The sequence below is a fragment of the Rhizobium sp. M1 genome, from assembly GCF_002531805.1.
Taxonomy (GTDB): domain Bacteria; phylum Pseudomonadota; class Alphaproteobacteria; order Rhizobiales; family Rhizobiaceae; genus Rhizobium; species Rhizobium etli_C.
The window spans coordinates 115,344-171,261 of the sequence record NZ_NWSW01000011.1; the positions used below are offsets into that span (position 1 = coordinate 115,344).

Here is a 55,918-nt window from a genome sequence, read left to right on the forward strand (position 1 = left end):
GAGCATCGGCCGCGGGAATTCGTCGAGCGCATCGACCATGCCCTGCACCGCCTCCTCGGTCACGCCCATCGGCCCGACAGGCACATGGGTGATCTCGAGGCCGAGTTCCCGCGCGCGCGCCTCGATGACCGAGAACGAGGTCTGATCCGGGCTCTCATGGTCGGGGCGGTGGCAGACGATCGATTTGAACCCCAGCGCCTTGATCTCGTCGAGCTCCTCGAGCGTGATCTGGCCCGAAACCGAATATTCATCGTCGATCTGGCGAATATCCATCGTCCTGTCTCCTCATAAATCCTGGGCTGAAGGTCTACGACGGAGGCCGGCGAGCGTCAACAACACTTCACTCACAGGAAGGCAAAGGTCAGCACGTAGCTGCGGCTTTCGCCGGGCGCCAGCATATTGAATTCGCCGGCCGCCTCGAGCTCGTCACGCAACACCCAGCGATGCGAGACCGGTTCTATTCCGATAATGTGGGCCGGCGCCTTCTGGTTCCGCCAGACCTGCAGATAGGGCAGCGTATCGGCACGGAAGCGCACACTCAGTGTCCTGCCACCGATCGCGGCGATCGGCCCGAGGCGGACCTCCGCCAGGCCCGCCTCCGTCGCCGGCGCCGGCACGCAGAAGATACCGCCCGGCTCCTCGCCGAATGCCCAGGGGAAACCGCCATTCTCCAGCATCCGCCCTTCGAGCCGCGTGCCCGCGTCGAGCCATTTGCCGCCGGTGTTGATGTGATACATCAGGAAGGTCGGCACTGTCCGGTCGCTGGTATTGATGACCCGGTCCTCGAGCCGCACTTCGCCGGTCGCCCCGTCGATCCGCCAGAGCCGCTCGATGCGCTGCGGCAGTCCCTCGACGGTGACAATGTCGATATCGGCGCGGCATTCGGCATGACCGTTTTCGTATTTCGTCCACAGCACCTTGGCCGCATGGCCGGAGGCCGATCCGTGCAGCGGATAGACCTTGCCGTCGGCCCGGCCGGCAATCGGCTGGCGATGGCGGATATGATCCGGCCCGCAGGTGAAGAGGAAGCCTTCGAGCGAGTGATCGATTCGCGGATCGCCGTCATCGGGAATGGCCCGCTTCGGGGCGATGTCGACGCCTTCGACGATGCATCCGCCGATATCCAGCACCGATGTTTCATCGAGCATCAGACGCGGCCCGCTTGCGGCGGCAAATTCGATCATCTCGGGTCTCCTCAGGGATTTATCGGCCGCCGTAGGGTTAGGTTTCGCACTGCCATTCGTCAATCCGCGCCGTTTCCATCTTGTGTTTTTGCCGCAACCATGGATTTTGCGGAACTGACGCAGAGACGCAAACGTTTATGAGTAAAAGGAAATCTTAGTGATTTTCATATTTTGTTCAGCACGGTTTCATAAATTCCACACTAGCGTCAAAATTCGCGGGTGTGTGTCGGCCCAGTCACTGTTCGAGGTGTGAGACGTGAATCGCTTTTTGAAGTCGGCATTTTCGCTTGCGGCCGTGCTGGCAGCCTTTGCGGCTGCAGCACCGCAGGCAGGCGCGCAGCAGTTTCGTGACCGCCGGCAGAGCGACGTCGTCCTGGTCACGCCGACCGGCGAAATCCTCGACTATGTCCCGCGCGGCTATATCTACGCCCGCGACCGCAGCGGCAATCGCGTGCTGATCGACGACTACGGCAATGTCGTCGCCACCGAGATGCGCGCCCGCGGCTACTACCCGCCGCGGCCCGGCCCGAGCGACGTCTACGCCGACCAGAACGGCAACGATCCCTATTATGCCGACGACAATTCCTATGGCGATACGCGTTATTCCGAACGCGGCGCCGTCACCGGCGGCATTCCGCGCGACGCTGCGATCGAACGCCGACCGCTCGGCGAGGAGCCCTTTCCTGACGACAACAGCATCGGCAATCCGCAGTCGGGCGACGATTACGCCTCGATCGAGCCTGACCAGCAGATTCCGCCTGCCGACGCGCCCACGACCGCACCCGACGAACCCGTCATCACGCTGAAGAACAAGTCGAAGCCTGAAATCGTCGCGCTGCAGGTCTTCCTTGATCGCGCCGGCATCTCGCCGGGCGTCATCGACGGCCATATGGGCTCGAACGTCACCAAGTCGATCTATGCCTATGATCAAATGACCGGCTCGAAGCTCGACCCGAACAATACCGACGCCATCCTTGAAGAACTGCGCATGAACGGCGGTCTGCCGGTCGTCAGCTACACGATCACGCCGGCCGATGCCGCCGGCCCCTTCGTCGCGGCGATCCCGGAAGACTATTCGCATAAGGCGCTGCTGCCGTCGCTTGCCTTTACCTCGACCACCGAAATGTTGGCCGAGCGTTTCCACATGGACGAGGCCTTCCTCAAGGAGATGAACCCCGGCGCCGATTTCAGCGTCCCCGGCACGGTCATCAAGGTCGTCAATCCGGGCGAGCCGAAGAGCGGCGAGGTCGCCCGCATCATCGCCGACAAGGGCCGCAAGCAGGTCTTCGCCTATGACGGCGCCGGCAATCTCATTGCCGCCTATCCGGCATCGATCGGCTCCACCGACACGCCCTCCCCGTCGGGCACCGTGACGGTCGAGCGCGTCGCGTTCAATCCCGGCTATACCTATAATCCGAAGATCAATTTCCAGCAGGGTGCCAACGATAAGATCCTCAACATTCCGCCCGGCCCGAACGGCCCCGTCGGCACCGTCTGGATGGCGCTCTCCAAGCCGACCTACGGCATCCACGGCACGCCCGAGCCCTCCAAGATCGGCCGCACCCAGAGCCACGGCTGCATCCGCCTGACCAATTGGGACGCGACCGAACTCGCCAAGATGGTCAAGCCGGGCGTGACGGTGGAATTCGTCGATTGATCTCTATTGCTGCAATGTGAAAAGGCCGCCGGATCGCTCCGGCGGCCTTTTTCGTTTCATCGCAGGGGATAAAGCATGTCGCGCAAAAGTGTGCAGCGGTTTTGCGTCAACGACATGCGTAAACAAAGAACTAAAGCGCAAGGAGCGAATCTGAAAGATCGCGACGCGCTTTAGTCAGGCGGCCGTCGCCATGCGGGCCGAGGCCGGCAGCCGGACCGGCAGTTTGCGCATCATTTCCTCGGCAAAACAGGTTGCGTTCTCACGCGCCTTGTCGAGATTGCTGACGCGCGTGGGGTCGATCGTGTGCAGCGTGCCGCCACAGTCGAAGATGTCGCGGAAGGCCGAACGTTCGATGATCGCGGTGTCGAGCACCGGCACGTGGCGCTCGCTGAGCAGCGACTTGACGAGCTGCAGCGCCCGGGTCGTCACCATCGAATTGACGCGGGTCAGCACCACCGAATGGCCGATCTTGATGCCTGCCTTCTCGTCCAGATATTGGAGCAGTTCAAGCACCTGCGCGCCACCGCGCGCATCCATCGCACAGCCCTGGATCGGGATCAGCACGTGGTCGGAAAGGCCGACGGCGGTGGCGAGCAGCGGATTGCGCGCACCCGGCAGATCGACGATGAAATAATCGGTATTGTGCTTGTTCTCGCTGATATGCTGCGGCAGCGAGGCGGTGGTCACGAAATCGATCACCGAAACATTCGGCACATGACCCGAGATTTCGTGCCAACGCGAGATCCAGTGCTGCGGGTCGGCGTCGAGAATGGTGACGCGGAAACCCTTGCGGGCAAGCTCGGTCGCGAGCAGCAGAACAGCGGTCGTCTTGCCGGCGCCGCCCTTGGTGTTTGCGAATGTGATGACAGGCATGTTCGGTCCTCGGAAGGAAATGGTGCGAGCCGGAATTGCTCTTTTACGCACCATCGGAGCATCGTGCGGTTAATCCATCCTTTCTAATCATGGTTAACAAATTCCAAACACGCGCGGCGAAATTGCAGCCGGTATTTTTCACATCCCTAAAATTCAGGATCTCCCCAAAACTGAAAAAGCCCGGAAGGCCAAGGCTCTCCGGGCTAATCTGCGGGATAGCTACTCTGATCTCAGAAGCAGTCCCTAAACAGCGCCTTGGTATTTTCGAGCGTCATGGCAACCGGGTTGCCGCCCGCGCTCGGATCCTCGATCGCCATGGCCGACAATTCGTCGATGCGGTCGGGGGCGATTCCCATCGCCGTCAGCGTCTCCGGCACGCCGAGTTCGGCGCGAAGCTTCAGCACATAATCGTAGAAGCCGTCGAAACCGCCCGAAACACCGAGATAGGCGGCGGCGCGGCCGATCTTCTCCTCGATCGCCTTGCGATTGAAGCGCAGCACCGCCGGCATGACAACCGCATTGGTCATGCCGTGATGGGTGTTGTAGACGGCGCCGATCGGGTGTGACAGCGCATGGATGGCGCCGAGCCCCTTCTGGAAGGCGACCGCGCCCATGGCGGCAGCCGCCATCATGTTGGCGCGGGCTTCGAGATCGGTGCCTTCTCTATAGGCGCGCGGCAGGAATTCCTTGACGAGCCGCATGCCTTCGAGCGCGATGCCGGCCGACATCGGGTGATAGAAGGGCGAGGAATAGGCCTCCAGGCAATGGGCGAAGGCGTCCATGCCGGTGCCGGCCGTGATGATTTTCGGCATGCCGACCGTCAGTTCCGGATCGGAGATGACGACTCCAGGCAGGAACTTCGGATGGAAGATAATCTTCTTCACATGCGTTTCGGAATTGGTGATGACGCTGGCGCGGCCGACTTCCGAACCGGTGCCGGCCGTCGTCGGCACCGCGACGATCGGCGCAATGCCCTCGAGGCTCGCACGCGTCCACCAGTCGCCGATATCCTCGAAATCCCAGACCGGCCGGGTCTGGCCGACCATGAAGGCGACGCACTTGCCGAGGTCGAGACCCGAGCCGCCGCCGAAGGCGACGACGCCGTCATGGCCGCCATCCTTGAAGGCTTTGATGCCGGCTTCGAGGTTTTTCTCGTTCGGATTCGGGTCGACCTCGGCGAAGATCGCCCGGCCGAGGCCCGCATCTTCGAGGATATCGAGCGCGTTCTTGGTGATCGCCATCGAGGCAAGGCCGCGGTCGGTGATGAGCAGCGGCTTCTTCATGCCGAGGCTCTTGCAGGCGTCGGCCAGTTCGCTGATGCGGCCCCGGCCGAGCTTAACGGACGTGGGATAGCTCCAGTTTGCGGTGATGTTGCTGCTCATGCTGTGACCTTCTTGAGATGATAGGATTTCGGACGGGTCAGATTCTGGAAGCCGATGATCGACAGCGAGCCGCCGCGGCCGGTTTCCTTGACGCCGGTCCAGCAAAGCGCCGGATCGAGGTAGTCCGCGCGGTTCATGAAAACGGTGCCGGTTTCGATCTCGCGGCCGAGACGCCCTGCCCGCTCGGCATCTTTGGTCCAGAGCGAAGCCGTCAGCCCGTATTGGCTGTCGTTCATCAGGGCGAGTGCCTCCTCGTCGCTCTTCACCTTCATGATGCCGACCGCCGGGCCGAAAGTCTCCTCGCGCATGAAGGCCATGGAATGATCGACATCGACGAGGACCTGCGGTGCGAGATAGGCGCCGCCGTCATCCCTCGGGAAGAGCTTCGGATCGACCAGCGCCTTCGCGCCCTTGGAAACCGCATCGGCGATCTGCTCGCGCACCACCTTGGCGAAGCGCTTGTTCGCCATCGGCCCGAGCGACGTTTCGGGATCGAGCGGGTTGCCGAGCTTGTAGTTCGACACCCAGGCGACCGATTTTTCGACGAAGGCATCGTAGAGGGATTCGTGCACATAGATGCGTTCGATGCCGCAGCAGCACTGGCCGGAATTGTAGGTGGCGCCGTCCATCAGCGTATCGACGGCCGCCTCGAGATCGGCGTCCTCCATGACGTAACCCGGATCCTTGCCGCCGAGTTCGAGGCCAAGCCCGGTGAACGTGCCGGCAGCCGCCCGCTCCATCGACCGCCCGCCTTCAACCGATCCGGTGAAGTTGACGAAATTGAAACTGCCGGCGGCAATCAGCGCCGAGGTCGTCTCGTGATCGAGGAAGACGTTCTGGAACACATCCTCCGGAACGCCGGCCTCGGTAAAGGCCTGCACCAGCCGCTCGCCGACCAGCAGCGTCTGCGAGGCATGTTTCAGCACCACCGTATTGCCGGCCATCAGCGCCGGCGCGATCGTATTGATCGCCGTCATATAGGGATAATTCCACGGCGCGACGACGAAGACGACGCCATGCGCCTCGCGCTCGATGCGGCGCTCGAACCGCTCGCTTTCCTCGACGACAACGGGCGCCAACGCATCGGCCGCAATCGAGGCGACATAGTTGGAGCGCTCGTTGAAGCCCTTATATTCACCGCCATACTTGATCGGCCGGCCCATCTGCCAGGCAAGCTCCGGCACGACGGTGTCGGACATCTCGTTCAGCCGCGCGGCGCCCTTCAGCACCAGCTGCACACGCTCTTCGAGCGGCCGTTTCGCCCAGGCCTTCTGCGCCTTGCGGGCGCGCAAGACAGCTTCCTTGGCGGCATCGAGAGAAAGTGCTGCGCGCTCGGCATAGACCGACCCGTCAATCGGTGAAATGCATTGGATCATTGCCATGATCGATTTCCGTCCTCGTATTGATCAAAAATTCCGTCGAGGGCATAAGCCCCTCATCCGCCTGCCGGCACCTTCTCCCCGTAAACGGGGCGAAGGGGGATAGCCGCAACCTCTCCGTCCCATCTACGTCTCGTATGGCACGTCCCCTCTCCCCGTTTTACGGGGAGAGGGTTAGGGTGAGGGGCCGCAACCAGCAATCCCGTACTAGGCTCTTTCGAACCCGCGCGCCACTTCCCAATCGGTGATACGCCGGTCGTATTCTTCCTGCTCCCATTCGGCAGCGCGAGTGTAATGGTCGATCACCTCGTCGCCGAAGGCTTTGCGCAGCATTGCCGATTCCGTCATTGCGGTCGTCGCCGCGCGCAGCGTGCGCGGAATTTCGCGGATATCCTTGCCGCCATAGGCGTCGCCGACGAAGGGAGCTTCCAGCTCCATCTTGTTCTCGATCCCGTCGATGCCGGCGGCAAGCAGCGCGGCGAAGGCGAGGTAGGGATTGAGATCGGAGCCGCCGACGCGGCATTCGATGCGGATGCCCTTGGTTTCCTCGCCGCAGAGGCGGTAGCCGGCAGTGCGGTTGTCCTTGCTCCAGATCGCCTTGGTCGGCGCAAAGGTGCCGGCCATGAAGCGCTTGTAGGAGTTGATGTAGGGCGCCAGGAAATAGGTGATCTCGCTGGCATGGGCGAGAAGCCCGGCAACATAATTATGCATCAGCGGCGACATGCCGTATTTGCCGGTATGGTCGAAGAACAGCGGCTTTTCCTCCAGGCTCCAGAGCGACTGGTGGATATGCGAGGAACTGCCGGCGGCGTTGTAATTCCACTTGGCAAGGAAGGTGATGGCCTTGCCTTTCGACCAGGCGATCTCCTTGCAACCATTCTTGATGATCGCATGCCGGTCGGCCATGGCGAGCGCATCGGCATAGCGCACGTTGATCTCTTCCTGGCCGGCGGAAGCCTCGCCCTTGGAGTTTTCGACCGGAATGCCGGCGCCCTGCAGGCCGGTGCGGATCGCCCGCATCACCTCTTCCTCCTTGGTGGTCTGGAAGATGTGGTAGTCCTCGTTATAGGCGCTGGCGAGCTTGAGGTTGCGGTAGCCCGCCGTATGCGCCGCCTCGTAGCTCTGGTCGAACAGGAAGAATTCGAGCTCGGAGGCCATGTAGGCCTTCATGCCCATATCTTCGAGGCGCTTCACCTGCTTCTTCAGGATCGCCCGCGGCGAATGGGCGACCTCCTCATGGGTGTGATGATCGAGTACGTCGCAGAGCACCAGCGCCGTGCCGTCAAGCCAGGGAATGCGGCGCAAGGTCGAAAGATCCGGCTTCATCGTATAGTCGCCGTAGCCCTTTTCCCAGCTCGTCGCCTTGTAGCCGGAGACGGTCTCCATCTCCATGTCGGTGGCGATCAGATAGTTGCAGCTGTGCGTTTCCTTCCAGGCGCTCTCGACGAAATATTCCGCCTGGAACCGCTTGCCCATCAGCCGGCCCTGCATGTCCACCTGGCAGGCCAGAACCGTATCGATGCGCCCTTCGGCGACATCCTTCCTGAGATCGTCGATTGTGTAGCTGCTGCTCATGATTGATCCGCCTGAATTGGAATTGAGAAAATCGGGGCAACGAAATCGCATGCGCTCGGCCGGATGGCGGGCCTGATGCCTTTTCGTTGAACCGGTGGCGGGGCCGCAGGAGCGGCCCCGCCATTCGAGAGGGAAGTGTCGACGCCTAGTTTTCGCCGCTTTCGCCGACAGCCGCTTCGGCAGCCGCGATCTCGGCTTGGCGCTTTGCCACTTCAGCACCGATCGGCGGACCCTTGAAACGACGGCTTTCGAAGCCGAACCAGACGATCGCCGTGACCACGAGGAAACCGACGGTGATGTAGAGTGCCCACCCGTTCGGCGGCTGGATGCCGAGAACGAAGATCAGGATCATCGCGATGACGCTGAGCACTGCGAAGAGCTTGAACATGCCTTCGCCGAGATTCCACGGCCCCATCTTGTCCCACTTCGCTGTCCCCCAGGCGAACAGACCGAGCGTGATCGGGATCGCGAAGGAGAAGAACAGGAAGATGACTGTGCACGAGACGACGATAGTATAGACCGGCGTATCACCGATCGACACCAGCGACGAACCCCAGACGAATAGGACCGACAAGATCGAACCGGTCCAGATCGCAGCGACCGGCGTGCGGTACTGGGGGCTGACTTTCGACAGCGCCTTCGACGCCGGCAGGCCGCCGTCACGCGAGAAGGCGAAGATCATGCGGGAGACCGAAGTGACGGTCGCAAGGCCGCACAGCCACTGGCTGATGAAGATCGCGAGATAGAGGATGTCCTTGACGACAGGATTGACCTGGCTGTCCATCGCCCAGAAGAACACGTTCCAGCCCTGTTTTGCCGCGTCGTCCATGTTCGGCAGCATGAGGACGAAGGCGCACAGCATGATATAGCCGAACAGCGCCGACCACAGCACCGACGAAACCATGCCGCGCGGAACCGATTCTGCGGCTTTGACCGTCTCTTCCGAGGTATGGGCCGAGGCGTCATAACCGGTGATGGTGTAGATCGGCAGCAGCAGTCCGAGGAGGAAGACCCAGGCGCCCGAGGTGGAGGGCCAGACGTTGCCGCCGACTTCACCGGAATAGTTGGCGAAGGTAAAAAGGCGGCCGATCTCGTAGGAGGGCGCCGCGATGAGGCAGACGGCCGCCAGAGCGATCGACGTCGCGAAGATGAGATAACCGGAGAAGTCGGTCAGCTTCGCGGTCAGTCCGATGCCCATATGGTTCACGAGCGCCTGCGCGCCGGTGATGATCACGAGGAAGAGGATACGCACCGTCGTCGAGTCAGTCAGCCCGAGATAGCTGGTGCCGAACGCGCCCATGAAGAAATAATAGGTGCCGACATTGATGGCGCCGAGCACGGTGACGAGACCGAGCAGGTTGAACCAGGCGGTCAGCCAGCCGGTGAAGCGGTTGCCGAGGATCGATCCCCAGTGGTAGAGGCCGCCGGCCGTCGGATAGGCCGAGCTGATCTGCGCCATGGCGATGGCGAAGACGAGCGAGATGAAGCATCCCACAGGCCAGCCGATGCCGATCGCCGCACCGCCGGCACCGGAGGTCGCCTGCGCCAGCGAGTTGATGCCGCCGGAGAGAATGCAGATGATGGAAAATGAGACGGCGAAATTCGAGAATGAGCTCATTCGTCGTTCGAGTTCCTGGGCATAGCCCATGGAATGCAGGATGTGCACATCCTGCTTCTTGTCCAGATCGGTATAGTCCGACATGACTTCCCCCTGTTCACGACCGGCCGCGGGATTGCGGGCCGGTTCAGTGCCAATTGCCCGCGGCATTTGCGCCGTGCGGACGTCCGCAGTTAAACTGCTCCCTCAGGTCTTCTTTTTTTATCAGGCGTCCAGACTTTGCTGGAGCAGCCCCTTTAGATAGTCGGCCATGACCCCTTGGCCGACATCGTCTGAAATGAGGTCGTTGCGGACCTCGATCATTACATTGCGCAAGCCGTTCGAAAGCCCGTGCAGGATCAGCGTGTGGGTCACGCCGTCCTCGGGTCCGTAAGGCTGATTGCGTTCCGTCCTGTAGAGCGGTGCCTCGGCGGCGGCGTCCAGCATGCGGTCGGCAAGCCGGCTGTCCTCATCGTGCAATATGCCGAGCTCGACCGCGCGTTCGCGGCCGTGATAAATCGGTGTGAAGCTGTGGATCGTCACGATGACGCTGTCCTGCCCCCTCGCCCGGCGATCGCGGATCAGCCCGCGAACGGCGTCGTGAAAAGGCACGTAGAGCGCGTCGGTACGCGCAAGCCGTTCCTCGGCGGTCAGATCCTTGTTGCCGGGAATGGCATAGATCTCGCTTTTCTCAGGCATGGCGCCGGGCGAGCTCGGCGGCCGGTTGCAATCGTAGATGAGCCGGGAGAAACGCTGGTAGACGAGCGTCGCATCGAGCCCCTGCGATATGCCGCGGGCGACCGAAAGCGCCCCCGGATCCCAGGCAATATGGCTCGCGAGCGCTTCGCCTGGCAGGCCAAGATCGCCGAATTGGACGGGAAGCGTGTTCGAAGCATGCTCACAGACGAGAAGCACCGGGCTCCGGCCGCCGGCGCGTTCGATCCCGACGCAATCGCCGTCGGCTTCACTGAGGATTTTCGGCCGGGCCAGCACCAAAGGCGCCACTCCTTAACAAATTCCTTATTAGAAAAGAATTCTTCAGGTTCTGACGAGTGTCAAGCATTCTCTGAAAATTTCTTTTCATGACAGCAGTTGACATGGATTGTGACAGCGTTGTTAACTTCGATTGGGAAAATGGCGCCAGACCATCCCGGGGAGCAATCAGGTGACAGTTGCGTCGAAGACGGTTTCGGACGTCATACACTCGCATTTCGGGCTGTTGACGCGTGCTGAAAAGCAACTGGCCGAAAGCCTTCTCGACAATTATCCGGTTTCCGGCCTCGGCAGCATCACCACAATCGCCGAGAATGCGGGGGTCTCGACGCCGACCGTGGTGCGCATGGTGCAGAAGCTCGGCTTCAAGGGCTATCCGGACTTTCAGGCGCATTTGCATCTGGAGGTCGAGGCGACCATCTCCAACCCGATCGCCAAGCACGATCGCTGGGCGCAGAACGCGCCGGGCACCCATATTCTCAACCGTTTTGCCGATGCGATCATGGGCAATCTGCGCCAGACGCTGACCGATCTCGACACCGCGACCTTCGACAGCGTTGCTTCGCTGCTTTCCAATCGCAAGCGCGGCCTCTATTTCGTCGGCGGCCGCATCACCGGCGCGCTTGCCGAATATTTCTTCACCCATATGCAGGTGATCCGGCCGGCGACGACGCTGCTGTCAGCGAATTCCAGCAGCTGGCCGCAATATGTCCTCAACATGAATGCCGGCGACATTCTGATCATCTTCGACATCCGCCGCTACGAGCAGGAGATGGTGAGCCTCGCCACCGCCGCCCGAAAGCGCGGCGCCGAAATCGTCGTCTTCACCGATCAATGGGGTTCACCCGCCGCCAAACTCGCCCGCCACGCCTTCCGCGTCCGGATCGAAGCGCCGTCGGCCTGGGATTCCTCCGTCGTCACTCTTTTCATCGTCGAGGCGCTGATCGAGGCCGTTCAGAACTCCACCTGGGATGAGACGAAGGAACGCATGAAGACACTGGAGGGCTTGTTCGAGCAGAGCAAACTCTTCCGCAAACCGGGTTAGGAGGACAAGACCAAAGGGAGGAAAAACAATGGCGGATTTTTGCGGAAACAGACCGCGCTGTCGCAAATGAAACATCTGTCACAAGCGCCTGCTATTCATGCAAAACTACCGTCATGCAGCCGTCACACAAGCTTCATGTAAGCTCATTAACAGCATCGCCAGACACTGAAAACCCGAAGGAGAACAACAGTGATCTCTAACATTTCTCGACTTCTGTCGCTTTCTACTGCGATGATCGTGGCTTCGACCGCGATTGCCGCTGCAGAACCGAGCGCAGAACTTATCGCTGCCGCCAAGAAGGAAGGCACGCTGACCACGATCGCTCTCCCGCACGACTGGTGCGGCTACGGCGACGTCATTGCCGGCTTCAAGGCCAAGTATGGCCTCGAAGTCAACGAGCTGAACCCGGATGCCGGCTCGGGCGACGAAATCGAAGCGATCAAGGCCAACAAGGGCAACACCGGCCCACAGGCCCCCGACGTCATCGACGTCGGCCTCTCCTTCGGCCCGTCCGCCAAGAAGGACGGCCTGATCCAGCCTTACAAGGTCTCCACCTGGGATTCGATCCCGGACAGCGCCAAGGATGCCGAAGGCTACTGGTACGGCGACTATTACGGCGTTCTCTCGTTCCTCGTGAACAAGGACCTCGTCAAGGAATCGCCGGCCGACTGGGCCGATCTGAAGAAGAGCGACTATGCAAACAGCGTCGCGCTGGCAGGTGACCCGCGCACCGCCAACCAGGCTGTCCAGGGCGTTTACGCCGCTGGTCTTTCCGCATCCGGCGGCGACGCCGCCAAGGCAGGCGAAGAAGGCCTGAAATTCTTCGCCGAACTGAACAAGAACGGCAATTTCGTGCCCGTCGTCGGCAAGGCTGCTCCCTTCGCGCAGGGCTCCACGCCGATCATCGTCGCCTGGGACTACAACGCAATGTCCTGGGGTGAAAGCCTGAAGGGCAACCCGCCGTTCGAAGTCGTCGTTCCGAAGACGGGCGTCGTCGCCGGGGTTTACGTCCAGGCGATTTCCGCCTTCGCTCCGCACCCGAACGCTGCCAAGCTCTGGATGGAATATCTCTATTCCGACGAAGGTCAGCTCGGCTGGCTGAAGGGCTATTGCCACCCGATCCGCTTCAACGATCTTGCCAAGAACAACAAGATCCCGAAGGAACTGCTCGACAAGCTGCCGCCGGCAGCAGCCTATGAAAAGGCTGTCTTCCCGACGCTCGAAGAGCAGGCCGCCGGCAAGGAAGCCATCACCAAGAACTGGGATAGCGTCGTCGGCGCCAACGTTAAGTAAACTCCGATCCGGCCTCCCCGCCCTTAAAGGCGGGGAGGTTTTCTCACTCCGATGCCCAGGATGAGCTTTTCATGAGTACCGTTTCCACGCCGATGGTGAGCAGCGCCCCCTTGATCAACAAAGACCGCGTGATCGACTGGCTGGGCATTGCGCCCTTCATCATTTTTTCTCTGCTGTTCCTGATCATCCCCACGCTCTATCTCGTGGCGGGCGCATTCCTGACGCCCGAAGGCGATTTCACGCTGAGGAATATCGGTGATCTCTTTACTCCATCGATCATGAGCGCCTACTGGATCAGTATCAAGGTCTCGGTGGCGTCCGCTCTCGGCGGCGCGCTGATCGGCTTCTTCCTCGCCTGGGCCGTCGTGCTCGGCGGCCTGCCCGCCTCGGTGCGCTCGACGCTGCTGACCTTTTCCGGCGTCGCCTCGAATTTCGCCGGCGTGCCGCTTGCCTTCGCCTTCCTGGCAACGCTCGGCCGCACCGGCCTCGTGACGGTCTTCCTCAGGGAATGGTTCGGCTTCAATCTCTACGGCACCGGCTTCAACCTGCTGTCCTTCTTCGGTCTCACCATCACCTATATGTATTTCCAGATCCCGCTGATGGTGCTGATCCTGACGCCGGCACTCGACGGCATGAAGAAGGAATGGCGCGAGGCCTCTGAGATCCTCGGCGCCACCAACCGGCAATACTGGACGATGGTTGCCCTGCCGATCCTCTGGCCGAGCCTGCTCGGCACCACGCTCCTGCTCTTCGCCAACGCCTTCGGCGCCATCGCCACCGCCTTCGCGCTGACCGGCAGCTCGCTGAACATCGTGCCGATCCTGCTCTACGCGCAGATCCGCGGCGACGTTCTGCACAACGCCAATCTTGGTTACGCCATCGCGCTCGGCATGATCGTCATCACAGGCGTCTCCAATGTCCTTTACCTCATGCTGCGCATGCGCGCCGAGCGGTGGCAGAAATGAAAACACAACGCCTTGGAGCCTGGATCGCCATCATTCTCGGCGCATCCTATTTCATCATTCCGCTGCTCGGCACGATCGAGTTTTCGCTGCGCATGCGCCGCGGCGAATACAGCCTCGACGCCTATCAGTCGGTCTTCTCGGACGCCCAGTTCCGCGAGACCTTCGGCTACTCCATGCTGATGGCGCTGCTGACCATAGTTTTCGGCATGCTGCTCGTCGTGCCGACGGCCTACTGGGTGCGGCTGCGCCTGCCGCAGATGCGCCCGGTCGTCGAATTCATCACGCTGCTGCCGCTGGTCATTCCGGCGATCGTCATCGTCTTCGGCTACCTCAGAATGTACAACTCGTCGTCCTACCTGCCCTTGACGGGTTCGACGACCGGCACCAACGCCCTGCTGGTCTTCTCCTATATCACTCTGTCGCTGCCCTACATGTACCGCGCCGTCGATACCGCCATGCGCGCCATCGACGTCCGCACGCTGACGGAGGCGGCCGAAAGCCTCGGTGCCCGCTGGACGACCATCATGTTCCGCTGCATCTTCCCTAATGTCATGAGCGGCGTGCTCTCCGGCGCCTTCATCACGCTCGCGATCGTCATGGGCGAGTTCACCTTCGCCGCCCTGCTCAACCGCCCGGCCTTCGGCCCCTACCTGCAGCTCGTCGGCGCCAACAAGGCCTATGAGCCTTCGGCGCTCGCCGTCATCGCCTTCTCGATCACCTGGCTCAGCATGGGCCTGCTCAATCTCGTTTCCCGTTTCGGCAAAGCCCGCCCGGCAAAGGCTTAAGGTAACTGGCTCATGTCTTTTCTCACACTGAACAACATCCAGAAATCCTTCGGCCCGGTTCAGGTCGTCAAGAATTTCAACATGAACATCGAGAAGGGCGAATTCATCTCCTTCCTCGGGCCGTCGGGCTGCGGCAAGACGACGGTTCTGCGCATGATCGCCGGCTTCGAAACGCCGACCGGCGGCACGCTGACCATCAATGGCAAGGACCAGAGCGCGCTGAAACCGAACCAGCGCAATATCGGCATGGTCTTTCAGGCCTATGCCCTGTTCCCTAATATGTCCGTGCACGACAACGTCGCCTTCGGCCTTAAGGTCGCCGGCGCGCCGAAGCCGGAAATTGACGCCCGCGTCAAGGAGATGCTCGGCCTGATCAAGCTCGATCACCTGTCCGACCGCTATCCCTACCAGCTGTCGGGCGGCCAGCAGCAGCGCGTCGCACTTGCCCGCGCGCTCGCCGTCAAGCCGCAGGTGCTGTTGCTCGACGAGCCGCTGTCGGCGCTCGACGCCAAGATCCGCGTGTCGCTGCGCGAGGAAATCCGCCAGATCCAGCAGCAGCTCGGCATCACCACCGTTTTCGTCACCCACGATCAGGAAGAAGCCTTGTCGATCTCCGATCGCATCGTGGTGATGAATGCCGGCAAGGCCGACCAGATCGGCTCGCCCTTCGAGATCTACAACAAGCCGGCGACGCGCTTCGTCGCCTCCTTCGTCGGCACGCTGAACCTGATCGAGGCCAAGGTCGTCGATCCCGACGCCAACCGCATCCAGATCGGCAATCAGAAGATCACGCTGAAGCAGTCGGTCGCAGCCCACAAGGCCGGCGAAACCATCTCGCTGGCGCTGCGCCCGGAAGCGGGCTCGCTCTCCGACACCGCCAGAAGCGATACCGCGCTGACCGGCCAGGTCGTCTCGGCCCACTTCCTGGGCTCGGTCATCCGCACCCGCATGAATGTCGGCGGCAATGTCATCTCCTTCGACATGTTCAACAGCCCCGGCGTCACCCCGCCGCAGGCCGGCGAAACCGTGACGCTGCGCTTTATGGCAGCTGATCTGCTGGTCATCCGCGACTGATTTCGCGCATACCGTTCATGCAAAAAGGCGCCGCGAAAACGGCGCCTTTTTTCATCGCTCGGAATGATGGGATCGTTCAGCGGATCGCCCGGTCATCCGCGTCGAAGCGATGCACACGCGCCTGGTCCGGCGTCGCATAGACGATCTCGTCGGGCTCGTACTGGTGCTCGCCGAAGAGGCGTGCCGTCAGCAGGCCGTACTGATCGGATTCCAGATAGATGATCGTGTCGGCGCCGAGATGCTCGACATGCACGACCTTCGCCGCCCAGCTCCCCTGCTCGCGCGACAGCGTCATATGCTCGGGACGCACGCCGATCGTCTTGGCGCTGTGGTCGCCGACCTTCTCCCCCGCGATGAAATTCATCTGCGGCGAACCGATGAAGCCGGCGACGAATACATTGGCCGGGCGATTGTAAAGCTCCATCGGCGAGCCGATCTGCTCGATCGTGCCGGCATTCAGCACGACGATCTTGTCGGCCAGCGTCATCGCCTCGACCTGGTCATGGGTGACATAGATCATCGTCGCCTTCAGGCCGCGGTGCAGCCGGGCGATTTCGAGACGCGTCTGGACGCGCAACGCCGCATCGAGATTCGACAGCGGCTCGTCGAACAGGAAGAGTTCCGGTTCGCGCACGATGGCGCGGCCGATCGCGACGCGCTGGCGCTGGCCGCCTGATAGTTCGGCCGGACGCCGCGCCAGATAGGGCGCCAGCGACAGCATGCCGGAGGCCTTGCCGACGCGGCTGTCGATCTCGCCCTTGGGCGTGCCCGCCTGCTTGAGGCCAAGCCCCATATTGTCCTTGACCGTCAGATGCGGATAGAGCGCATAGGACTGGAACACCATGGCGATGCCGCGCTTGGCCGGCGGCGTCAGCGTCTCGTCGCGGCCGTTGATGACGACGGCGCCCGAGGTGACGTCCTCGAGGCCTGCAATGCTGCGCAACAGCGTCGACTTTCCGCAGCCCGACGGCCCGACGAAGATGACGAATTCGCCGTCTTTGACTTCGAGGTCGATGCCCTTCAGCACCTCATGCGTGCCATAGGTCTTGCGGATGGATTTGAGTTGAAGCGATCCCACTGATTTTTCCTTACAATCTGACCGGCTGGCCGGTACGCACGCTCTCGTCGGCGGCAAGGCAGATGCGCAGCGACGCCACCGTATCCGCCATATGGCGGTCGAGGTTGAGATCCTCGCGGATCGCCCTCAGCATGAAGGCCTGTTCCAGGTCGCAGAGCGCCTGATGACCGGGCTCGCCCGTCATCCTCATATCCTGGTCGGGCCGGATGAACTTGCCGTCCGGGCCGGTCTCGGCCGTGTGCAGACGGATCACCGAAGTCTTGGTGTGCGTGTCGATATCGTCGGACTTGGCGTTCGGATCCATGACGATCGACACCGCGCCCTTCGGCGACATCACGTCCTTCACGAAGAAGGCGGTCTCCGAAATCATCGGCCCCCAGCCGGCCTCGTACCAGCCGACCGAACCGTCTTCGAAGAGCACCTGCAGGTGGCCATAATTATACATGCCGGCGACGATCTCATCGGAGAGCCGCAGTCCCATGCCGCGCACCTCGACCGCCCTGGCATCGGTGATCTGGCACATGACGTCGATATAATGCACGCCGCAATCGACGATCGGCGAGGTCGTCTGCATTAGCGACTTGTGCGTCGCCCAGGTCGGACCGCTGGACTGCTGGTTGAGGTTCATGCGGAAAACGTAAGGCGGGCCAAGCTTGCGCGCTTCCTCGATCAGCTTCGTCCAGGACGGGTGATGCCGAAGGATATAGCCGATCACCAGCTTGCGCCCCGCCTTCTTCGCCGCTGCCACGACACGCTCGGCGTCGGCGACGGTGGTCGCCAGCGGCTTTTCGACGAAGACATGGCAGCCGGCCTCGAAAGCGGCGACGGCATAATCGGCATGGCTGTCGGAATAGGTGTTGATCGAGCAGAGGTCCGGCTCCAGCTCGGCCAGCGCCGTCATGAAATCGGGATGAACCGTATAGGCCTGCAGCTCGGGCTCCAGCTTCGGCGTCGAGCGGTTGACGAGACCGACGATCTCGAAGCCGGGATTGTTGTGATAGGCGAGCGCATGGCTGCGGCCCATATTGCCGAGACCGGCAACGAGAACGCGGATCGGTTTTTCCTGGCTCACTTGACGGCTCCCGAGGTGATGCCGCGGATCAGCTGCCGCGAGAAGATGACGTAGAGGACGAGGATCGGCAGGATCGCCAACGACAGTGCCGCCAGCACCGCATTCCAGTTGGTGACGAACTGGCCGATGAAGATCTGCGAGCCGAGCGTGACCGTCTTCGTGGCCTCGGAGGGCGCCAGGATCAGCGGGAACCAGAGATCGTTCCAGATCGGGATCATCGTGAAGACAGCGACGGTTGCCATGGCCGGGCGCACCAGCGGCAGCACCAGACGGAAGAAAATCGCGTATTCGGAAAGCCCGTCGATGCGCCCGGCATTCTTGAGATCATCGGAAACCGTGCGCATGAACTCCGACAGGATGAAGATCGCGAGCGGTATGCCCTGCGCGGTATAGACGAGGATCAGCGCCGTCAGCGTATTGACGAGGCCGGCCGCCACCATGCCCTGCAGGATCGCCACCGTGCCGAGACGGATCGGGATCATGATGCCGATCGCCATATAGAGCCCGAGCAGCGCATTGCCGCGGAAACGGTATTCCGACAGCGCGAAGGCCGCCATGGCGCCGAACAGCAGCACCAGCAGGATCGAGACGATGGTCACGACGAAGCTGTTCTGGAAATAGGTGGCGAAATCGCCCTGCCCCAGCACCGTCTGATAACCGACCAGGCTGAAGGTCGACGGCGTCGGGATCATCAAAGGCGCGCGGAAGATCGAGGCGCGATCCTTGAACGAGTTGACGATGGTCAGGAAGACAGGAAACAGCGCGACCAGCGTGTAGGCGGAGAGCGCCAGATGCACGAGGCCGGTGCGGATGGGAGATGTGCGTGCCTTGGACATGCGCGCTCCTCAGAACTGGTAGCGACGCATGCGCCGCTGGATGACGAAGAGATAAAGCGAGACGCCGGCGAGGATGATGAGGAACATCACGGTAGCGATCGTCGCGCCCATCGAGCGGTCGCCGAGCTGCAGCTGGAAACCGAAGAAGGTGCGGTAGAGCAGCGTGCCGAGAATGTCGGTCGACATGTCAGGCCCGGCCAGCGCCCCCTGCACGGTGTAGATCAGGTCGAAGGCATTGAAATTGCCGACGAAGGTCAGGATCGAGATGATGCCGATCGCCGGCAGGATGAGCGGCAGCTTGATCTTCCAGAATTGCGCCCAGCCGGTGATGCCGTCGCATTCGGCCGCCTCGATCACCTCTTCGGGGATGCTGAGCAGCGCGGCATAGATCAGCATCATCGGAATGCCGATATATTGCCAGTTGGAGATCAGCGACACGGCGATCAGCGCCGAGCCGGGCTTGCCGAGCCAGGGCGCGAACAGGAATTTCAGCCCGATGAGATCGAGCATCCAGGGCGCCACCCCCCAGATCGGCGACAGGATCAGCTTCCAGATGAAGCCGACGATGACGAAGGAAAGCAGCGTCGGCAGGAATATCGCCGTGCGGTAGAAGGCCACCCCGCGCAGTTTCGGCACCGAAAGCAGGGCAGCAAGCGCAATGCCGATCGGGTTCTGCACGCACATATGGATGGCGAAGAAGATGAGGTTGTTGACGAGCGCATTCCAGAAATCACGCGCCCAGCGCGGATCGCCGAACAGCACCTTGAAATTCGCGAGCCCGACGAAGGCCGGCTGACCGTCGACCGTATTGTAGAGCGAAAGCCTGAGCGTCTCGATGAGCGGCAGCACCATGACGGCGGAATAGACGATCACCGCGGGCAGCATGAAGACGAAGATGTGCCAGCGCACCGGGCGCTTGATCGGGACGATATCGATCGCCTTGTCGGTTTCGCTCATGGCTTTTGCCTGTTCTTGTCGAATGGCCGCGAGGCGCAGCTGAGATGGAAAATATGCTCCCGCCCTAACCCTCTATCCGCCTGGAAGAGGGTACACGCCCTGATGACATTGGGCTCTGGGAGGTCGCTGCGAGTCTCCTTCCCCCCGCGAGCGGGGAGAAGGTGGCCGGCAGGCCGGATGAGGGGCTGCAAACGCCGCCCCTCCGCATCGTCACTTGGCCGGCTTGTACCAGCTGTCGAGGCCCTTCTGGAGCTTTTCGGCAGCGACCTGCGGCGTATCTGTGCCGTTGATCACGTTGGCCGACTCGACCCAGGTCTCGTTTTCAAGGTTCGGCGTGCCGCGCGACAGGATCTGGTAGGTCGAGCGCATGGTCGACTTGTACGGGCCGCGCCAGGAAACGAATTCCTGAGCGAGCGGATCGGACATCTTGACCGGGGTGGAGTTCAGGCTGAAGAAGCCCGGCAGCGCATTGGCGTAAATATCGGCGAACTCGGGCGAAGCCACCCAGCTGAGGAATTTCTTGGCTTCCTCGGCATGCTTGCTCTTCGAATTCAGGGCAACGCCGATATCGGGATGGTCGGAGATGTAGCCCGTGTCGCCGGCCTTCGGAACCGGCGGCGGGAAGGCGCCCATCTTGAACTGCGCCTGCGTGTTGAACAGCGCAATCTCCCAGGAACCGGCCGGATAGATCGCGGCGCGGCCGAGCGTGAAGAGGTTCTGGCTGTCCGAGTAGGTCTGCGCTTCGAAGCCGTCACCGAGATAAGGCTTCCACTTGGCAAGCTCCTCATAGGGCTTGACCCATTCCGGATCGGTCAGCTTCTGCTTGCCCGCAATCAGGGCTTCGCGGCCCTCTTCACCCTTCCAGTAGTTCGGGCCAATGTTCTGGTAGCCCATGGTGGCGGCTTCCCAGAGGTCCTTCGTGCCCATGGCGAGCGGGATGTAGGTGCCGTCGGCCTTGATCTTGTCGAGCGCTGCGTAGAATTCGTCCTGGGTCTTCGGCACGGAGATGCCGAGCTTGTCGAAGGCATCCTTGTTGTAGATGAAGCCGTGGATGACAGAAGCCATCGGCACGCAGAAGGTCGATTTGCCGTCGTCGGTCGTCCAGGCGGCCTTGGCGACCGGAGAGAAGTTCTCCATGCCCGGCAGGCTGGTGATGTCGACAAGCTGCTTCTTGTTGAAGAGCTCGAGCGAGGTGAACGGACGGCAGGTGATGATGTCGCCTGCGGAACCGGCATCGAGCTTGGCGTTCAGCGAGGCGTTGTATTCGGTCGGCGCGGTCGGCGAGAAGACGATCTTGATGCCCGGGTTCTTCGCTTCGAAGGCCGGAATGATCTTTTCCTGCCAGATCTGCAGGTCGTCATTACGCCAGCTTTCGAGCGTCAGCGTGACGTCGGCGGCATGCACGAGACCGGCCGACGTCAGCAGGCTGGAGGCAAGCAGCAGGCTTTTCAGAGCAGTGTTTTTCATTTCCCTCTCCTGTGTTTTGAGCGCCGCAAGGCGCTGTTTTCGATCTGAAACAAGCAGTTGGCGTGCTTGAGGAAACACCCAACGCCTCTTGGAGGGCCGCCAGCACCTGCCGGCCCCGAAAGCTCGACGGACGCAAGGCGGATCGCTTGCGGCCGGACTGCGCGTTGCCCCATCACCTGCATCGGGCGCGGCAAAATCGATCGGGAAAAGCCGATGGATGCTGAACTTCGCCACCGGCCTGACAGGCGGCGGGGTCGTTCTCGATCATCTTCGAAGCGGTTCCAACTTGGCTTTGCTGCCGGTTTTCGTTGGCTTCGATGTGCTGTTCCCTTTTACCGAATTAAGGCCAAAAAAATACCAATTGTCCAGTCGATTTTAACTTTTCGCCCTCCAAAAATTCATTAAAAAATTTTAATCAATAAAATCAATATGATAAAAAGACGAATTTTCTCCGTCTTTCCCACTTGGTAAATGGTATTTTTTTGGTATTGTATTAAAAAAGCGGGGAACGGCACATTCGGAGGCCCGATGACGGAGCTTGCAATCGGCATAGACGGCGGCGGAACGAGCTGCCGGGCCGCGGTCGCAGACAGAAACGGCAATATCATCGGCCGCGGCAAAGCAGGCCCGGCCAACATCCTGTCCGACCTGGAAAACTCTCTTCTCAACATCGTCGAATCCGCCCGGCAAGCGCTGCGCGATGCCGGGCTTGCCGATGAAACGATCTCGTCGGTTGCCTCGGTCGTCGGCGTCGCCGGCGCCAATGTCACGGATTATGGCCAGCGAATCGAAAAGGCCCTGCCCTTTGCCGAAGGCCGGGTCGTCACCGATGCGCTGATCGCCCTGCAGGGCGCGCTCGGCGACTCCGACGGCATCGTCGGCGCCTTCGGCACCGGCTCGGTCTATAATGCCCGCAAAAATGGCCGGCTGAACGGCATCGGCGGCTGGGGCTTCGTCGTCGGCGACCAGGCGAGCGGCGCCCGCCTCGGCCGCGACCTCATGGAGCGTTCTCTACTTTCCCATGACGGCGTGCGCCCGGCTTCTGCGATCACCGAAGCGCTGATGAGCGAATACGGCAACGACCCGGAGCGCGTCGTCGAATTCGCGCATTCGGCAAGACCGACGGATTTTGCCCGCTATGCGCCTATCGTCTTCGACCATGCGGCCAAGGGCGATGCCGTCGCGGTCGGCATCGTCACGGATGCGGCAACGGCGATCGGCGAAAGCCTTGACGCGCTGCTCTGGCCCGAATGCCCATCGATCTGCCTGCTCGGCGGCCTTGCCGGAGCCTATGAGCCGTGGCTTTCCGAACGTTACAGATCGCGGCTTGCCAGCCCCAGGGGCGATGCCCTGCAGGGTGCGGTGGAACTTGCCGTCAAGCTTTTGAACGACCGGCAGAGAGGTGCGGCATGACCGACGACCTCGCTACCCTCCTGTCCCTGCAACGCCTGCAGGCCGCCGGCACCGGCCCGCTCTATGTCAAGCTGCGCCGCACGCTCGAAGAGGCCGTGCGCACCGGCACGCTCGGTCACGGCGATGCGCTGCCGCCGGAACGTGATATCGCCGAATTCGCCGCTGTCAGCCGCGTCACCGTGCGCAAGGCGATCGACGAACTCGTCGCCGACGGCCTCTTGGTGCGCCGCCACGGGTCGGGCACCTTCGTCGCCAAACCGGTCTCCAAGGTCGAGCAGCGCCTGTCGCAGCTCACCTCCTTCACCGAGGACATGGCGCGCCGCGGGATGACTTCCCGCTCCGAATGGCTGCATAAGGGTGTCCACACCCCCTCGCCCGACGAGATGATGATTCTCGGTCTCGGCACCGACGTGAAAGTTTCGCGCCTCTCCCGCCTGCGCATCGCCGATGATCAGCCGCTGGCAATCGAGAATGCCAGCGTCTCCGGTGAATTCCTGCCCGATCCGTCCGTCGTCACCAATTCGCTCTACGCCGAACTCGAACGCCTCCAGGTCCGGCCGGTGCGCGCCGTGCAGCGCATTTCCGCCACCAATATGAAGGAAGCCGACGCCCAGCTTCTCGGCGTCCCCGTCGGCGCCGCCGGCCTGTCGATCGAGCGTATCTCCTATCTCGGCTCCGGCCGCGCCGTGGAATTCACGCGCTCCCTATATCGCGGCGATGCCTATGATTTCGTCGCCGAGCTGACGATCGGGGTGACCTGAGCCTACCAGAAGCGGGCGATCCAAAGCTGGTTTCCGGCGAGTTCGTCGAAGATCACATCGGCGGAAATGATCGGTATCCCGTTCTGCATGGCGGTCGCGGCAAGAAGCCGGTCGAACGGATCGCGATGGGCCCAGTCCATCATGGCTGCAGCCAGACAGACTTCCGGTGTCAGGGCAGCGGCAATGCCACCCTGCTCCTGCAACAGTTCCGGCAACCGGCCGATGAAAGGCTCCATCTCTGGCCATTTGCCGAGACGAACCTTCTGCCCGATTTCAAACAGAGATATCGGGCTGACGAGAATAGTCTCCGCTTTTTCGATCAGAGCGACCGCCTTGGCCGAAAGCCGCTGGTCGCCGGTCAGCGACCATGCCCAGGCATGGGTGTCGAGCAGAAGCGAATTCACTCGGTCCCTTCCCAGGCAGCAAGATCGCTTCCATCCATGGGCTCGAAAAAGTCCGGACCATTTCCAGCAACCTGTCCCTTGAGCAGGCCGATCTTGAAGGAAGATTGCGCAATCGGAATGATCTTCACGACAGGCTTATGCCCTTTGGCGATCACCACTTCCTCACCGGAAAGGGCGGCGTCGATCAACTTCGACAGATTGGTCTTCGCGGCATGAATGGTAACCTGCATCGCAGTCCTCATTAGCTAACTTAGCTAACCATATCACCTCACCATGAATTCCGCTACCGAATTCGAAGATGCGGATAATTATCGAACCACAAATCATAAAGCCGGAAAGTGAATCACTTCCCGGCTTTTCATTCATTGAATCAGTTCCTGAGCGCGCCGCCTCAAGCGACTGCGAAACTCGCCAGATCAGGCCGCGTCCTCGATCTCGTCATCCGCCTTGCGCGGCACATAATTGAGCACCGGTCCGAGCCAGCGCTCGACTTCGGAAACTTCCATGCCCTTGCGCTTGGCATAATCTTCCACCTGATCGCGCTCCACCTTGGCGACGCCGAAATAATAGGAGTCGGGGTGGCCGATATAGAGACCGGAGACGGAGGAGCCCGGCCACATCGCATAGCTTTCCGTCAGCTTCACGCCCGCAGTGCGTTCCGCATCGAGCAGCTTGAAGAGCGTCTTCTTCTCGGTGTGGTCGGGCTGAGCGGGATAGCCTGGGGCCGGACGGATGCCGGCATAGGCTTCGCCGATGAGGTCCTCGTTGCTGAGGTGCTCATCCCTGGCATAGCCCCAATATTCGCGCCGCACCTGCTCGTGCATGCGCTCGGCAAAGGCTTCGGCAAAGCGGTCGGCAAGCGCCTTGACCAGGATCGAGGAATAGTCGTCATTCGCCCGTTCGAAGCGTTCGGCGATGGCGATCTCCTCGATCCCGGCCGTCACGACGAAACCGCCGACATAATCCTGGACGCCGCTTGTGACGGGCGCCACGAAGTCGGAGAGCGCCACATTCGCCCGTCCGTCCCGCTTCGAAAGCTGCTGACGTAGCGTGTAGAAGGTAGCCAGTTCCTGGCCGCGGCTCTCGTCAGTGAACAGGCGGATATCGTCGCCGACGGCGCCGGCCGGCCAGAAGCCGATGACGGCGCGCGGCCGGAACCACTTCTCGTCGATGATCTTCTTCAGCATCGCCTGCGCATCGGCCCACAGCGCCCGCGCCGCCTCGCCCTGCTTCTCGTCCTCGAGGATGGCAGGGAAACGGCCGCGCAACTCCCAGGTCTGGAAGAACGGCGTCCAGTCGATGTATTTCGCAAGGTCGGCCAGATCGTAATCCTCGAACACCCGCGTGCCGAAGAATTGCGGCTTCGTCGGCTGGTAGGCCGGCCAGTCGATCTTATGGGCATTCTCACGCGCCCGCGGCAATGGCAGCCTCACCTTCTCGGCTTCGCTGCGCGCATGCGCGGCCGCCACCTTGGCATATTCGGCTCTTGTATCGTCGACATAGCCCTGGCGCGTCTCCGGCGACAGCAGCGCCGAGACGACGCCGACGGCGCGGCTCGCATCGGTGACGTAGATCGCCTGGCCCTTGTTGTAGCCGGGATGGATTTTCACCGCCGTATGCACGCGGCTGGTGGTCGCGCCGCCGATCAGCAGCGGGATCTCGAAACCCTGCCGCTCCATCTCGGCCGCGACATGCACCATCTCGTCGAGCGACGGCGTGATCAGGCCGGAAAGGCCGATGACATCGACCTTTTCGGCGATCGCCGTTTCGAGGATCTTCGTCGCCGGCACCATGACGCCGAGATCGACGATCTCGTAATTGTTGCAGGCCAGTACGACGCCGACAATGTTCTTGCCGATATCGTGCACGTCGCCCTTGACCGTCGCCATCAGGATCTTGCCGGCCGAACGACGTTCTTCGCCGCCGTTGAGGCGCTTTTCCTCTTCCATATAGGGCAGGAGCACGGCGACAGCCTGCTTCATGACGCGCGCCGATTTGACCACCTGCGGCAGGAACATCTTGCCCGAGCCGAAGAGGTCGCCGACGACGTTCATGCCGGCCATCAGCGGCCCTTCGATGACGTGCAGCGGCCGGGCGGCCTGCTGGCGCGCTTCTTCGGTATCGGCCTCGATAAATTCGGTGATGCCGTTGACCAGCGCGTGTTCGAGGCGCTTCTCGACCCTCCATTCGCGCCAGGAGAGATCCTGCACCCGGCCTTCCCTGGCGCCGGCGCCGCGGAAGCGCTCGGCCACTTCGAGCAGCCGCTCGGTGCCGTCGGGACGCCGGTTCAGCACCACGTCCTCGCAGGCCTCGCGGAGTTCGGGGTCGATATTGTCGTAGACCGCCAGCTGGCCGGCATTGACGATGCCCATGTCCATGCCCGCCTGAATGGCGTGGTAGAGGAACACGGCGTGCATCGCCTCGCGCACGGGTTCGTTGCCGCGGAACGAGAAGGACAGGTTCGAGACGCCGCCAGAGATATGCACGAGCGGCATGCGCTCACGGATCGTCCGCGTCGCCTCGATGAAGTCGACGCCGTAATTATTGTGCTCTTCGATGCCGGTCGCCACCGCGAAGATGTTCGGGTCGAAGATGATGTCCTCGGGCGGGAAACCGATCTTTTCGGTCAAAAGCTTATAGGCGCGGGTGCAGATATCGACCTTGCGCTGGTAATTGTCGGCCTGCCCCGTCTCGTCGAAGGCCATGACGACGACGGCCGCGCCGTAATTGTGCAGGAGCCTGGCCTGAGCAAGGAAATTCTCCTCGCCTTCCTTCAGCGAGATCGAGTTGACGATCGGCTTGCCCTGCACGCGCTTCAGGCCGGATTCGATGATCGAGAATTTCGAACTGTCGATCATCACGGGCACTCGGGCGATATCGGGCTCGGCGGCGATCAGGTTCAAGAACTCGACCATCGCCTTTTCGGAATCGATCAGGCCCTCGTCCATGTTGATGTCGATCACCTGGGCGCCGTTCTCGACCTGGTCGCGGGCGACATCGAGCGCTGCCGTGTAATCGGCATTGGTGATCAGCTTGCGGAACTTCGCCGAGCCGGTGACGTTGGTGCGCTCGCCGACATTGACGAAGGGAATGTCCTTGGTCAGCTCGAAGGGTTCGAGGCCCGACAGCGACATGAAGGGGCGATGCTCGGGAATCGGCCGCGGCTTGTACTTGGCGACGGTCTCGGCGATCGCCTTGATATGCTCAGGCGTCGAACCGCAGCAGCCGCCGACGATGTTGACCAGGCCTTCGCGGGCGAAGCTGTCGATCTGCGCCGCCATCAGCTCCGGCGTTTCGTCATACTGGCCGAATTCGTTCGGCAGGCCGGCATTCGGATAGGCGCAGATGAAGGTGTCGGCGACGCCTGAAAGCTCCTGCAGATGCGGGCGCATCGCATTGGCGCCGAGCGCGCAGTTCAGCCCGATCGTGAAGGGATTGGCGTGGCGCACCGAGTTCCAGAAGGCCGACGGCGTCTGGCCGGAGAGCGTGCGGCCGGAAAGGTCGGTGATCGTCCCGGAGATCATCACCGGCAGGCGCACGCCCTTGGCCTCGAAGCGCTCCTCGCAGGCGAAGATCGCCGCCTTGGCGTTCAGCGTGTCGAAGATCGTCTCGATCAGAATGATGTCGGCGCCGCCGTCGATCAGACCGTCGATCTGCTCGCCATAGGCGGAACGCAGATCGTCGAAGGTGACGGCGCGGAAGCCGGGATTGTTGACGTCGGGCGAGATCGAGGCGGTGCGGTTGGTCGGGCCGATGGCGCCGGCGACGAAGCGGCGGCGGCCGTCCTCGCGCTCGGCCCGCAGCGCTGCCCGGCGGACGATCTCCGCACCTTCCTTGTTGAGGTCGTAGACGGCGCCTTCCATCTCGTAATCGGCCTGGGCGATGCGGGTCGAGGAGAAGGTGTTGGTCTCGAGAATATCCGCGCCGGCCATGGCGTATTTGTAATGGATCTCTTCGATCGCATCCGGCTGGGTCAGGATCAGAAGGTCGTTATTGCCCTTCTGGTGGCAGGCGCAGCCGATGAAGCGGGTGCCGCGGAACTGGTCTTCGTCATAGCCGAGCCCCTGGATCTGCGTGCCCATGGCGCCGTCGAGGACGAGGATGCGCTCGCTGGCGGCTTTGCGCAGCGCTGCGAAAACTTCATTGCCGTCACGCTTGCCCGTTTCCGGACCAAAGAGGTTGTCAAACACGGGAGGCTCCTTGACGTCGTAAGACCAGACAGTCCAAATCACATAAAGATATCTTTATGTCAATATATGCCTATCGATTTCGTGCTTTGCAAGTCTCAGCGGATGACAGGCTTGAACGGCCTCTATATAGGCAATCGATACGCATTGCCCACGAAATCGGAGGAGTATCATGGCACCCCTGCTTGGAAACTGGACGAGCCGCGCCTATCACCGCGACTGGCTGCTCGACCAGGCGAATGGCCTCTTCGATTTCTTCCAGCACAATTCGGTCAATCCGAAGGGCGGCTTCTACGATCTCGACGATAGCGGCAAGCCGCTCGACGCCGAGGGGCAGATCCGCAGCATCCATATCGCCGCGCGCGCCGTGCATTGTTTTGCCATCGGCGCGCTGCTCGGCCGTCCGGGTGCTGCCGACCTCGTCGACCACGGCATGGACTATCTCTGGAACCATCACCGCGATCGAACAAATGGCGGCTATTTCTGGTCGCTCGACAACAATGGTCCGGTCGACAGCAACAAGCAGGGCTACGGCCACGCCTTCGTGCTGCTCGCCGCCTCCTCCGCCAAGACGATCGGCCATCCGCTCGCCGACGGCATGCTTGATGACATTACCCAAATCCTCAACACGAAGTTCTGGGAACCGCGCCACGGCGCGATCGCCGAGGAATTCACCGCCGACTGGCAGCCGCTCGACGGCGGCGCCTATCGCGGCCAGAACTCCAACATGCACCTGACCGAAGCGCTGATGGCCGCCTTCGAAGCATCAGGCGACAAGCAATACCTCGCCAAGGCCGAAAGCATCGCCGATCTCGTCATCCGCCGCGCGGCCGGCTCGGTCGACTGGCGCGTCGCCGAACATTTCGACGCCGAATGGAAGCTCGACAAGCAATATTATCATCCGAACGAAATGTTCCGCCCGGCCGGCACGACGCCCGGCCACTGGCTGGAATGGGCCCGCCTCATCCTGCAGCTCTGGGTGCTCGGCGGCAAACGCATCGAATGGATGCCGGATGCGGCCAAGGCGCTCTTCGAGCAGTCGATGGCACTCGGCTGGGACAGCGACAAGGGCGGCTTCTTCTATACGCTCGACTGGAACGACAAACCCGCCAAGCGCAACAAGCTCTGGTGGCCGGCCTGCGAGGGCGCTGCCGCCGCCCACTTCCTCAACGAGCACCTGCCGAGCGACTACCATGAGGAATGCTACCGCAAGATCTGGAACGTCATCGAGCGCGCCTTCATCGACCACAAGAATGGCGGCTGGCACGAGGAACTGACGGAGGATCTCGTTCCCTCACATTCGCTCTTCCCCGGCAAGGGCGACATCTATCACGCCTTGCAGGCCTGCCTCATCCCGCTCTTCCCGGCAACCGGCAGCCTGACGAAGGGCATCGCCGAGGCCGGCGGCAGGCTCTGAGCTTCACTGGTCCGGCACCCGCCGGCACAGCCAACGCCCCGCTCAAAGCGGGGCGAGCCGCAGCGTATCCAGATCCTTGGCCAGCATCAGCGCCAAGGCCTCGACCACGAGATTATGGTCGTCGCGCTGCGGCAGGCCGGAGACGGTGACGGCGCCGATGCAGCCGGTGCCCTTGACGTTGATCGGGAAACTGCCGCCATGCGGCGCGTAATCGTCTCCGGAAAGACCGTTGTCCTCGACGGTCTTGCCGTCTTTCCTCAGCTTCAGGCCCGAGGCATAGCTGCTGCGGAAATAACGCAGCACCATGTTGCGCTTGCGGCGAACCCAGTTGACGTTGTCGGGGGTCACGCCGGGCAGCGCCGCATAGAAGGCCGGCATCGAATGCAGGGTCACGTCGATCGCAACACCGAGGCCGCGCTCGGTGGCGAGTTCCTGCAGGAGTTTGCCGAGCTGCCATGCCGTCGTCAGGTCGAAGGCGTCGAAGCTCAGCGCTTTTTCCTGCTCCGCGATCCGGTTGAGATCGTCGTCGAGTGTCATGATAAGGCGCTCCTCTGCCGCAATGATCCGTTGCAGACCATTCTCGCCGGAGGCGAAAAAGTAAAGCAAAACTTGGACCTGCCCTGATGTCAGAGCTTCGGCGTCAGCATCTCGAAACGGTCGCGCGTTGTGGCGCAGGTATCGCCGCCGAGGCGTGCAATGGCATCGATCGCGGCCGGATCGACATGCAGCCGTTCCGGATCGACGACGCCGTCGCGGTAATGTGCATAGACGATCTCGCCCATGACGATCTGCCGCGAGCGACCAAGCTCAAGCGTCACATGCCGCCGGCACTCGAAGGCGGCCGGCGCCTCGGCGATATAGGGTGATGCCACCTTCTCGCCCGGCAGCGCCGTCAAGCCGGCTTCTCTCAGTTCATCGACGCCGCGCGGATACTTAGCACCGCAGACGTGCATCGCCTCGGCAATGGCGAAGGAGACGATATTGACCGTAAAAACCTCGGTCATGCGGATATTGTGGCCGGTGTCCTTGAACGACATGTCGGCATTGTTCTCGACGCCGATCGCCAGGATCGGCGGATCGGCCGACAGGCAATTGAAGAAGCTGAAGGGCGCGGCATTGATCCGGCCGTGTTCATCGACCGTCGTCACCAGCGCGATCGGCCGCGGAATGATCGTGCCGATCATCAGCTTGTAACGCTCGCGCTCGGAAAGCTCTTTGAAGTCGAAGGAAACGGCCATGGCTCAGCCGAGCTTCCCAATCGGCGAGAAGGCGCTCATCGCTCCGGTGAAGGGTTTCGGCAGCGGCGAGGCGTAGGAGCCGCGCTTGCTGGTGGAAAGCCCGAGCGACACCAGCGCCTCGGCCTGCTTGACGGCGGCCGCAACACCGTCGACGACTGGCACGCCGTAGATTTCCTGCAATTCCCTTGCGAGATCGGTCATGCCGGCGCAGCCGAGCACGATCGCCTCGGCGCCGTCTTCGGCGAGCGCCCGCTCGATCTCGGCCCTGAGCTTGCCGATCGCACCCGATGCCGCATCTTCGAGTTCCAGCACCGGAATGTCGGAAGCCCGCACCTTGGCGCGCTCGCCCATGCCGTAACGGCGCACCAGATTGTCGATCAGCACCCGCGAGCGCTCCAGCGTCGTCACGACCGTGAAGCGCTGCGCCAGGAAACCGGCCGTTGCAACTGCGGATTCGCAGAGGCCGAGGATCGGCACATCGGCGAAGCTCCGTGCCGCGTCGAGCCCGGTATCGTCGAAGCAGGCGATGACAGCCGCGTCGTAGCCGGTCGCCTGCCGTTCCTTCAGTTCGACAAGCAGGCCGGGGATCGCCAGCGCCCCGTCATAATGGCCCTCGATGGAAACCGGCCCCATGCGCGCGGTGGCGGCGATGATTTCCGTGCCGGATGCGGCCACCGCGCGCGCGGCGGTCGCCGCCTTTTCGGTCATGGAGGCGGTGGTGTTCGGATTGACGATGAGGATGCGCATGTCAGTGGATCTTTGCCTGTCGCCGGCTGAGCATGGTCATGATGCCGAGCGCGATGAGAATGATGGTGAAGGAAAACAGCGTCGTCACCGTGCCGAGCGCATAGAGCACCGGCGTCGTGACGTTGGTCGTCATGCCGTAGATTTCGAGCGGCAGCGTATTATAGGTGCCAGACGTCATCAACGTGCGGGCGAATTCGTCATAGGAGAGCGTGAAGCCGAACAGGCCGACACCAACCAGGCTCGGCGCGATCATCGGCAGCACGACATGGCGGAAGGTCTGCCAGGAGGAAGCGCCGAGGTCGCGCGCCGCCTCCTCATAGGCCGGCGAGAAGCGGTTGAAGACGGCGAACATGATCAGCACGCCGAAGGGCAGTGTCCAGGTCAGATGCGCGCCAAAGGCCGAGGAATACCAGGCGGGCTTCAGCCCGCCCTCCTGGAAGACGACGCCGATGCCGAGCGAAACAATGATCGACGGCACGACGAGGCTCGCGACCGTCGCATAGAACAGCACGGTCGAACCGCGGAAACGGCGGCGGAAGGCAAGGCCGGCGAGCAGCGACACGACGACCGTCACCACCATCACCATCAGCCCGAGGGTGAAGGAGCGCCGGAAGGAAGCGCCGAAATCGCCGACCGCCTGCTTTTCGAACAGGTTGAAGAACCAATGGGTGGAAACGCCGTTCATCGGGAAGGTCAGGCCGCCGTCAGGTCCCTGGAAGGAGAGGATGAGGATCGCCGAGAGCGGACCGTAGAGGAAGAGCACGAAGACGGCGAAGAAGAGCGCCAGCAGATAGAATTCGAGGCCGCGTTTTTCGTGGTTCATCTCAAAGCTCCTTGCGGATGTCGACGACGCGCAGGATGGCCGCGACCATCAAGAGCACCACAGCCAGCAGCACCACGGCATTGGCGGCAGCGGCCGGATATTGCAGCAGCGACATCTGGTTCTTCATCATCAGCGCCACCGAGGCGCTCTGGCCACCGGACATCACCTGCACCGTCGAGAAATCGGCCATGACGAGGGTGACGACGAAGATCGTGCCGATCGCCATGCCGGGTTTGGCAAGCGGGATGACGACGTTCCACAGCACCTGCCAGCCCGACGCGCCGGCATCGCGCGCCGCCTCGAACAGCGACCGGTCGATGCGCATCAGCGTATTGAAGATCGGCGTCACCATGAACAGCGTGTAGAGGTGCACCATCGCGAGCACGACGGCGAAATCGGAATAGAGCAGCCATTCGATCGGCTGCGGGATGACGCCCATTTCGATCAGCGTCGAATTGACGAGGCCGTTGCGCCCGAGCACGGGGATCCACGAGATCATCCGGATGATGTTCGAGGTCATGAACGGCACGGTGCAGACGAGAAAGAGGATCATCTGCGTCGAGGTCTTGCGGATGTGGAAGGCCAGGAAATAGGCGACCCAGAAACCGATGACGAGCGTCAGGCCCCAGACGATGGCGGTGAATTTCAGCGTGTTGAGATAGGTTTTCCATGTGACCCACGAACCGAGCGTATCGGTGTAGTTCATGGTGAGGAAATCGGGATAGAGGCCGGCGAAGTCGTAGTCCCAGAAGCTGACGACCGCGATCATGGCGATCGGCAGCAGGAAGAAGAAACCGAGAATGGCGATCAGCGGGGTCGCCTGGAGATAGGAGATGGCGGAGGGGGAGAGACTCAGTCTGCGCCCGGCCTGCCGTCCTTCATCCGTTTCAGCTGCGATGGTCGCCATGATCCGATTCTCCGTTTTGATTACCTCAGATTGAACGAGAGTGCATGCCGCCCCCTCATCCGCCTGCCGGCACCTTTACCTGGGTCGAGCCACTGGTCTCGACCCGTCCTTCGGACCCCCTAGGGGAGAAGAGGAATCGCGGCAGCGCCGGGGCCACCGCAAACCTTGCTTTCAAATAGAGAAGGTTCAAAAGACCCCTCCCCAACCCTCCCCACAAGGGAGGGAGTTTTTTGCCGCACCCTCGCCGGGCTCCCTCCTCCTCGCGGGGAGGGTTGGAGCGCGAACTCCCTCTTCTCCCCAGCGGGGAGAAGATGCCCGAAGGGCAGATGAGGGGGCGGAGCGAAGCGACGTCTTGAGCGTCAGCGAAAGACAATGCTGCCCCGCCCCGAAACATCAGGCCGCGATGAACTCGTTCCAGCGGCGGACCATATAGCGGTCTTCGTCCATGACGGAGTTCCAGCAAGCCACAGCACCCATGCGGGCTTCGAAGGCGCCGCCGTCGCGCACGGCGCCGGCCTTCTCCATCACCTTGCCTTCCGGCGACAGGATATCGCCCTGAGCCGGCTTGCCCTCGATCCAGTAGCCCCATTCGTCTGCCGTCATGAAGTTCTTGGCGGTCTCCATGCAGGCGGAATAGTAGCCCTGGCGGTTGAGGTAGCCGCCGACCCAGCCGGATGTGTACCAGTTGATATATTCATAGGCCGCGTCGAGCTCGGCGCCCTTCAGATGCGAGGCAAGGCCGAGGCCGCCGCCCCAGGCGCGGTAGCCTTCCTTGAGCGGCTGATACTTGCAGGCGATGCCCTTGGAGCGGACGGCGGCAACGGCCGGCGACCACATGGACTGGATGACGACTTCACCCGAGGCCATCAGGTTGACCGACTCGTCGAAGCTCTTCCAGAAGGCGCGGAACTGGCCGTCGCCCTTGGCCTTGATCAGGAATTCGATCGTCTTGTCGATCTCTTCCTTGGTCATGTTGCCCTTGTCGGCATATTTGATGTTGCCCATGGCTTCCATGATCATCGCCGCATCCATGATGCCGATCGACGGGATGTTGAGGATCGAGGTCTTGCCCTTGAACTTCGGGTCCATGATGTCGGCCCAGCTGGTGATGTCGCGGCCGACGAGATCCGGGCGGATGCCGAGCGTATCGGCGTTGTAGATGGTCGGAACCATCGTCATCCACTGCGTCGGCTCCTTGGCGAACTTCTTGGAACCCTGCGCCTCGACGAAGCCGACCGTATGCGGCGCCGTACCCTGGGCGATGACGCTGTCCGGCTTCATCTTGCCGTTGATGAACAGCGGCACGATCTTGTCGTAATATTTCAGCTTCTTGACGTCCATCGGCTGCAGCACGCCTGACGGAAACACCTTCTTGGCGATCCAGTATTCGATGTCGGCGATGTCGTAGCTGTCGGGCTGGGTAACGGCGCGCTGGGCGGCGGCGTCGGAATCGGTCGCCGTCATCTCCAGCGTGATGCCGAGATCGGCTTTGCACTTCTCGGCGATGGCATTGATGTTCGAAACACCGGTGCCGAACTGGCGAAGCGTGATGTTCGTCTTCGCCCAGATGGTGGGAAAGCCGGTGATGGCGCCGGAGCCGGCGATGGCGCCGACGGCGGCAGCACCCGTCTTCAGCAGCGTGCGGCGGGACAGGCCCTTCGCAGCCTTCGTCGATGTCGTTTCAGTCGTCATGTCAGTTCCCCTTTTTGTTGACGCGGAAGGTTGGTTGATGATGGTTCATGCGGAAGAGCGGCCGAGAAGCACGGCGTCATCGAGTTCCCAGCTGAGCGCGACGGTCTCGCCGACGGCGACCGGCCGAGCGAAATAATCGCCATCGTCTGATATGACCGTGAAGTCGTCGCTGCCGGCGCCGACAACGGTGATCTTCACCGAAGAGCCGCGATATTCGACGTTGGAGACGATGCCGTTGAAGCCGAGCGTCCATTCGGTCGCGACCTGCAAGCGCACGCGGTCGGTGCGGATGCCGATATCGACCGGTTCGCCGACCGCCCTGCCCGTCCCGCGCACGGAAAAGCTCTGCCCCTCCGGCACGGTCATGACGAGCACGCCCTCCGCGCTCGATGTCACCCGGCCGGTGAGCACATTGTGATCGCCCATGAAGCGGGCGACGAAGGCGGTTGCCGGCCGCTCGAAGACCTCGCGCGGGGCTGCCGCCTGCTCGATCCGGCCGTCGTTCATGATGACCATGATGTCGGCAAGCGCCATTGCCTCTTCCTGGCTGTGGGTGACATGCACGAAGGTGATGCCGAGCGACTTCTGCAGCTTCTTCAGTTCGGCACGCATACGGATCTTCAGGAATGGATCGAGAGCCGACAGCGGCTCGTCGAGCAGCAGTGCCTCCGGATCGGTGATCAGTGCGCGTGCCAGCGCCACGCGCTGCTGCTGGCCGCCGGAAAGCTGGGCCGGACGCCTGCTGGCATAGGACTCCATCTGCATCAGCGTCAGCATCTCGAGCGCCTTGGCCCGCCGCTCCGCCTTGTCGACGCCCTTCATCTTCAGGCTGAAGGCGACATTGTCGATCAGGTCGAGATGCGGGAACAGCGCATAGGACTGGAACATCATCGCAGTGCCGCGCCGGGCCGGCGGAAAGTCGGTGACAACAGTATTGCCGAGCCGGATATCGCCGGACGAAATGCTCTCATGGCCGGCGATCATGCGCAGCGTCGAGGTCTTGCCGCAGCCCGATGGGCCGAGGAAGCAGCAATAGGAGCCGGCCGGAATCTTCAGGCTGATCCCATGGACGGCCGTCGTCGCCCCATAGACCTTCGAAACGGATACTATATCGATCTCTGCCGCTTTCGACATCATGCCTTCCCCTGTTTGGGACAGACGATGCATCTGCCGTGCCAATCCGATTTCAGCAGCTCAACCTATTGTAAATCAACGACCTTACCGAAAACGGCCCGGCAAGAGCATATTATGAGCATGGCATCGTCTGCACATCATTTAGGCTATTGTTCGCAATTTACGCAAAAAAGTGTATACGATTTCGCCGCCACTTCGGCCACAAATTCCGTTTAACTTTTGCCGCGAAGCCGGATATGGTTTGCCCGTCATCAGGGAACAGAATTTCATGAAATCCGCCGTCAAGGCTCAACAGGCCGAAGACTCCGCCGAAACCGGCGCGCAGCAGATCCGCGACGCCATTCGCGAGGCGATCGTCGAGCGCAGGCTTTCCCCCGGCACCAAGCTTTCCGAAAGCGATGTCGGCAATCTCTTCAACGTCAGCCGCACGCTTGCCCGCGCCGCCCTCCAGGCGCTCTCCTATGAGGGGCTCGTCAGCGTCGAGAAGAACCGCGGCGCCTTCGTCGCCTATCCCTCCCCCGACGAGGCCAGGCAGATCTTCGCCGCCCGCCGCCTGGTCGAGCCGGGCATATTGCGCGAGGCCGCAGCGCGGATCACGCCCGGCGACATCAGCCAGTTGAGACAGCTTCTGCTGGAGGAAGGCCGGCTGATGAGCGAGCGCGGCCAGACGGCGCGCCGCGCCGAGATCAAGGCGTCAGGCGATTTTCATCTGATGCTGGCGGAAATCTCCGGCAATGCCATCATGCAGCGCTTCATGGAGGAGCTCGTCGCCCGCTCGTCGCTGGTGATCGCGCTTTACGGCCAGTCGACGGCCTCGAGCTGCGGCCATTCCGAACATGGCGACATCATCGCGGCGATCGAAAACGACGAACTCGACCGCGCCTGCCAGCTGATGCTGCATCACATCGCCCATATCGAGGCCGATCTCGATCTGCGCGAACGCAAGAGCCTCGGCCTCAAGGAAGCCTTCGAACTCTGAGCGTGCCAGCGCCCGCGCGGTTGCTTTCAGCCACGCCGCGCCGCAGTTACCAGGGCGTCGTCTTCGGCAGGCTGTCCAGGGCCTCGAAAATCTCCTCGGCCGTGCGCGGCTCGCTCGAACGCAGCTTCACCGTTCCGTCACGCCCGATCAGGATCAGCCCGAACTCGCCCGACGGCGGCCCCTGCAGCCGCTCTCTTACATCGTCGGCATCAAGCTCCCAGGCATCGTCGAACAGCGAGAAGGCGCCGCCGCCGGCGATGATGAACACTTCGACATCTTCCTCGATGAGGCGCATATGGGCGTTGCGCAACCATTCGTCTTGGATCACAGCGCGATCGTCCTGCGCGTCGGCGAAGATGATCAGCACCCGCTTGTTGTCGCGAAACTGTTCGAGCGATTGCGGAAGTTCCGGCTCACGCCGCGGTGTGCCGATGATTTCTTGAACGATGGATTTCAGCATGGTGCTATTCCTCGCCCGTCATCTTGCTACGGGCTGTGTCTGTCGCATTCCAGCGCCTGCGCGAAGAGGCGCAGAGAACGCGGTAACGCGCTGAATGACTGAATAATTCCCAATCCGGTGCGAATTGGGATCATGGAAATAAACGGCTGGGAATAAGGGAGGTTCCGCCGAAACAGAAAAGGAGCGCAGCCCTAAAGCGTGGCGCGATCTTTCAGATTCGCTTGCCACGCTTTAGGTCCTTGATTCCAGCATGTCGCAATCGCAAAACCGCTGCACACTTTTGCGCGACATGCTCTAAAGCGTGTCGCGATCTTTCAGATTCGCTTGCCACGCTTTAGGTCCTTGATTTCAGCATGTCGTGATTGCAAAACCGCTGCACAGTTTTGCGCGATATGCGTGTGTGATCCTTTTCCTGTCAGTCGCGGCTTTGGTCTTCGGCCGCATGCGCCGAAACGGCGACGGGATCCGCCGTGCCGTTGGCGAGAAGGCGTTTGCGCACCAGCACGCGCATGACGCGTGCCGCCGTCGAGAAGGTCATCTGGTCGAGCGGACCTTCGCCTTCCCACGGCTTGGTCAGCCGCTCGGTAACGGCGCCGACGATATTCATCGGCACGATGTCGGTGCATTCGCGCATGGCTTCGAAAACGAAGCTGATCGGGATGACCCGTCCTTCGTGGGTCACGATCGGTTCGGTCAATTCAACGTCCCATTCCTCGAAGGCGTAAAGTGCTTCGCGGAACAGCTGCTGGAGGGTAAACGGCGCGTGGCCGTTGTGAAGTGGCGGCAGGGCATTCATCATGTCTGTCTCCTCTTGATGGATTGAAGCCAAAGTCCTCCTGGATCGGTCGGCTTCGACGCGGGGAACGCAGCTTTTTGCCCCTCGCAGACCGAATAACACGATTGATTCTATAGAGTAACGCGCTAGGGATAAAGCCCATTTCTCCGCCGAAACGGAAGCCGTTTGCTTAACGGTATGAAATTCCTGCATGTTTTAGGCGAAATTTTCTCAACACTCGGCATTATTGAAAATCCATGCCAGCGGCGTCCCAGCATTCCGGAACGGTGCAAAAGGCCGAAAAAACCGTGAAAAATCACGGAACTTTTGCGGCTGTAATCTGTTTTGTTCTCACACTTCGCAAAAGCAGATGGGGTTACCACCAATGACGCAAATCCGTGAACCGGAGCGGCGGGCCAGGGTCCTGCGCGGCCGCCCCTATAGTCTTGACGAATTCGCCTCCAAATATGGCCTGCGCATGGAGCAGGCCGAAAGCCTGTTCACCCGTTTCGGACCTTCCTCGATCGAACTCGATTTGCTGATGGCAGCCAAGCGCCGCGCGCCTGTTCAGCCGGACAGAATTGCCCAATAACACCTTTCACGAACGGAACCGACAGATGAGCGACAGACGCCACGAATGGATCAGCAAGCGGGCCTACGCGATCTGGGAAGAACAGGGCCGCCCTGACGGCCGGGACGACGAACACTGGCGCCAGGCGGTTGCCGAGCGCGCCGCGCTGGAACGCACGCAGGCCTCGATCGACGGCCGCGAGGTGCTGGTGAAATTCCGCCCGAAACTGCCACGGCCGGAACTGCCGCGCCAGGATTGGATCAATCCTTCGACAAAGGTCGGTTGAGCCGGCCATACGATTTAACAATCAGCCCAGCCACACGGCACCACGACCAGCGGGGGGCTGGGCGCTTCAACCCACATTTATTGCCGGAGCAGACGCCGGTGGCCGACCCTAGTCCTTCGAGGCCCCTGCGGGGCACCTCAGGATGAGGGCGGAGAGAGAGCGGCAGCCTCAACGGGAGGCGGAGCGGCAAGGCAGAGCCCTTGCCATAACACCTCACCTCGATCAGCCCACCAGCCACACGGCACCACAATCAGCCCTCATCCTGAGGTGCGTAGGCCGAAGGCTGGAGCCTCGAAGGACGGGGGCGGGTGGCTCGGCGCTTTAAGCCGTATCCATTGCCGGAGCAGACGCTGGTGGCCGACCCTTGTCCTTCGAGGCCCCTGCGAGGCACCTCAGGATGCGGGCGGAGAGAGGCTGCGGCCGTGCAACCAGAGGGTGGAGAGAGGGCCCAACCTGTCTCACCGGCAGGCGGCGAGAGCGTAACGAGCGCCGCTCTCGCGGAGTAATGCTATCCAAGCCGACCGATGGAAATCTCGCTCTTTAGCCAGGAAGTGTCAGTAATGGCACAGTGCAGCCGCTTGCGGGAACGCCAACTGTTCCGGCTCGAAACGTTTCATCAAGCATATTGGCACAAAGACGGGGGATAAGCGCCATCCCCCTCCCCGCCGGCGACATTGCCGCTCGACACCCTCTTTGCAAAATCGGAAACGGGTAGGAATGAAAACCGACTCATGGGCGGAGCGCGGGTTTCATCTCGCCGGGGGGCCGGTTTCGATGCCAGGCGATGCTGTTCATATCGGGGAAAGACTGAAATCGTCCGCCGGGGCAAACCTGTCAGAACGCCTTGTGTTCCTGGCAAAGCGCCCGATGAACTTCGGTCCAGAACAGCGCCAGCGGACTGTCGCCATTGCGTTCGGCAACGAGGGCGCGGATCAAGGCTTCGGAACCTGCCATGTCCTGCCAGCTGGATTTCAGGCCTTTGGCGGCCTGTTGGCATTCGGCAATCTCGAATGGTCTCGTGCTGTCCATATGAGGCCTCCCTATGAAGGCGCTAGCAGGTGGTGCCCGGATTGTCACTCCCGCATATGTGGGGATGCCTTGTATTTTAGACGGTCCTCACGGTAGGATTGAAGCAATTGGGACGATGGAAATGATCGAGAATACTTACAGCGACAAGTTCGAACCCGCTTTCGAACAGATCAAGGCTGCGCCCAATGTGGATGCCGCCATCCGTATTCTCCAGGCGGAATACGGCCTCGATTTCGTCACCTACCATCTCGCCCAAACCATTGCGAGCAAGATCGATTCCCCCTTCGTGCGCACAACCTATCCGGATGCCTGGGTCTCCCGCTACCTCCTGAACAGCTATGTGAAGGTCGATCCGATCGTCAAGCAGGGCTTCGAACGCCAGCTGCCCTTCGACTGGAGCGAAGTCGAGCCGACGCCGGAGGCCTATGCGATGCTGGTCGACGCCCAGAAGCACGGCATCGGCGGCAACGGCTACTCCATTCCCGTCGCCGACAAGGCGCAGCGCCGCGCGCTGCTGTCAATGAACGCCCGCATTCCGGCCGAGGAATGGGCCGAACTCGTGCGCCGCTACCGCAACGAATGGATCGAGATCGCCCATCTGATCCACCGCAAAGCCGTCTATGAACTGCATGGCGAGAACGACCCGGTGCCGACATTGTCGCCGCGCGAGATCGAATGCCTGCACTGGACCGCGCTCGGCAAGGATTACAAGGATATCTCGGTAATATTGGGCATTTCGGAGCACACCACCCGCGACTACCTGAAGACCGCCCGCTTCAAGCTCGGCTGTGCCACGATTTCGGCGGCCGCCTCGCGGGCGGTGCAGCTGCGCATCATCAATCCCTAAAGCGCGTCGCATCAAATTTGATTCATGGGACGCGCTTTAGCCCTTTGTTTTGATGCATGTCGTTATCCCGGAAACCGCTGCACACTTCCGGGCGACATGCATGAGCCCTTTGTTTTGATGCATGTCGTTGTCCCGGAACCGCTGCACACTTCCGGGCGACATGCATGAGCGCATTTCCGCTTTCCTCGATCCACGACCCTGTTTTCGCAAGCCAGATTCAAGGTGCTGAAGCGTTGCCGCGCTTCTGCGCCTGCTTGCGCAGGGTCTAACCCCAATCCTCATACTTTTGGGCTAATCCCCCCATCTGGGGGGGCCCATCTGAGGGAATTTCCGATGCGGCCCGCCTGAACCATTCTGCTCTCCACGAACTGCAAACGCTGGAGGGCAAAATGTTCGTTATCATTCAGGCACATGAGTATCAGAAATACGCTGCCGTACTCGACCAGATGTTCCGCCTGCGCAAGAAGGTCTTCGCCGACACGCTCGGCTGGGACGTTCCCGTCATCGGTCCTTACGAACGCGACAGCTATGATGCGCTCGCCCCGGCCTATCTCGTCTGGTGCAACGACAGCCGCACGCGCCTTTACGGCGGCATGCGCCTGATGCCGACGACCGGCCCGACCCTGCTCTACGACGTCTTCCGCGAGACGTTTCCCGCGGCGGCCGATCTCATTGCCCCCGGCATCTGGGAGGGCACGCGCATGTGCATCGATGAAGAGGCGATCGCCAAGGATTTCCCGAATATCGATGCCGGCCGCGCCTTTTCGATGATGCTGCTCGCGCTGTGCGAATGCGCGCTCGACCACGGCATCCATACGATGATTTCCAACTACGAACCCTATCTCAAGCGCGTCTACAAGCGCGCAGGCGCCGAAGTGGAAGAACTCGGCCGCGCAGACGGCTACGGCAAGTATCCCGTCTGCTGCGGCGCCTTCGAAGTGTCGGATCGCGTGCTGCGCAGGATGCGCGCCGCCCTCGGCCTGACCCTACCCCTTTATGTCAGACATGTTCCGACCCGCTCGGTCGTGACGCAATTCCTGGAGATGGCAGCATGAACCGCCTCGCTGAAACCGCAATGCAGAAAGATATCAGCGCTTTGGAGCGCCACGTGCTCGCATCCCGTGACATCGCCACGCAGATAGGGGATCCCTTCCTCTCCTATCTGCTCTCGATGGCGCTGTTTACGATCTACGAGAAGAAGGCCCATCACGAGAACGAGGCGCTGAAGAGCAGCTTCAGCTGAGGGTGCGGTTCCCTCCGCCCCGCCTGAAGAGGAGCATGGCTCCCGGCGCCTCGCGCGCAGCCGCAAAACCTGTCCCCGTTTTGCGGTTGCGCGAATCACGTCATCAAGGAATCGATCGTCGTGATCAGCGTATCGTGCATATAGGGTTTCGGCAGGAAGGCTGCGTTGGCGGGCAGCGCCATGGGATCGAGCCGCACCATGCCCGAGGTGATGATGATGCCGATATTCGGCCGCATCGCCCTCACCCGCTTGGCAAGCTGGATGCCGTCCATCGAACCGGCCATGTTGACGTCGGTGAACAGGATATCGACATCCTGCCGGCCCTTCAGCACCACCATCGCCTCATCGGCATTCGCCGCCTCCAGCGCCACGTGTCCGACATCCTCCAGCACATCGAGGATATTGAACCGGATCAGCGGCTCATCCTCCACGATGAGCACCACGGCACTGTTCGAAGCCACCATCTGCAAACGCCCTTTTCATGCGGAATCTGATTCGAATAAGTGTACCCCGCGCGGCAAGGTTCCAATGCTTTTGCCCGTGAAATATGCATCATCCACAGATGTTGCCCTGCCCGCTTGTAGCTCCCTGCAATTTGGGCTAGAGCGAACCGATGCTGCGGGAACCATTGCCCCGGCATCACGGTGCCGATCTTCGGCACCACGGCGCCGGCCACCGGCGTCAGGGCCTGTAGCTCAATGGTTAGAGCCGGCGGCTCATAACCGCTTGGTTGGGGGTTCGAGTCCCTCCGGGCCCACCATTCTAGTTTGCCTGTAGCCGGACGCCAAATCCAACCCGCATCAACCTCATATCTGCACCTCCTCGAAAATTAGGTGAAACAAATTCCGCGGCGACGCTGGAACAATCTCCTACCCGATCGAGCTCTACGGCGGGATCGGGAGGAATCGGCGCAGGACTACCTGTCGCGAGTGGAGGCTTGCCAGGTAATGGGAATTGGAACCTGAGCTGCCGCTAGACATTATGTGCTTGCAGCCTGACTCGTTCCATTTTGAAGGAGATTTCACATGAATAACATAATCTGGCTCGTCGGCGCCGTAGTCATCGTGCTCGCTATCCTGAGCTTCTTCGGCTTCCGTTGAGTAAGAAGTGCGGCGGCTCCACCGCACCATCCGTCAACGCAGGAGCACGCCGCTACGCCGGCGCAGCGTGATATATGGGAGAATTAGCAATGACTTAAATGTCTGCTGTCGTACCCACTGTGGGATCGAGGCTGTCCCGTCGAACTCGCGATACCCTCAGATAGTGTCGCCCGGCTCATCGCCGGCCGAGCGTCCGTCGCAACCAATTTGTGCGCCTTGAAAGGTGCGGGTTGAACCCCCTTGTATGGGTGACGAACTGCAGCAAACATCCCTCGCCTATTCGGCCGCCTACTGCCTCCATCACGAAGACGCAGATCTCACCGACAACCGGTAGACCAGTTAGAGCGAGCTGATCCCGCTCGAGCAATGTTCGAAACATGCTGACTGCCCTCATCTAGTTCGTCATCAACGATATTTTTTTCGTCAATATGATTGCACTGATGCGCGTTGTTTTTATTGCGAAACCTGCCTTAGGGGCGCATTTCGACCGGCCGATTACCTGAGGTTCCGCACGAAGCTCAGGCGCGAAAGTTGGCATAACGTTTGGATTGCCCTGCAAAAATTACCCGCATCGCCTCCATTCGAGCGAGTGGCTCGATCCTTGGCGAACAGGATGGAACATCGATGTCTTCAATTTGCGGGGACAATCGATGGCAACGCTGAGCCTACCCTCCTGGGCAGGACCGTCACTTTCGCGCATCAGTCGTTTAACAGGTGCAGTTTGGTAGTCCTCTCGGCCTCAATCCGCTTCGGCGATGCGATTGTCGCGAGGGCGTCCTGAGCCTTGAACGTTTCGGATTCGAGATAATCTCCGTTCGTCCAAGCCTCCCAATCGCTGAACTGGACAATGACGACATGCTCACGGGGGTAGACGCGGACGAACGGACCGTCCCGGCCGATTGCCGTGTAATCTGAATGTCCTTTTCGCAACCACCAAAAATAGCGATATTCCAGAGGGCAATCACGATTCTGAGAAACACTCTCCGCGGGGATGCTATCGTCCTCTGCCGACTTTTGCGTCGCGAGTTCGAACCAAGCCTTTGGGATGAGTTGCTCGCCTCCCGGAAGAAACTACTGCGTGCCCTTTTTTTCGAGATAGCCGGCAATTAGCGTCTCGGCCATGATATTGGACCGATTGACCCGATCGACCAGTTCACCCATGTAGTAACTGGCCTTGCGCGGTGTGCAATCGGCCACTGTTGGCGGTGTGCGGTGATCGGCGGCAACGCGCTGCTCGAGATTAGCCCTGTCATCCGCGGACATGAAGTCCGGCAACAGCTTGACCGCCTCAAGATCGAGCCGATAACAACCACCATGGCATACGTCAGCATAGCTCACGTGCCGGTTTGCCTCGGCAATGGCGTTGACCTTGTAGCTGGCAATGTCCCGCTTGATCTGCTCGAGATCGCCACTTCTCAGAATGCCCGTAACAAGGCCCAGATTGCCTTCCTCGAGTTCGGTGAAAGTCAGGGCCGGCAGATCGCTGTCCGGCCAGAGCGCCGACACGATCGGGCGCGTTGACAGCAGCCTAGTCGAGACCAAGATTTGAACCACGCACACCACAATGGCAATGACCGCCAGGATCGGCCGTAGCCGTGTGCCCCCCGCAAAGGACGGATGGACTGCATAGCCAACACAATGCCGAGCACCGCCAAGATCAGCCCCAGAAGATTGAAGCTCTCTTCGCGCACACGCGCGCCGTTGACGTCGACCGTATTGGTCGACCCGACAAACAACACGAAGGGCAGTAGCCCCAACACAATTGCAATCAGTGGCAGCGCGAGGCGATTGAACATTGATGCTCCTAGAGTTGAAATGCGTATCATCGATCAGTCCCCGTCAGATCGAACACACTCTCTGATTGATTTCCTGACTCTATACACAATCGGCCAAAATTCAATCGGTGGTGGAGTTTCAATTTGGTTACGCAAATGTCAGCTAGCGGCCGCATGGTCTTCCACGTTATGGCTGCGCGCGGATCGTAGTCAGCGAACCGACGACTTCAAAATCTCGCTCGCCGAGCCTTCTTCGCCAACAAATGCCGCTCAAAATCTGAGAGATGAACCCGTCGATACGGCACGATCACCCGGCGTCGATATCCACGTAAGGGCGTGTTGCCTCGATGGTGTTCGATGAAGCTTCCACGCGATACCGGCGTTGCGACAACATCTCCGATCCGGAAATGAAGCCTCCAGAGGATTGGCACGTTCTGAAGCCGGGAAGGCCGAGGCGCTCATTACCGAAGTCCAGGTAGACTGGGCAGCGGCTACCATGCCAGCGTTCAATTATCGCCGAGCCATCGACGGGCAAGACCAAAGCAAGGTGGTCGGTGTTGGCGGCAGGCGCGAGCCTAAGCGCTTCCCGAAATGTCGGCAGGTCCCTTTTCAGCCGGGTGGCGCTCGCCACCCAGACCATGCGACCGTAGAACCTCTCACGAGATGCCCTCCTCCCGGAGCGTGATCGCGGAACGCTGGAATTCCATTGACCTTACGCAGCGATGTTGAGTTGAATGCCAGTATAAGAGCTTACTCGCTTAACCAGAGGGGAAACCGATGCCTCTCCTTGGCATGAACGCGGACACACAAGGCGTATCCGTCATCATCGATGGAGTCAGACGCGCACGTTTTTTGTATCCGATTCCCGCTAAGCCGTGCAGCTTGTCACCGGCTTCAGATATTAGCGATCGCTTCGAAGAGTCGAAAGCTCTCGTCGATGAGGCGATATTCAGTTTACAACGTTTTGAGGAGAGCTTGGCCGCCTTCAATGAGAAGACTGATCCGCCTTTTGAATTTCGCAAAGAGTTCGACGCGAACGATAACTGCTTGACTTACCGGTTGGTGACGAAAGAGCCTTTTCCCAAACAACTTGAAGCAATTGCCAAATCCGTCGTGCACAATCTCCGTGCGGCACTTGATCTCATGGTCGCGGCGCTCGTTCGTGGCGGTGGCAAAGTGGTTTCAAAGCAAGCGGGTTTTCCCATATCGAAATCACAAGCGGCTTTCGAAAGGGATCTGGGAGCGAAGTTGGAAAACGTGCCGGATCCTGTCGTCAAGTTTATTCGCCGACTGAAGCCATACGATGGTGGAAACCAAGCGCTTTGGGCTCTCGCTCAACTTGACAATCTGGGGAAACATAATCAGCTCCCCCCTGCAGCAGTCGCTGGCGTTTCTGTGGCTGTACGAACCGCAATGCCGGGTGTCTTTGTGGCGCCGGATGGTTCAATCTGCTATCTGGGCGGCCCGCCCGGATTAACTCCTTTCGGGCATGAACGCGGATTCTTAATCCCAGAAGGCACTTCACCAATTCGCATCGAAAATGATGATGTTGAACTCTACAGGATGGATGCGTCAATCCGCGAATTTGTTACTGACGTCACCGTAAACGCATTCGTGACGATCGGCCCTTTCTCGCTCACCCGAAACGAACCTGTATTCGAGATTTTTACGTATCTCATTCATCTGGTTCAGCGCATCCTCAACTCCGTCGAGCGCTGCACTTAAAGCTCGCGGTCAGTCAGAGATGATGCCGCCGGAAGCGCGGAATAAATCAATTACGCTCCACTTGAGCCTTCTTTATCGATATTTTTCGGGAGAGCTTTGCCATCGCATCGCGGGCCAATTTCTACTGTTCGGCTTCGCGGCTGTATAATTCGGCGTGCTCGATATCGTCGTGACCGAGCGTTTCCATCAGTTGGCGTTCGTCGAGCCGCTTTCGGCAGGTTTGCCGAGCGTCTTACGAAGGCCGTGCAAGGTGCAACCGGCCGGCACGCTTGGCATCTTTGTCCAATGCGCCTTCATGCCAGTCAGAGATTTTTCGCTGTACGGGTTGCCATAGGCGTTGATCAGCACAAACTCTTTCGAACGATCGAGCGGAGCAAGGATCTCCAGCAGCATCGGAGTGTTCGGCAGAACCAGCTCCTTGTCGCCCTCCTTCGTCTGAAGGGTCACCTGGCGCCAGGGAACTCCAGCTACTCTTCTTCCCGTTCGGAGAGACGTTTAATCTACGAAGCGGCAAGAGCTGACCGTACGCCTGCATCCACGTTTCGCGCCATCTGCTTAAATAACGACGCCAAACGCTGGAGATATGCCTCGTTAATATCGCTATTCAGCACTCCCTCCTTCGTTTTGCCATTGCGATGCACGCAGTCATGTCGCTTGGCAACGGCAGCGTTCAAGAACGATACATCATCAGGAGCAGTCGGAAGCATCTCAAGACTGATCGCGTGATCGTAGTATTTCGCTACTTTCTTGAAATCGTGAAACGACTCCTCCTTGATCCTTTCAACCACCTGCTCCAACAGGATGTTTGAAGCCTTTGCAACATCCCTAAGAGTCCACTTTTGCTCATTGAATGAGTCCATTCGTGTGCACAGCCGACGTCGCGCGCGTTCTCCCGGCTCCCCCAGATGACTGACAACATTAAGAAGCCGGTCACGGAGAAACGCCTCTAGAATTGAGAACATTTGAACCAGGAGCATACGATCGGCATCAGCCTGGTGTTTATAATCGCCGCCTAACTGCGCGCGGACCAAAAACACCATTTCCATTGCTGAATCGAAGACCGCGAACGGATCAGGAGGCAGATCAAGTTCTTCAACATACTCGCTCGCTCTTTCACCAGGGCTTCGCCGGTATCGCTCAGCGATAAATCGCACCGACTTTTCGAGGAGCCCTGCCGCAAATACATACGTGTATGTTTCCGGAGGTTGGCGCCCGAGCAACTCAAGCGCTGGCTGAATTCCCACGTGAGCCGTCAGCGACCCAGCATCGCGCCCAAGCAATTCGGCGCGAGAGCGGATGCTCGATGAGCGCCAAACCCATCCAAGCAGCTTGATTTCGGCGTCATGGTCACGCTCCCGCCCGCCAGGCGCTTTTCCATTCTCGGTAAAATTTCGGAGCAGAAACAACAACTCGGTGTCGTTAGTGCCAGAGAGGAGTGTGTCAGCAAGATTCTGAACAACAGCAATGGCGCTCGCTAGGCTCGCGTCGTCCAAGGCAGGGCGCGCGCCCAACAGTCCTCGCTCAAGCTGTGTCGCCTGAGGACGAACGCCGCGAATGAACCTGCACGTTTCGATAATTAACTCGGCAGCCTCAGCTACCGAGTAAATCTTCCGCGGCTTCTCTCCCAGCAAGGACGCATTCATTTCTAAAAAGCCGGCTCTGAAACGCTGCTCAAGTTCGTCAGAATGCATACTGGCAACTGTCTCTGATAGCATCCGTTCAACATCTGCTATGGCGGCATCGTCTTCTTGGCCGATCTCGTCAGTTGGCTTTCGAGCAATCTTGCGAAAAAGCTCCAGTGCATCATCAAAGTAATTTGGACAAAAGGCGACAAGCTCGCCAAAACCCATACCCGCACGGGCTAGCCAGTCACCCAGCCCCTGTGTACCAAAGTCTTCACGCAATTACTTTCTCCCTGGACGCCGCACCCCTACTCGCCAAAGTAGGTGCTTCTAAACATACGCAAGTTGCCGCTTGTCGAAAAAATAGCCGAGATGCTTCGCTGCGTCCGCGATGAACCGCCTTCATTATTTACTTAATCCCTAACTCCACACCTTTAGTCGCCTTGGGCCGACCGACCATGTCCTTGAGCCAGCATTCGGATTTTCTTGGAACATAGGAGAATGCCCTGCAAGCGTTGTCGCTGATACACGCGGTGAAACACTGCAAATAGTTGCTGCCTCGTAGGCGCTTGTAGTCACCGCCAGGAAGATCAATGCCAGAATAACTGGTGAAATCAGATACGATCACATCGGCCGCCTTTGACGATGCATAGGCGGCCACCGCATCCGAATTCCGTATCAGGGCGACGACATTATCCTTCAGAAAGCAAACGCCGTGCTTGGTGTTGTAGGTAATCGCCTTACACTGGCTATCGCCTTCACAAATCTCGTGGCACCCCGAATAAGTGACATCCTTGACGGCGCGGTAGTCGAAGCCGATCGCGTCGTAGCCGCGAGCATCGATGAATGAAGTCGTTGGCTGTGCGGGCAGATTGGTCGCCGCGCCTGGCATGCTGGCTGACAGCTGTTCCTCTTTTTCGCCGTAGCAGAGAATTTGGAACACGGAAGGGGTGATTTTATCCGCTAGGTCGGCTGTCGACAGCGGCTGCTGGTCTACCGCCCTGTCGCCGGATTGCCCAGCGATGCCCTGAGACTGCAGGAAGAGATCAGCAACCGAGGCGCGGATTGCGAAGTTCACGTTCTGTGCCGTGATGCCGATTTCGTCCGCAATGCCTTTCGATAACGTAGCGCTAGTGATGCCCATAAGAAAGCCATCGCGGTCAACGACCGGGCCACCGGAATTACCAGGCTGGATGGGTGTCGAAATCTGGATGTACCGGGTGTCGTTCCGCAGCCCCGCGAGCGCATTGACGTTACCTGTGGTGACTTTGACTGAATCCGAAAGCAACGTCGCCAGCGGGAAGCCTATGGCGAGGATGTCCTCGCCGAGCCGCGTTGGCGCGTGCCGGAAGACGAGCGGCTTGAACGGCTCCCCAGGGTTGACCTTGACCAACGCCAGATCGTTGGCGGCGTCGATGCGGGGATCGATGGCGTCGCCCCTGCCCTTTACCTCAATCCGCTGGCATCTCTGAACAACGTGTGCGTTGGTCAGCAACCAGCCGTCCGTCGTTACTGCAAAACCGGTTCCCGATGACCTAGGGCCGTCGGCAAGACATGTGGAAGCAAGGACAGCGGTAAAGAAAGCGCTCAAAGTTCCGCGACACGCGGTTGCCATCAGTATATCCCCAGTTGTCTGGAGACTAGACCTTCGAGCGGGCGCCTTTCAACCGGTTCTTGTAGTCAAGCTTAATGCCAACTGTCGATCGACACGGGTTTTAATAGCTGCAAGAACGCCCATCGCTCGGCCTGAACCCGTCCGTGCAAGCCGGATTGAGCGGGCGACTTTCCTGATAGTAACCGCCGTTGATCGACGACGTCTGATCAGGGTCAGGGGACGAAGTGCAGGCCGAAGTGATCGTGGCAAGGCTGATCAGCGTTCCGGTCGCGACAAGTGCGAAAAAGCGGTTCATCTGAGCTTCTCCTTCGGAGGGCTTGGGTTTAGCCCAAGCGCCCAGTCTACCACGCCACGTCGGCAGCCGCCGAGGATTTATGGTGCGGAGTAGCCCCGACGGGCTCTTCTAACGCCAATGTGATCATCCACTGTCACATAACTGTCATGCAAAATTGCCCATTGCGACGGCAGCTTGGGCAAAATATATGCTGCCGGCTAACAAAAAAAAGAATGAGTGAAATGCCATGAGTGCCATACAGAAACTTTTCAACCGCAATCTCCTGTCCCGTTTCGTGACCGGTCTCGGTGCGGTTCCCCAGCGTTTTCGCGAAGCCCGCGAAGAGCGCAAGCCTGCCATCCATCCCTCTTTCATGGATGATTTCGGCGCCTGAAGCGGGGCGCGGTCTTTCAGATCGCTTGCACCCTTGCCTCTTTGATTTTTTGCATGTCTTGCGCAAACCGCGCAACGCTTCTGCCGACATGCTCCAGCCCCAAATTGTTCGCCGGCGGATAAGGGATACGACCTTATCCCGGCCGGCGCGCATGCTCAGTTGACCGCGGGCGCTGCCGGTTCACCCCAGCTCGATATCGGTTGACCGCCCTTGGTCGCCACGCGCATATCGTAGAGCGCGAGCGAAGCCTGCAGCTGCCGCATGTCGTTGCAGCGATTGATGATGCCGCCGATATATTGCACGCAGTCGCTGGCGCTGCCCTGTACCGAGCCCGTCGCCCAATCCTTGACGATGCCGTCGGCGCCGACCAGGAAATAGGAAAGCCGGTTGTTCTCAGACACGGTGGAGCTGCCGACCAGGCCGGCGAAATTCGTGCCGGTCTCGGTTTTGGCGGCAGGCGCCATATGCCGGTAGAGCGTCATGCCGTTCGTCAATGGCGTCGCGCCGATCATCGGGCCGTAGGTGGCGTCGGAGCCGGAAAGCCGCGCCATCGGCGACTGGCCGAGATTGGCAATGTCAGTATAGGGTTTGCCCAGCGCATAGCTGGTGAAGGAGCGGTTGGCGGCGTTCTCCGCCTTTTCCGCCACCTGAGAGCAGCCCGCCACGCCGATGGCGAGGCCGATTGATAGAATTGTGATGAAGCGCATGTTTCCCCCTTGCCGGGCACAGCGTGTCCGGAAGCCCCTGTTTCTTACCCCGCCGTATTTGCTATCAGGTTTGGGGGATTTGGGAAGGTGGCGGGGTGGAAGACGCAGGAATGGAGAGGCTCTGCCGTGGCCGCCGCCTTTGCCCTGCCGCCACGCAGCCAAAAAACGCACCGCCGTTACCGGCGTCTGGTGGGAGCGTCACCTCGAACTCCCTCATTCCTGTGCCTGTCACAGGAACCCAGCCACCGCGCGTCTGCGCGGTGAATAATCATCAACGTTGAAACAGAGTCTCTCGCGCCCAAGGACTTGGGCGCACTGGATTCCTGTGACAAGCACAGGAATGAGGGAGAGTGACGTGAACGTCTCCCAACCAATCTTCCCGACATGGGGATATCCGGCAGGCTAGAGGGGATTACACGGCAACGCCTCTCCGCATATTTTTCTCTCCGCGCACCCACGCCCTTCCCTTCCGCCGCAATAGCTTCACAATCAACCGACAGAACGTTCATCCGGGAAACGACAACTAGGGAATGAAACATGGCGCCGAACCTGTCCAAGACTGTTCTGATGACTGCCCTTCTGGCCTTGCCGCTGGCGGCCGCTGCGCCTGTATCGGCGCAGGAGGCGAAGCCGCGCGAAGCGGTGATTTCGGTGACGGGAGATGGCGAATCGTCCATGGCGCCCGACATGGCCGTCGTCACGCTTTCCGTCGTCAAGCAGGCGAAGACCGCCCGCGAAGCGCTCGATGAGAACAACAAGGCGATGAAAGACGTGCTCGGCGCGCTGAAGAGCGGCGGCATCGCCGAGCGCGATCTGCAGACCTCCGGCTTTTCCATCCAGCCGCAATACAACTATCCGCAGCCGGTCGACGGCCAGCAGCAGCAGCCGCAGCTGATCGGCTACCAGACCATCAATTCCATCACCGTCAGGCTGCGCGATCTCGCCAAGCTCGGCCAGGTGATCGACCAGTCCGTCACGCTCGGCATCAATCAGGGCGGCGAGATCCAGTTCACCAACGACAAGCCGGATGCTGCCGTCGAAGAGGCGCGCAAGAACGCCGTCGCCGAGGCGGTCAAGAAGGCGAAGACGCTGAGCGAAGCGGCCGGCGTCAAGCTCGGCCGTGTCATCGAGATCAACGAGAATGAGCCGCGCCCGCTGCCGCAGCCGGCCTATCGCGCCACGATGATGAAGGAAGCCGACGCGGCCGTTCCCGTCCAGGGCGGCGAGACCACCTACCATGTCAGCGTCACAGTGACCTTTGCGATCGAGCATTGAAATGAAGGCGTCTCGCGTCTGCCCCTCATCCGCCTGCCGGCACCTTCTCCCCGTTCTGACGGGGAGAAGGGGATATGCCGCGACCTCTCCGTCCCCCGCGAACCTCCAGCATGGCACGTCCCCTCGCCCCGTTTACGGGGAGAGGGTTAGGGTGAGGGGCAGCCTTTGGGTCCAAACCCGAGGAAAGAGCGCAGCTGCCATCAAACAAGCTCACAAAAAGAAAACCGCCCTTGCCGATCGGGGAGACTGGCAAAGGCGGTTCTGGCCCGCATCGGAGACGAGGCGGTATTCTGCCTAATATCAGCGGCGGCGCAGCGGCGGGCAGCCGCGGACGTTGCCGAAGCTCATTTCGTCGGGGCCGCGGCGGGTCCAGCCCTGGACGATGACGCGGCGCGGGGTGATGTCGACGACGCGGGCGCGGCGCAGGCCGTAATCGCGGGCGAGATCTTCGGCGAGCCTGGGATCACAGCCGCGCGGCCGGCGATCGAAGCTCGGAGGCGGACGGCGGTAATCGCGCGGCGGCTCACGCTCCGGATCGCCGATAATGATACTGAACTGCGCAGCGGCCGGGGCCGCGGTGCTGGCAAGGGTGCCTGTTATCAGCATGGCGGCAAGACCCGCCTTTGCCAGAAACTGCATCATCGAAAAACCTTTCGTTTTAAAGTCGGTGCGGCCAAGCCGCCGTCCCCCCATCACGCCTGAGGCATCTCCGGGAATCACTTATACAGATCAGAGAAGAGACGGCTGAAAGTGTCGCCGTCAAGGCAAAATGGCCGGCAAGCCTCGTATCAGCGCTTGCCGGCCGGGTTCGCAACGCGCCGCGTGTCTTTTTGAAACACAAAGGACGCTGCAGCCCGTTCGGACCGGTTCGTCAGCGGCGGATCAGCGGGCAGCCGCGGACATTGGCGAAGACCATCCTGTCCCAGCCGCGGCGGTCACGCCCGGCAACGACGACGACGCGCGGCGACATGCGGGTGATATGGGCTCTGCGCAGGCCGAAGTCCCGCGCCTTGCGCACCGCATGCATCGGCGAGCAGCCGCGGATCGGGCGATGATATTGCGCCTCGACGATGAAACTCGTCTGCGGCCCGGCGGCAGCGGCCGTGGAGATCGTCGCCGGAATGGATGAAAGGGCAAGCACTGCGGCAAGGCAAGCCTTGGTGAGGAAATGCGTCATCAGCTGTCTCCGTCGATTGGTCTTTGTTTTTTCAACCTCTCCCTGAGGGGATTGTCTCGACAGTAAACGCTGCAAGCTGAATGGCGTTCGAACCGGCCATTCAGTTTGCATTCACAAGAAGATGAGCGGTTTTCGCCCGATGGGAGTCGAGCGACCATTTGCGTCCGGCGCCGCTTTCTCTCAGGAGCCGAGATGCAGCACGATCTCGCGCCGGTGCGGGCGGTCGCGGTGTTCGAAGAGGTAGATGCCCTGCCAGGTGCCGAGCATCAGCCGGCCGCGCGCGACGGGAATGCCGAGCGACACCTGCGTCAGCGCCGCCTTGATATGGGCCGGCATATCGTCCGGCCCTTCGGCCCTGTGTACGACCCAGCCCATCGACGGAACGGAAGCCGGCGGCACGAGGCGGCGGAAGAAGGAAAGAAGGTCGCTGCGCACATCCGGATCGGCATTTTCCTGGATCAGCAGCGAGCAGGAGGTGTGGCGCACGAAGACGGTGAGAAGCCCCTCCTCCCGCCCGGAGGCGCCGACGAAGGCTTCGGCCTGGTCGGTGAATTCGTAAAGGCCCTGGCCGCGGGTGGCCAAGGTGAGGATCGTCTGGGGCACGGGCGCTCTCCGTCTCGCAATGATTTCTCCCGCGAGTTGGCGCGCCATGACGGCCAAGTCAATGGCCGGCTCGGCAGGTGACAGCGCCGGTGTCAGAGCTTCAGCAGCGTCTCGAAACCGCCATAGATCATCCGCTTGCCGTCGAACGGCATCTGCCATTGATCGCCCTTGAGCCGCGGATCGGCCATCACCTTGGCATTGATATCGTCGCGCTCCTGCCGGGACCGATAGGTGATCCAGGAGAAAACCACCACCTCGTCCTCCTTGGCCTGCACGGCGCGGGGAAAGGAGGTCAGCTCGCCATAGGGCACGTCGTCGCCGATGCATTCGACATATTCGAGCGCGCCATATTCCTTCCACAGCGAGCCGGCGAAGGTCGAGAATTTCTTGTAGGCCTCGATATTCTCCCTCGGCACCGCCACGACGAAACCATCGACATAGGACATTGCATGTCTCCTCGATCCATCCTCGTTAAAGCGCGTCGCATCAAATTTTGATTCATGCGACGCGCTTTAACTCTTTGTTTTGATGCATGTCGTTGTCCCGGAACCGCTGCACACTTCCGGGCGACATGCATTAGCGGGAGAGATAGGAGCTCACGAGGTCTGGTCCAGGGGTGGAGCGGCAGGCAGGCTTCTCAGGCAGTCACGGCCCGTTCACCAGCTTGAGGATCAGCTGCTGGATATTGCCGCCATCGCCCATTTCGACCTTGTCGAAGTCACGGCCGCGCTGGCGCTGCCGTGCGGAGATCTCGCCGAGGCGCCGCGTCAGTTCGACCCTGATCTTCTTGCATTCGGGATCGTCGGCAGCGGTCAGGCCGATGCTCGTCGCCTCGATTTCCCTGACCATCTCCTTGATGGTCTCACCATGCACCCGCTCATGCGCCGCAACACCCGATATGAAACCGTCCCAGCTGGTTTTGACGGCCGCCGGCAGCGCGGCCGAGGGCTTGGGCAGCGTATAGGTGATGATGAGCTTCGGCTTGTTGGTCGTGATCACGCAGGCGCTGCCCTGCGGTTCGTATTTCCGCGTCCAGGTGAGCTTGAACGTCGTATGCGCGATCACCCGGCCGGTGACCCCGGCCTTCGGCCCGTGCTCGCCGATCGATTCGTAGAGCGCAGCACCCGACGTGCCCGAGATCGCATAGGGCCGCACCTCTTCCACCGCCTGCCATCCCTCGGCCAGTGCTGCCGCCGGCAGCGAGGCGAAAACCGCCGCCAACATGCAAGATATGAATTTTGCCCTCACGCGCATCCCCGAACAATGTTTTGGCGCGACCCTAACGGGAGCGATCGAAGCTTTCAACGCGTCATTCATCGGGGAACAATTGTCTTCACCGGTGATTTCTCCTCTGACGCGCAGGAAAGAACATGGCTCGCTACTATTTCGATCTGCACAATGGGGAAGGTCCAACGCGCGACGAGCACGGCACCGAGCTGAAATCGCGTGAAGACATTCCAAAAGAGGTGACCCGCATCCTGCTGGATGTGGCCCGCGACGAACTGCCCGCGGGTGATCGCTTGACG

At 60.8% G+C, this 55,918-nt stretch carries 58 protein-coding genes and 1 tRNA gene (2 of these 59 only partly in view); 21 read left to right on the forward strand and 38 right to left on the reverse strand.

From position 1 onward, the window contains the following. Both CO655_RS12500 and CO655_RS12505 read right to left on the reverse strand, forming a co-directional pair. Window positions 1-273, reverse strand: the 5' portion of a protein-coding gene (locus CO655_RS12500; RefSeq protein WP_097664856.1) for a TIGR01244 family sulfur transferase. 66 nt of this gene lie to the left of the window's left edge; the window shows 273 of its 339 coding nt (coding positions 1-273); its start codon is at window positions 271-273; the stop codon falls past the left edge of the window. Between the two features lie 71 nt (window positions 274-344). Further along, a complete protein-coding gene (locus tag CO655_RS12505) occupies window positions 345-1,184 on the reverse strand; it encodes a DUF4432 family protein (protein WP_097664857.1) in 840 nt (279 codons plus the stop codon). Between the two features lie 256 nt (window positions 1,185-1,440). Here CO655_RS12505 and CO655_RS12510 point away from each other — a divergent pair, with 256 nt between their 5' ends. Beyond that, window positions 1,441-2,841 carry a L,D-transpeptidase gene (locus CO655_RS12510; protein WP_010030589.1) on the forward strand — a complete coding sequence of 467 codons (1,401 nt, stop codon included), beginning with the start codon at window positions 1,441-1,443 and terminating at the stop codon, window positions 2,839-2,841. Window positions 2,842-3,015: 174 nt separating this feature from the next. Here the strand turns inward: CO655_RS12510 and CO655_RS12515 are convergent, their stop codons facing one another. The 6 genes from CO655_RS12515 to CO655_RS12540 form a co-directional block, all read right to left on the reverse strand. Beyond that, window positions 3,016-3,714 carry a ParA family protein gene (locus CO655_RS12515; protein ID WP_088673204.1) on the reverse strand — a complete coding sequence of 233 codons (699 nt, stop codon included), beginning with the start codon at window positions 3,712-3,714 and terminating at the stop codon, window positions 3,016-3,018. 230 nt (window positions 3,715-3,944) lie between these two features. After that, on the reverse strand, window positions 3,945-5,096 hold the full coding sequence (locus CO655_RS12520; protein WP_097664858.1) for an iron-containing alcohol dehydrogenase: 1,152 nt from the start codon (window positions 5,094-5,096) through the stop codon (window positions 3,945-3,947). Further along, window positions 5,093-6,478: an aldehyde dehydrogenase family protein gene (locus CO655_RS12525; RefSeq protein ID WP_097664859.1), complete on the reverse strand. Its 1,386-nt coding sequence runs from the start codon at window positions 6,476-6,478 to the stop codon at window positions 5,093-5,095. Before CO655_RS12525 ends, CO655_RS12520 begins: the two co-directional genes overlap by 4 nt. 204 nt (window positions 6,479-6,682) lie before the next feature. Then, entirely contained in the window at window positions 6,683-8,050 is a 1,368-nt protein-coding gene (locus CO655_RS12530; protein ID WP_097664861.1) for a glutamine synthetase family protein, read from the reverse strand. Between the two features lie 145 nt (window positions 8,051-8,195). Next, window positions 8,196-9,752 (reverse strand): amino acid permease, encoded by a 1,557-nt coding sequence (locus CO655_RS12535; RefSeq protein ID WP_097664862.1) that lies wholly within the window; start codon window positions 9,750-9,752, stop codon window positions 8,196-8,198. A gap of 120 nt (window positions 9,753-9,872) precedes the next feature. Then, entirely contained in the window at window positions 9,873-10,643 is a 771-nt protein-coding gene (locus CO655_RS12540; RefSeq protein ID WP_010032518.1) for an N-formylglutamate amidohydrolase, read from the reverse strand. Between the two features lie 169 nt (window positions 10,644-10,812). Between CO655_RS12540 and CO655_RS12545 the strand changes: the two genes are divergently transcribed. The 5 genes from CO655_RS12545 to CO655_RS12565 all read left to right on the forward strand — a co-directional run bounded on the left by CO655_RS12545 (window position 10,813) and on the right by CO655_RS12565 (window position 15,802). Further along, the gene (locus CO655_RS12545) at window positions 10,813-11,685 is read left to right on the forward strand and encodes a MurR/RpiR family transcriptional regulator (RefSeq protein ID WP_010032517.1); all 873 of its coding nucleotides are present in this window, start codon (window positions 10,813-10,815) and stop codon (window positions 11,683-11,685) included. 189 nt (window positions 11,686-11,874) lie between these two features. Then, on the forward strand, window positions 11,875-12,978 hold the full coding sequence (locus CO655_RS12550; protein WP_097604826.1) for an ABC transporter substrate-binding protein: 1,104 nt from the start codon (window positions 11,875-11,877) through the stop codon (window positions 12,976-12,978). 71 nt (window positions 12,979-13,049) lie between these two features. Next, the gene (locus CO655_RS12555; RefSeq protein WP_097664863.1) at window positions 13,050-13,943 is read left to right on the forward strand and encodes an ABC transporter permease subunit; all 894 of its coding nucleotides are present in this window, start codon (window positions 13,050-13,052) and stop codon (window positions 13,941-13,943) included. Beyond that, on the forward strand, window positions 13,940-14,728 hold the full coding sequence (locus CO655_RS12560) for an ABC transporter permease (RefSeq protein WP_097604821.1): 789 nt from the start codon (window positions 13,940-13,942) through the stop codon (window positions 14,726-14,728). The genes CO655_RS12555 and CO655_RS12560 overlap by 4 nt, the downstream gene beginning before the upstream one ends. A gap of 12 nt (window positions 14,729-14,740) precedes the next feature. Continuing rightward, on the forward strand, window positions 14,741-15,802 hold the full coding sequence (locus tag CO655_RS12565; protein ID WP_097664864.1) for an ABC transporter ATP-binding protein: 1,062 nt from the start codon (window positions 14,741-14,743) through the stop codon (window positions 15,800-15,802). A 76-nt stretch (window positions 15,803-15,878) separates the two neighbouring features. On the opposite strand, the gene CO655_RS12570 is transcribed toward CO655_RS12565, so the two are convergent. The 5 genes from CO655_RS12570 to CO655_RS12595 form a co-directional block, all read right to left on the reverse strand. Then, on the reverse strand, window positions 15,879-16,880 hold the full coding sequence (locus CO655_RS12570) for an ABC transporter ATP-binding protein (protein WP_097664865.1): 1,002 nt from the start codon (window positions 16,878-16,880) through the stop codon (window positions 15,879-15,881). 10 nt (window positions 16,881-16,890) lie between these two features. After that, window positions 16,891-17,952, reverse strand: coding sequence for a Gfo/Idh/MocA family oxidoreductase (locus CO655_RS12575; protein ID WP_097664866.1), 1,062 nt, complete (start codon window positions 17,950-17,952; stop codon window positions 16,891-16,893). Then, entirely contained in the window at window positions 17,949-18,788 is an 840-nt protein-coding gene (locus CO655_RS12580; RefSeq protein WP_097664867.1) for a carbohydrate ABC transporter permease, read from the reverse strand. Before CO655_RS12580 ends, CO655_RS12575 begins: the two co-directional genes overlap by 4 nt. A gap of 9 nt (window positions 18,789-18,797) precedes the next feature. Then, entirely contained in the window at window positions 18,798-19,745 is a 948-nt protein-coding gene (locus tag CO655_RS12585) for a sugar ABC transporter permease (protein ID WP_097604807.1), read from the reverse strand. Between the two features lie 210 nt (window positions 19,746-19,955). After that, window positions 19,956-21,212, reverse strand: a complete 1,257-nt coding sequence (locus CO655_RS12595; protein ID WP_097664870.1) for an ABC transporter substrate-binding protein — start codon at window positions 21,210-21,212, stop codon at window positions 19,956-19,958. A gap of 217 nt (window positions 21,213-21,429) precedes the next feature. On the opposite strand from CO655_RS12595, the gene CO655_RS33825 reads away from it, so the two are divergent. From CO655_RS33825 to CO655_RS12605, 3 genes are all read left to right on the forward strand, one after another. Further along, window positions 21,430-21,591 (forward strand): hypothetical protein, encoded by a 162-nt coding sequence (locus CO655_RS33825; RefSeq protein WP_170964923.1) that lies wholly within the window; start codon window positions 21,430-21,432, stop codon window positions 21,589-21,591. A 149-nt stretch (window positions 21,592-21,740) separates the two neighbouring features. Continuing rightward, window positions 21,741-22,625 (forward strand): N-acetylglucosamine kinase, encoded by an 885-nt coding sequence (locus CO655_RS12600; RefSeq protein ID WP_097664871.1) that lies wholly within the window; start codon window positions 21,741-21,743, stop codon window positions 22,623-22,625. Continuing rightward, window positions 22,622-23,386 (forward strand): GntR family transcriptional regulator, encoded by a 765-nt coding sequence (locus CO655_RS12605; RefSeq protein WP_016733629.1) that lies wholly within the window; start codon window positions 22,622-22,624, stop codon window positions 23,384-23,386. The genes CO655_RS12600 and CO655_RS12605 overlap by 4 nt, the downstream gene beginning before the upstream one ends. Before the next feature lie 2 nt (window positions 23,387-23,388). On the opposite strand, the gene CO655_RS12610 is transcribed toward CO655_RS12605, so the two are convergent. From CO655_RS12610 to metH, 3 genes are all read right to left on the reverse strand, one after another. After that, window positions 23,389-23,790, reverse strand: a complete 402-nt coding sequence (locus CO655_RS12610) for a type II toxin-antitoxin system VapC family toxin (protein WP_097664872.1) — start codon at window positions 23,788-23,790, stop codon at window positions 23,389-23,391. Then, on the reverse strand, window positions 23,787-24,020 hold the full coding sequence (locus tag CO655_RS12615) for a type II toxin-antitoxin system prevent-host-death family antitoxin (RefSeq protein ID WP_010030537.1): 234 nt from the start codon (window positions 24,018-24,020) through the stop codon (window positions 23,787-23,789). Before CO655_RS12615 ends, CO655_RS12610 begins: the two co-directional genes overlap by 4 nt. Window positions 24,021-24,206: 186 nt before the next feature. Beyond that, entirely contained in the window at window positions 24,207-27,980 is a 3,774-nt protein-coding gene (gene metH / locus CO655_RS12620; RefSeq protein ID WP_097664873.1) for a methionine synthase, read from the reverse strand. 169 nt (window positions 27,981-28,149) lie between these two features. On the opposite strand from metH, the gene CO655_RS12625 reads away from it, so the two are divergent. After that, window positions 28,150-29,394, forward strand: a complete 1,245-nt coding sequence (locus CO655_RS12625) for an AGE family epimerase/isomerase (protein WP_097664875.1) — start codon at window positions 28,150-28,152, stop codon at window positions 29,392-29,394. Window positions 29,395-29,436: 42 nt separating this feature from the next. Here CO655_RS12625 and CO655_RS12630 read toward each other — a convergent pair whose 3' ends face one another. The 7 genes from CO655_RS12630 to CO655_RS12660 all read right to left on the reverse strand — a co-directional run bounded on the left by CO655_RS12630 (window position 29,437) and on the right by CO655_RS12660 (window position 35,935). Next, window positions 29,437-29,931, reverse strand: a complete 495-nt coding sequence (locus CO655_RS12630) for a heme-degrading domain-containing protein (RefSeq protein WP_097664915.1) — start codon at window positions 29,929-29,931, stop codon at window positions 29,437-29,439. 89 nt (window positions 29,932-30,020) lie between these two features. Continuing rightward, window positions 30,021-30,632, reverse strand: coding sequence for a flavin reductase family protein (locus CO655_RS12635; RefSeq protein ID WP_097664877.1), 612 nt, complete (start codon window positions 30,630-30,632; stop codon window positions 30,021-30,023). Window positions 30,633-30,635: 3 nt separating this feature from the next. After that, a complete protein-coding gene (locus CO655_RS12640; RefSeq protein WP_097664878.1) occupies window positions 30,636-31,379 on the reverse strand; it encodes an aspartate/glutamate racemase family protein in 744 nt (247 codons plus the stop codon). 1 nt (window position 31,380) lies between these two features. Beyond that, window positions 31,381-32,202 carry an ABC transporter permease gene (locus CO655_RS12645; RefSeq protein ID WP_097664879.1) on the reverse strand — a complete coding sequence of 274 codons (822 nt, stop codon included), beginning with the start codon at window positions 32,200-32,202 and terminating at the stop codon, window positions 31,381-31,383. 1 nt (window position 32,203) lies between these two features. Continuing rightward, window positions 32,204-33,109: an ABC transporter permease gene (locus CO655_RS12650; RefSeq protein WP_097664880.1), complete on the reverse strand. Its 906-nt coding sequence runs from the start codon at window positions 33,107-33,109 to the stop codon at window positions 32,204-32,206. A gap of 393 nt (window positions 33,110-33,502) precedes the next feature. Further along, entirely contained in the window at window positions 33,503-34,801 is a 1,299-nt protein-coding gene (locus tag CO655_RS12655; RefSeq protein ID WP_097664882.1) for a PotD/PotF family extracellular solute-binding protein, read from the reverse strand. Between the two features lie 45 nt (window positions 34,802-34,846). After that, a complete protein-coding gene (locus CO655_RS12660) occupies window positions 34,847-35,935 on the reverse strand; it encodes an ABC transporter ATP-binding protein (protein ID WP_097604776.1) in 1,089 nt (362 codons plus the stop codon). A gap of 268 nt (window positions 35,936-36,203) precedes the next feature. On the opposite strand from CO655_RS12660, the gene CO655_RS12665 reads away from it, so the two are divergent. Beyond that, entirely contained in the window at window positions 36,204-36,914 is a 711-nt protein-coding gene (locus CO655_RS12665; protein ID WP_097664883.1) for a GntR family transcriptional regulator, read from the forward strand. A gap of 46 nt (window positions 36,915-36,960) precedes the next feature. Here CO655_RS12665 and CO655_RS12670 read toward each other — a convergent pair whose 3' ends face one another. Together CO655_RS12670 and CO655_RS12675 are read right to left on the reverse strand one after the other, a co-directional pair. Next, window positions 36,961-37,374, reverse strand: a complete 414-nt coding sequence (locus CO655_RS12670; RefSeq protein WP_097578729.1) for a DUF4174 domain-containing protein — start codon at window positions 37,372-37,374, stop codon at window positions 36,961-36,963. Window positions 37,375-37,789: 415 nt separating this feature from the next. After that, the gene (locus CO655_RS12675; RefSeq protein ID WP_010030041.1) at window positions 37,790-38,173 is read right to left on the reverse strand and encodes a hypothetical protein; all 384 of its coding nucleotides are present in this window, start codon (window positions 38,171-38,173) and stop codon (window positions 37,790-37,792) included. Window positions 38,174-38,534: 361 nt separating this feature from the next. Between CO655_RS12675 and CO655_RS12680 the strand changes: the two genes are divergently transcribed. Continuing rightward, on the forward strand, window positions 38,535-38,741 hold the full coding sequence (locus tag CO655_RS12680; RefSeq protein WP_010030042.1) for a hypothetical protein: 207 nt from the start codon (window positions 38,535-38,537) through the stop codon (window positions 38,739-38,741). Window positions 38,742-38,766: 25 nt separating this feature from the next. Next, window positions 38,767-39,006, forward strand: coding sequence for a DUF2934 domain-containing protein (locus CO655_RS12685; RefSeq protein ID WP_010030043.1), 240 nt, complete (start codon window positions 38,767-38,769; stop codon window positions 39,004-39,006). 834 nt (window positions 39,007-39,840) lie between these two features. Here CO655_RS12685 and CO655_RS12690 read toward each other — a convergent pair. Further along, window positions 39,841-40,035 carry a hypothetical protein gene (locus CO655_RS12690; RefSeq protein WP_097578720.1) on the reverse strand — a complete coding sequence of 65 codons (195 nt, stop codon included), beginning with the start codon at window positions 40,033-40,035 and terminating at the stop codon, window positions 39,841-39,843. Window positions 40,036-40,156: 121 nt separating this feature from the next. Between CO655_RS12690 and CO655_RS12695 the strand changes: the two genes are divergently transcribed. The 3 genes from CO655_RS12695 to CO655_RS12705 all read left to right on the forward strand — a co-directional run bounded on the left by CO655_RS12695 (window position 40,157) and on the right by CO655_RS12705 (window position 42,125). Next, window positions 40,157-40,882 (forward strand): LuxR family transcriptional regulator, encoded by a 726-nt coding sequence (locus CO655_RS12695; protein ID WP_097605073.1) that lies wholly within the window; start codon window positions 40,157-40,159, stop codon window positions 40,880-40,882. 389 nt (window positions 40,883-41,271) lie between these two features. After that, a complete protein-coding gene (locus CO655_RS12700; RefSeq protein ID WP_097664884.1) occupies window positions 41,272-41,937 on the forward strand; it encodes an acyl-homoserine-lactone synthase in 666 nt (221 codons plus the stop codon). Then, window positions 41,934-42,125: a hypothetical protein gene (locus CO655_RS12705; protein WP_064684267.1), complete on the forward strand. Its 192-nt coding sequence runs from the start codon at window positions 41,934-41,936 to the stop codon at window positions 42,123-42,125. Before CO655_RS12700 ends, CO655_RS12705 begins: the two co-directional genes overlap by 4 nt. Before the next feature lie 95 nt (window positions 42,126-42,220). Here CO655_RS12705 and CO655_RS12710 read toward each other — a convergent pair whose 3' ends face one another. Then, the gene (locus tag CO655_RS12710) at window positions 42,221-42,589 is read right to left on the reverse strand and encodes a response regulator (RefSeq protein ID WP_064684469.1); all 369 of its coding nucleotides are present in this window, start codon (window positions 42,587-42,589) and stop codon (window positions 42,221-42,223) included. A 220-nt stretch (window positions 42,590-42,809) separates the two neighbouring features. Here CO655_RS12710 and CO655_RS12715 point away from each other — a divergent pair. Next, window positions 42,810-42,885: transfer RNA gene (locus CO655_RS12715), tRNA-Ile, on the forward strand. Window positions 42,886-44,296: 1,411 nt separating this feature from the next. Here CO655_RS12715 and CO655_RS12725 read toward each other — a convergent pair. Continuing rightward, a complete protein-coding gene (locus CO655_RS12725; RefSeq protein WP_141514307.1) occupies window positions 44,297-44,731 on the reverse strand; it encodes a hypothetical protein in 435 nt (144 codons plus the stop codon). Window positions 44,732-45,777: 1,046 nt separating this feature from the next. Between CO655_RS12725 and CO655_RS12735 the strand changes: the two genes are divergently transcribed. Then, window positions 45,778-46,725: a hypothetical protein gene (locus CO655_RS12735; protein WP_097664888.1), complete on the forward strand. Its 948-nt coding sequence runs from the start codon at window positions 45,778-45,780 to the stop codon at window positions 46,723-46,725. Between the two features lie 186 nt (window positions 46,726-46,911). On the opposite strand, the gene CO655_RS33830 is transcribed toward CO655_RS12735, so the two are convergent. From CO655_RS33830 to CO655_RS12755, 4 genes are all read right to left on the reverse strand, one after another. Next, window positions 46,912-47,172 (reverse strand): hypothetical protein, encoded by a 261-nt coding sequence (locus tag CO655_RS33830; RefSeq protein ID WP_176539241.1) that lies wholly within the window; start codon window positions 47,170-47,172, stop codon window positions 46,912-46,914. A 53-nt stretch (window positions 47,173-47,225) separates the two neighbouring features. Next, complete coding sequence (locus CO655_RS12745) at window positions 47,226-48,629, reverse strand: hypothetical protein (protein ID WP_097664890.1); 1,404 nt, start codon at window positions 48,627-48,629, stop codon at window positions 47,226-47,228. A gap of 127 nt (window positions 48,630-48,756) precedes the next feature. After that, window positions 48,757-49,962, reverse strand: a complete 1,206-nt coding sequence (locus CO655_RS12750; RefSeq protein ID WP_097664891.1) for a trypsin-like peptidase domain-containing protein — start codon at window positions 49,960-49,962, stop codon at window positions 48,757-48,759. 100 nt (window positions 49,963-50,062) lie between these two features. Further along, window positions 50,063-50,257, reverse strand: a complete 195-nt coding sequence (locus CO655_RS12755) for a hypothetical protein (RefSeq protein WP_010028672.1) — start codon at window positions 50,255-50,257, stop codon at window positions 50,063-50,065. Window positions 50,258-50,483: 226 nt separating this feature from the next. On the opposite strand from CO655_RS12755, the gene CO655_RS33835 reads away from it, so the two are divergent. Then, entirely contained in the window at window positions 50,484-50,630 is a 147-nt protein-coding gene (locus CO655_RS33835) for a hypothetical protein (RefSeq protein ID WP_004677729.1), read from the forward strand. A 155-nt stretch (window positions 50,631-50,785) separates the two neighbouring features. Here CO655_RS33835 and CO655_RS12760 read toward each other — a convergent pair whose 3' ends face one another. Beyond that, the gene (locus CO655_RS12760; protein ID WP_097664892.1) at window positions 50,786-51,337 is read right to left on the reverse strand and encodes a hypothetical protein; all 552 of its coding nucleotides are present in this window, start codon (window positions 51,335-51,337) and stop codon (window positions 50,786-50,788) included. Between the two features lie 537 nt (window positions 51,338-51,874). Between CO655_RS12760 and CO655_RS12765 the strand changes: the two genes are divergently transcribed. Further along, on the forward strand, window positions 51,875-52,612 hold the full coding sequence (locus CO655_RS12765; protein WP_097664893.1) for an SIMPL domain-containing protein: 738 nt from the start codon (window positions 51,875-51,877) through the stop codon (window positions 52,610-52,612). Between the two features lie 300 nt (window positions 52,613-52,912). Here CO655_RS12765 and CO655_RS12770 read toward each other — a convergent pair whose 3' ends face one another. From CO655_RS12770 to CO655_RS12790, 5 genes are all read right to left on the reverse strand, one after another. Further along, window positions 52,913-53,254, reverse strand: a complete 342-nt coding sequence (locus tag CO655_RS12770) for a hypothetical protein (protein ID WP_097664916.1) — start codon at window positions 53,252-53,254, stop codon at window positions 52,913-52,915. Between the two features lie 229 nt (window positions 53,255-53,483). Further along, complete coding sequence (locus CO655_RS12775; RefSeq protein ID WP_038690266.1) at window positions 53,484-53,789, reverse strand: hypothetical protein; 306 nt, start codon at window positions 53,787-53,789, stop codon at window positions 53,484-53,486. A 180-nt stretch (window positions 53,790-53,969) separates the two neighbouring features. Then, on the reverse strand, window positions 53,970-54,392 hold the full coding sequence (locus tag CO655_RS12780; protein ID WP_097664894.1) for a secondary thiamine-phosphate synthase enzyme YjbQ: 423 nt from the start codon (window positions 54,390-54,392) through the stop codon (window positions 53,970-53,972). 92 nt (window positions 54,393-54,484) lie between these two features. Continuing rightward, window positions 54,485-54,838, reverse strand: a complete 354-nt coding sequence (locus tag CO655_RS12785) for a DUF1428 family protein (RefSeq protein ID WP_097604751.1) — start codon at window positions 54,836-54,838, stop codon at window positions 54,485-54,487. Window positions 54,839-55,037: 199 nt separating this feature from the next. Further along, window positions 55,038-55,709: a DUF922 domain-containing protein gene (locus CO655_RS12790; RefSeq protein ID WP_097664895.1), complete on the reverse strand. Its 672-nt coding sequence runs from the start codon at window positions 55,707-55,709 to the stop codon at window positions 55,038-55,040. Window positions 55,710-55,762: 53 nt separating this feature from the next. Between CO655_RS12790 and CO655_RS12795 the strand changes: the two genes are divergently transcribed. After that, window positions 55,763-55,918: the 5' portion of a hypothetical protein gene (locus CO655_RS12795; RefSeq protein ID WP_097604746.1), read on the forward strand. The gene runs 90 nt beyond the window's last position; 156 of the gene's 246 nt are visible here — the first part of the coding sequence; it begins with the start codon at window positions 55,763-55,765; its stop codon lies off the right edge, out of view.

Excerpts from the sequence above, each read along its gene's own strand:
- CO655_RS12505 (WP_097664857.1), bottom strand. The coding sequence starts at position 1,184 with ATGATCGAATTTGCCGCCGCAAGCGGGCCGCGTCTGATGCTCGATGAA.
- CO655_RS12515 (WP_088673204.1), bottom strand. The coding sequence starts at position 3,714 with ATGCCTGTCATCACATTCGCAAACACCAAGGGCGGCGCCGGCAAGACG.
- CO655_RS12520 (WP_097664858.1), bottom strand. The coding sequence starts at position 5,096 with ATGAGCAGCAACATCACCGCAAACTGGAGCTATCCCACGTCCGTTAAG.
- CO655_RS12525 (WP_097664859.1), bottom strand. The coding sequence starts at position 6,478 with ATGGCAATGATCCAATGCATTTCACCGATTGACGGGTCGGTCTATGCC.
- CO655_RS12530 (WP_097664861.1), bottom strand. The coding sequence starts at position 8,050 with ATGAGCAGCAGCTACACAATCGACGATCTCAGGAAGGATGTCGCCGAA.
- CO655_RS12535 (WP_097664862.1), bottom strand. The coding sequence starts at position 9,752 with ATGTCGGACTATACCGATCTGGACAAGAAGCAGGATGTGCACATCCTG.
- CO655_RS12555 (WP_097664863.1), top strand. The coding sequence starts at position 13,050 with ATGAGTACCGTTTCCACGCCGATGGTGAGCAGCGCCCCCTTGATCAAC.
- CO655_RS12560 (WP_097604821.1), top strand. The coding sequence starts at position 13,940 with ATGAAAACACAACGCCTTGGAGCCTGGATCGCCATCATTCTCGGCGCA.
- CO655_RS12565 (WP_097664864.1), top strand. The coding sequence starts at position 14,741 with ATGTCTTTTCTCACACTGAACAACATCCAGAAATCCTTCGGCCCGGTT.
- CO655_RS12580 (WP_097664867.1), bottom strand. The coding sequence starts at position 18,788 with ATGTCCAAGGCACGCACATCTCCCATCCGCACCGGCCTCGTGCATCTG.
- CO655_RS12585 (WP_097604807.1), bottom strand. The coding sequence starts at position 19,745 with ATGAGCGAAACCGACAAGGCGATCGATATCGTCCCGATCAAGCGCCCG.
- CO655_RS12595 (WP_097664870.1), bottom strand. The coding sequence starts at position 21,212 with ATGAAAAACACTGCTCTGAAAAGCCTGCTGCTTGCCTCCAGCCTGCTG.
- CO655_RS33825 (WP_170964923.1), top strand. The coding sequence starts at position 21,430 with ATGCTGAACTTCGCCACCGGCCTGACAGGCGGCGGGGTCGTTCTCGAT.
- CO655_RS12600 (WP_097664871.1), top strand. The coding sequence starts at position 21,741 with ATGACGGAGCTTGCAATCGGCATAGACGGCGGCGGAACGAGCTGCCGG.
- CO655_RS12605 (WP_016733629.1), top strand. The coding sequence starts at position 22,622 with ATGACCGACGACCTCGCTACCCTCCTGTCCCTGCAACGCCTGCAGGCC.
- CO655_RS12615 (WP_010030537.1), bottom strand. The coding sequence starts at position 24,020 with ATGCAGGTTACCATTCATGCCGCGAAGACCAATCTGTCGAAGTTGATC.
- CO655_RS12625 (WP_097664875.1), top strand. The coding sequence starts at position 28,150 with ATGGCACCCCTGCTTGGAAACTGGACGAGCCGCGCCTATCACCGCGAC.
- CO655_RS12630 (WP_097664915.1), bottom strand. The coding sequence starts at position 29,931 with ATGACACTCGACGACGATCTCAACCGGATCGCGGAGCAGGAAAAAGCG.
- CO655_RS12635 (WP_097664877.1), bottom strand. The coding sequence starts at position 30,632 with ATGGCCGTTTCCTTCGACTTCAAAGAGCTTTCCGAGCGCGAGCGTTAC.
- CO655_RS12640 (WP_097664878.1), bottom strand. The coding sequence starts at position 31,379 with ATGCGCATCCTCATCGTCAATCCGAACACCACCGCCTCCATGACCGAA.
- CO655_RS12645 (WP_097664879.1), bottom strand. The coding sequence starts at position 32,202 with ATGAACCACGAAAAACGCGGCCTCGAATTCTATCTGCTGGCGCTCTTC.
- CO655_RS12650 (WP_097664880.1), bottom strand. The coding sequence starts at position 33,109 with ATGGCGACCATCGCAGCTGAAACGGATGAAGGACGGCAGGCCGGGCGC.
- CO655_RS12655 (WP_097664882.1), bottom strand. The coding sequence starts at position 34,801 with ATGACGACTGAAACGACATCGACGAAGGCTGCGAAGGGCCTGTCCCGC.
- CO655_RS12660 (WP_097604776.1), bottom strand. The coding sequence starts at position 35,935 with ATGTCGAAAGCGGCAGAGATCGATATAGTATCCGTTTCGAAGGTCTAT.
- CO655_RS12665 (WP_097664883.1), top strand. The coding sequence starts at position 36,204 with ATGAAATCCGCCGTCAAGGCTCAACAGGCCGAAGACTCCGCCGAAACC.
- CO655_RS12670 (WP_097578729.1), bottom strand. The coding sequence starts at position 37,374 with ATGCTGAAATCCATCGTTCAAGAAATCATCGGCACACCGCGGCGTGAG.
- CO655_RS12675 (WP_010030041.1), bottom strand. The coding sequence starts at position 38,173 with ATGATGAATGCCCTGCCGCCACTTCACAACGGCCACGCGCCGTTTACC.
- CO655_RS12680 (WP_010030042.1), top strand. The coding sequence starts at position 38,535 with ATGACGCAAATCCGTGAACCGGAGCGGCGGGCCAGGGTCCTGCGCGGC.
- CO655_RS12685 (WP_010030043.1), top strand. The coding sequence starts at position 38,767 with ATGAGCGACAGACGCCACGAATGGATCAGCAAGCGGGCCTACGCGATC.
- CO655_RS12690 (WP_097578720.1), bottom strand. The coding sequence starts at position 40,035 with ATGGACAGCACGAGACCATTCGAGATTGCCGAATGCCAACAGGCCGCC.
- CO655_RS12695 (WP_097605073.1), top strand. The coding sequence starts at position 40,157 with ATGATCGAGAATACTTACAGCGACAAGTTCGAACCCGCTTTCGAACAG.
- CO655_RS12700 (WP_097664884.1), top strand. The coding sequence starts at position 41,272 with ATGTTCGTTATCATTCAGGCACATGAGTATCAGAAATACGCTGCCGTA.
- CO655_RS12705 (WP_064684267.1), top strand. The coding sequence starts at position 41,934 with ATGAACCGCCTCGCTGAAACCGCAATGCAGAAAGATATCAGCGCTTTG.
- CO655_RS12710 (WP_064684469.1), bottom strand. The coding sequence starts at position 42,589 with ATGGTGGCTTCGAACAGTGCCGTGGTGCTCATCGTGGAGGATGAGCCG.
- CO655_RS12735 (WP_097664888.1), top strand. The coding sequence starts at position 45,778 with ATGCCTCTCCTTGGCATGAACGCGGACACACAAGGCGTATCCGTCATC.
- CO655_RS12750 (WP_097664891.1), bottom strand. The coding sequence starts at position 49,962 with ATGGCAACCGCGTGTCGCGGAACTTTGAGCGCTTTCTTTACCGCTGTC.
- CO655_RS12755 (WP_010028672.1), bottom strand. The coding sequence starts at position 50,257 with ATGAACCGCTTTTTCGCACTTGTCGCGACCGGAACGCTGATCAGCCTT.
- CO655_RS33835 (WP_004677729.1), top strand. The coding sequence starts at position 50,484 with ATGAGTGCCATACAGAAACTTTTCAACCGCAATCTCCTGTCCCGTTTC.
- CO655_RS12760 (WP_097664892.1), bottom strand. The coding sequence starts at position 51,337 with ATGCGCTTCATCACAATTCTATCAATCGGCCTCGCCATCGGCGTGGCG.
- CO655_RS12765 (WP_097664893.1), top strand. The coding sequence starts at position 51,875 with ATGGCGCCGAACCTGTCCAAGACTGTTCTGATGACTGCCCTTCTGGCC.
- CO655_RS12770 (WP_097664916.1), bottom strand. The coding sequence starts at position 53,254 with ATGATGCAGTTTCTGGCAAAGGCGGGTCTTGCCGCCATGCTGATAACA.
- CO655_RS12775 (WP_038690266.1), bottom strand. The coding sequence starts at position 53,789 with ATGACGCATTTCCTCACCAAGGCTTGCCTTGCCGCAGTGCTTGCCCTT.
- CO655_RS12785 (WP_097604751.1), bottom strand. The coding sequence starts at position 54,838 with ATGTCCTATGTCGATGGTTTCGTCGTGGCGGTGCCGAGGGAGAATATC.
- CO655_RS12790 (WP_097664895.1), bottom strand. The coding sequence starts at position 55,709 with ATGAATGACGCGTTGAAAGCTTCGATCGCTCCCGTTAGGGTCGCGCCA.